A 45,582-nucleotide genomic window follows, 5' to 3' on the forward strand; every position below is an offset into this window, starting at 1 on the left:
TAGACGCTGCACCACCATTATTACAAGAGGCATTTAATATTCAGGCGAGAACCTCTGCTGAAATGGCCTTCCATTTCGGGCTGAAATCATTAATATTTGGATTTTCTGCACAGTTAGATGAAAAAAAGCATACACCCATTGAGGATGGTAATAAATGATGCTATCTATGTGTCAACTCTAATTTATAGTTATGGATAGTGTTTTCAAATATATACATGTATCGTCAGTATTTTATCTATTAAATATTAAACCACTTCTGGTTAATATCATGGGTGTCACCGTCCCTCGATAAAATGGCATTGAGTCTCCCACAACTAAGCCACCCATTCGGTTTAAGGTCTTAACGATGATATCTCTTGCATCCATATGGATTTCATCTACAGATTGTGCGAAAAGTTCGTGCAGTGAAAACCGAGCCAAGCTAGAACCTATTTGATACCCTCTGAAATTTTGCATTGTTGCAAATCGCCCCCAATGAGTTTCATCGCATTATTTCCAGGCTGCAACGGCACCAACAATTGTGGAGTTCATAATTGCACACCACCATTGTGGCGATTTTTCAGCTGGAATAGGGATCAATTCGTCAGGGATCCCCTGCTCTCCCTTGAACACGGGAATTTGCAAACGCAGTATGTCGTCCATATCTTCATGCGTTGCTTTCCTCAATACAAGATTCTGCATCGGGTCATCCTTATCGTTGAGCCGTAACAGCAGGTATTTTCATTAGTAGCTCAGCACAAAATGCACATAATTTGTTCAAATCAATAAGCCGCCTAGGAACACAGTATCTATTGGCCACCGCCTTCCGTTGGCGGCATCGCTTCTTGCGCTATGGCCGACTCAGGTATGCTTCTTTTCGATAAAACGCCTCTTTCATTTATACCTTTTAATTACATCATCACCAATTGACTTACCGCTCTAATTTTCCCATTCAACCGGTAGATTTTTTCTGATGCATTTTTATGCAAACAAGTAATTTTTTGCTTCTCTTGAGGTAGTTTTTCAAGTATCTCGCGGTAGGCTTGTAACTCATAACGAGTCAACAGAAGCTCTTCTTCCAGAGACCTCAACTCACTTGCTAGATCATAATTATCGCCTTTGATTGATGCTTGTAAACTGCCCAGAAGATCATCTGAAAAAATATAATGCCGATTATTTTTTGGCCCATTAGCTTTCACTGCATCCTGTTTTTTCAAGCTATATACATGGCGGTCAACCAAGCCTGATGCCTGATACACAGCCAAGTCATTGACCTCCATAGCCAATCGTATCAGCTCTTTCCTGCTTATTTTTAGACCAGTCATTTTGAGTAAAACTTGATAAAACTTGTTACTGATTTTGTAAACATTTTTATTCTGCATAAAATTTCCACAACCACAACACTTAGGATTGCTAAGTATACAGAGACAGGTGAAACTTAGACAATCTATACATATGAGAACTTTGTGATGAACAAACATTGTACAAAAACCCATTCCCAGAGAGACTCAAGCAGGCGCGTAAAAAAGCAGGTATATCCCAAAAGGAGCTTGGGGTAAGGGCCGGTATGGATGATAGTTCTGCTAGTGGTCGCATGAATCACTATGAGAGAGGTCGCCACGTTCCAGACATTGATACAATGCGAAAACTTGCCAATGTACTGGGAAAGCCGCTGAGTTATTTTTTTTGCGAAGATGATCTTAGTGCGGAATTGGTTTGTCTATTTGAGCAACTTGATGAGGATGAAAAGTTAGATCTTCTCTTTAAGCTACGTGAAAATAAACGGTGATACCGCTAAGTAAGATACCTGCTCATGTTGCGGATTGACCACCAGAAGTTTGCAACGCATTGATAGTGGTTTGTAGCTAGGAGAGGAGGTTAACTTTCATGGTTGTGCTCATGCCTTCACCACCGGGATCCCTTTGATACTGGTGGTATAGCGGGGGCTGAGTTGTTCGCGTTTCATCATCCATTCGCTGGTATCTCGGCCTCGGGATGCAAAGTAGACCTTTCCCAACCGCCCCTGGTTAATCCTATCGATCACCTGCATGAGTGCATCGCTACGGGGATCCTGCTGTTCGCTGCCGAATAGACCCCCTTGCTGCATGCCTTTCGGGGAGAAGTCCGCCAGCATGACGCCGCCCTTCATATAGCGAACATCATCCAACCAGATCCTGCTCAGCAGCGGCTCGATCTGGGCTAGCAACTCACGGGTGTCGGCTGTGGGTATCGGCAACAGCATGGAGATCTGGTTGGCATAATGTGTTTCCCGCTCCGCAAACGGGCTCGAACGAATGAATACTGTGACATGGCGGCAGCACATGCCCTCTGTCCTGAGTTTCTCAGCTGCCCGCTCCATGTAGCCAGCGAGAGCCTCCCGCATGGGGCCGAAGGCGGTGATGCGCTCCCCAAAGGATCGGCTGCAAATTATCTGTTGCTTGGCCTGTGCCAGTTGCTCCAGCTCGGCGCAGGGGATCCCGCACAGCTCCTGCACCGTGCGCTCGACAACGACCCCGTAACGGTGCCGAAGACTCTTAGCATCAGCCGCTACCAGATCAGCCACGGTGTTGATGCCCTGAGCTGACAGCTTGGTGGTGAGTTTGCGACCAATTCCCCAGACCTCGTCTACCGGGGTGATCGCCATCAGTTTGGCGCGGCGTGTTTCATCGCGCAGATCGACCACCCCTCCGGTGGCGGGCCATTTTTTTGCGGCATAGTTGGCGAGTTTGGCTAGGGTTTTAGTGGGGCCGATACCAACACCGACCGTCAGCCCTGTCCACTGCTGTACCCGCTCCCGGATCTGGCGTCCATATGCCACTAGGTCACCCGCCCAACTCTCACTCAGCTCAGCAAAAGCTTCGTCTGTTTACCGGGACGGGTGCGAACAGCTTTGCGAGAAGGTCACTCAGCAACTCGGTGCGTGGTTCTCTCTTTTGAGCTGGTAAGGCTCATGTGGTGAGGGTTCTGGTGAGGACAACCAAAAAGTGTAAGAATAAACAGGTATGAACACGCATTTTCATACCTTTTCTTACATATCTTTAAAAAGTGTCATTTTAAGGTGAGCAACCAGAAGTGTAAGAAAAGGTGTTATGCATTGAAATATATAGTAAAAAATTCATTGCCACTCACTCAGTCACTCACTCAGCAGCGATTTTTTACATGTATTACCGTTCTGATCCCCTGCGGCAGGCCCTGATTCATCAGGGCCTTTTTTTACCTGTTTCTGACGCATTCACCTCACCCGACGACCATGTTGCTGCCACTTTCCCGCGCTTTACGTCCTCTTCGTCCAGGCTTGTGGCTATCATCGAGACGATTTCTCCCTTCGGGAACCTGCATGAACTACTTGAGTCGTCTGCTGTGCCTCGCCCTGCTGATGTTCGGCAGCCACCTTGCTGCGGAGCCGCTGCGGGTGGGAGTCAGCTTTGCCATTCCTCCCTATGTCATCAGCCACGAAGACAGGGGCATCGAACTCGATCTCATGCGAGAGGCCTTCGCAGGCAGCCCCCATGAGCTGCAGGTCGTCTATCTTCCCCTGGAGCGCACCTTCAGGATGCTGGAGGAAGGTAAGCTGGACGCCATCATCAACGTCAAACCCGGCATGCTGGAAAGTGCCTACCTCTCACAGCCGGTGATCACCTTCCACAACCGGGTCTTTACCCTGGCGCCGACGGCAGTCCACACCATGAAGGATTTGCAGACCCTGCGAGTCAGTGCCTTCCAGCGTGCACGGCAGATCCTGGGAACGACCTTCTCCGACATCGTCGACCAGAATCCCCGTTATGAAGAGGTGGCGAGGCAGGAGGGACAGGTACAGCGGCTCCTGCTCGGGCGCACCGATGCCGTGATCCTGGAACAACGGGTGTTCTACTACTATCTGGCGCAGTTGCTCGGGGATGACCAGGAGGGCGACCGCTATCCCAAGGACAAGGTCAGACAGCACGACCTCTTCCCCCCGACTCACTACCACTTCGCCTTTCGCGAGGCGGGCCACCGGCAATGGTTCGACAGACAGCTCTCCAAGATGAAGGCGGACGGGCGCTATGAGCGAATTTTTGCCGCCTATGGCACCACCTCTACTGCCGGAGACAAAAAAGCCAGCCCATGATGGACTGGCTTGATACCGGCTCCGGGGAGCCGCAGTGGATGGAGCGTTACTTCATCGCGCTGCCGTTTTTCAGCTCTGCTTTCTGCCGTTTGGCTTCGCGTTTCTCTTTCAGTGACATCTGCGGTTTTTTCTTGGCATCTTTGCCGTGATGCTGTTCTTTGTTGCTCATCATCAGACTCCAAAAAGGTTACCTGGACAGTTGGAACGGGTGTTCCAGCATGTCAGCCGAATCGTGGATTTCAGTACGCCAACAGTGACGATCGGGGATCGCACTGGCCTCAGCATACTCCCAATCTTCCGCCGGGATCCAGCCTATCGGCAGCGCCTGTCAGCCAGGCGTTCCCGTAGCGTGCTCCCCCAGGAAATGACGACCTGGCGACACTTTTGGCATCCGGGGACGGATGGTCAGCCTGTCTCCGATGGATGTGTGTTAGGGTGGGCATTCAACGATCGCAGGAGCGCGTCATGAAGAAGCTGGAAATGAAGGATCTGACCGAGGCCGAGAAAGCCGAGATTGCCCTGCTGGTGCAAAAGGCCCAGGCCAATGCCGATCACACCCTGACCAACGGGGAGCGCAACAAGATCCGCGAGGCAGGACGCCAGAAGATCGCCGCCGATCGCGCCCAGGCCGCCAAGGCTGCTTCCGCACTGGCGCGGGAAAAAGCCAAGGAGCGAGCCAGCGCCCAAGTGCTGCCCGACACCTTCAGCTGGTCCGATTCCGTCAGCAACAAATACCGTGGCAGACGGTAACGGCAGCATGAATGCTCGCAGATGACGCTGCTGCAAAAAAGGGGGCTGGCAGAGCGTCATGTCATGCCCCTGAAAAGGGCAGCAGGAGGCGCCTGGCAGCTGATGCACACCCGGATAAAACGCCTATCCAGCCATCACTGACTGAAACGAATACCAAGATAAAGATTGCCATGACAGGGTGTGCGTGTTCTAATCGTTTTCGATGGTTCGGTAGTTCAGACCTGATTATGTTAGGCAGTCATCTTAAAGCAGTGATTTGTGCAGGCAGTTATCCCCGATAATTCTTGCCAGATAATTCTCCTTCTTTAGTGCTCCCCATACGTATTTCTGACGAAAAATCATGGATTGCCACCCTAATGGCGTTTCACTAATCACTATTCAAGGAAATTATCATGTCCAACAAAATGACTGGTACCGTAAAGTTCTTCAACGCCGAGAAAGGCTTCGGTTTCATCTCCCCGGCTGACGGCAGCAAAGACGTGTTCGTTCACTTCTCCGCCATCCAGTCCAACGGTTTCAAAACCCTGGAAGAAGGTCAGCGCGTTGAGTTCACCATCGAGCAAGGCCAGAAAGGCCCGGCTGCTGCCAACGTTACTGGCCTGTAATTCACGCCCGAGCCGCCTTCCGTTTATCGGCAGCGCCTCAGCAAGAATTGAAAAAACCCGCTTCGGCGGGTTTTTTGTTGCCCGTTTCCGGGTGGCCGACCTGTTGCCCTGCTTCCCTCTCGCCACGGGCAGCAAAAAGGGCACCCTGGTGGTGCCCCATTTCCTGGTCAGGTTCCTTACAGGGGCAGGCTGATCCGCGCCTCCAGCCCCCCCTCCTCGCGATTGTGAAGGCTGAGCTCACCGCCGTGCTGGTGCACCAGGGTACGGGCGATGGCGAGCCCCAACCCCACGCTGCCCGACTCGGTATTGCGGGCTTCATCCAGGCGCACGAAGGGCTTGAACACCTCCTCCAGCTGGCTCTCCGCAATCCCCGGCCCCTGATCGCGAACCAGGATCAGCAACTCGCCGTCACCGCGCACCAGCGAAACCTCGGCACCCCCTGCGTACTTGATGGCGTTGCCGATGAGGTTTTGCAGTACCCGGCGCAGGGTATTGGCCCGGCAGGCGTAAACCTGCTTGCCCTCGGCCAGGCAGGTGACGGGCTGGCCCATGTCGGCATAGTCGTCACACAGGCTCTCCAGCAGGCTGACCAGATCCAGCTCCCGGGTCGCCTCCTGCTGCCCCTCCTCCCGGGCAAAGCTCAGGGTCGCCGCCAGCATCTGCTCCATCTGCTGCAGGGTCTGCTGGAAACGCTCCTTGTCCTCCCCGTCCGCCAGAAACTCGCTGCGCAGCCGCAGGCTGGTGATGGGGGTGCGCAGGTCGTGGGAGATGGCGGCCAGCATCCGGGTTCTGTCCTGCACGAAGCGATCGAGCCGGGTGTGCATCCGGTTGAAGGCCTGGATGGACTCGCGGATCTCGGTGGGCCCCTCCTCCCGCAGGGGTTCGATGTCCTCACCACGCCCCAGCCTGTCGGCGTTGGCGGCCAGTTGCTTGAGGGGACGGGTTGCCCGGCGGAACAGCCAGATCATCAGGCCGATCACCAGGCTCGCCACCAGCAGCAGGTTGAGGGTGGTCTGCCAGGACCAGCTCGCCGTCTCCTTGTCCACCAGGGAGCTGAACTGGAGCCAGCCGCCGTTGGGCAGTTCGATGGAGCCGTAGAGCCGCATGTCCTGGGGCGGCGGCATGCCGTTGCGATCCTTCATCATGCGGTTGTGGTGTTGCCAGGCCCGGCTGCGCTGGATGTCCTGCTTCAGCTCGGCGCTGATCTCCACCGCCAGGGAGGATGGATAGCCGAGCTTGGCCCGCACCAGCTTCTCGAAGCGGGGGCTGCGGTTGTCCGGCTGCAACGGCTCGTCGGCCAGACGCAGCAGCAGGGTCTCGCTGCGGCTTGCCTTGAGGATCTCGTGATAGAGGGAAGGAGGAGAGAGGGAGAGCAGGCGCACCACGGAGATGATCCGCTGCATGGCGTTGCGGCTGTTGACGTAACCGAGGGCCTCCTCCCTGTCCGAACGGTAGATCTGGATACTGAGCAGCTGGATCAGCACCAGCCCCGCCAGGGCCACCAGCACTATCTGGCCGGTCAACCCCTTGGGCAGCAGCCTGGCGAAGACGCGCTTGATCATGTCGGCCTCACTCCTGGGTCACGTCGGCGGCGAACAGGTAACCGCCACCCCAGATGGTCTTGATGAGCTCGGGATTCTTGGGATCCCGCTCCAGCTTGCGCCGCAGTCGGCTCACCAGGGTATCGATGGCGCGATCGAAGGCCACCGCCTCCCGGCCACGGGCCAGATCCAGCAACTGATCCCGGCTCAGCACCCGCTGGGGCCGCTCCAGAAACACCTTGAGCAGATCGAACTCGGCGGTGGAGAGGCTCATCCCCACCCCCTCCTCGTCCACCAGCTCACGGCGATTGACGTCGAGCAGCCAGCGATCGAAGCGCAGATCCCGGGTCAAGGTCTCCGGCACGGGCAGGCTCTCCACCTGGGTGCGGCGCATCACCGCCTTGATGCGGGCCAGCAGCTCCCGCGGGTTGAACGGCTTGGAGAGGTAGTCGTCCGCCCCCATCTCCAGGCCGATGATGCGGTCCGTCTCCTCCCCCATGGCGGTCAGCATGATGATCGGCAGACGGGATTTGACCCTGAGCTCGCGGCACAGGGTGAGGCCATCCTCCCCCGGCATCATCAGATCCAGCACCAGCAGGTCGAACTCCCGCTCATCCAGCAGCCGCTTCATCTCCTTGCCATCGCGGGCGCAACTGACGCGCATGCCATGCTGCTCCAGAAAGCGCTTGAGCAGATCGCGGATCTCGCTGTGGTCATCGACCACCAGAATATGAGGGCTGCCTTGGTTCATCATCATTTCTCCGTTATCGGGCTGGGGCGATTATACGAAAATCAACCGGGCGGGTTGTGTCAAAGTGTGCCAGCACGCCCCTGTGCCACACTCTGCTACAAAATAGGCTTCTACTGGCAAATTTCAGACACTTCCACGGTGTTTACTGGATACCAAGGCGAAAGAGCCTCTACCCGTACACATCCGACAGGAGTTACCCATGAAAAAGCTGACCAAGACCCTGCTGACCAAGACCCTGCTGACCGCCACCCTGATCCTCGGCCTGCCGCTGGGCGCCTATGCCGCCAGCGAGGCGGTCTCCACCGCGCAACCGACCCAGGCCACGGCGACCGGTTGCCCCATGGACGGTACCGGCATGATGGGCGGCAAGCATCATGGCGGCCGCCACGACAAGATGGCCCGCATGAAGAACATGACCCCGGAACAGATCCAGGCCCATCTGCAACAGCGCTACGACAAGATTGAAGATCCGGCCAAGAAGGCGGAGTTCGTGAAGAACCTTGGTCTGCGTGCCGACGGCATGATCAAGCACGCCGAGGTGATGAAGCAGTTCGCAGAAGCAAACCAGTAAATCGAAGTAATGAAGCCGTTTGCCGAAGCAGACCAGTAAGTCGAGATGATCAAGCAGTTCGCAGAAGCAAAGCAGTAAGTCGACGTAATGAAGCGGTTTGCCGAAGCAGACCCGTGATCCGACGGGGCACTGCCCCGACACCGGCGAAAACGACAGGGTGGCGAAAGCCACCCTTTTTTGTCTTAACCCCCCAGTTTTTTCACCTTTTCCTGCCTGCCCGCGTCATGTTATGTGAGCGATAACAAACGTTTCACTTTCGAAATAAATCATAATGGTCCCTCACACAACAGACGCGGGCACGATCCCGGGCACAGTGGACAGGAGTCGTTATGGGATGGAATCTGGGCACAATCAAGGGGCGCTATACCGCCGTTTTTCTGGGCTTCATGGCGCTGGTGTGCGCCCTGACGGTGATCGGCATCCAGATCTGGATCACCCCCGCCCTGCAAAAAGCGGGGGAGGAGAACGTGGCGCTGCGAGTCGGCGAGATAGCGACCGATATCCGTGACCAGCTCAACGGGGTGCAGACCCAGTCGCGCAGCATCACCCAACTGGTGGCACAACTGCCGAGCGAGCAGATAGATGCCCAGCTCCCGGCCCTCATCGACCAGTACGGCAACGGCATGGTCTTCGGTGGCGGCATCTGGCCCCTGCCGGACAAGCGGGAGGCGGGGCGCGCCAAGTTCAGCACCTTCTTCCACAGGGATGCGTCCAACGCCCTCATTCCCAATACCTACTGGAACTCGGCAGAGGCGCCCAACTATTTCGATCAGCCCTGGCACAAGGCTGGCCAGCACGCGCCCCGTGGCGTCTGTGCCTGGGCCGCCGCCTACAAGGATGGCGCGAGCCAGCAGCCGAGAACCAACTGCGCCATGGGGATCTACCAGGATGGCGCCCTCTACGGGGTGTCGACCATAGACGTCACCCTGGGCTTCTTCAACGACCTGGTGGCCAAGAAAGAGCAGGAGATCGGCGGTCAGGTGATGATCATCGAGGCTGACGGCAAGATCCTGAGCCGCAACGCCCGTCTGACCGGGGATGTGGTGCTCGGCAACCTCTCCGCCCACGCCGACTATCCCTTCGCCCTCGCCATCAGCGGCTTGCTGGGCCAGGATGCGAGCAAGGGGCAGCTGCGAACCACCTTCCAGGATCAGGGTGAAGAACAGACCCTGCTGATGGAGGCCATCGAAGGGACCCCCTGGCTGCTGGCCACCGCCCTGCCGACCCGCACCCTGACCCAGGACAGCCGGGATGTGCTCGCCACCCTGGCGAGCATCCAGCTCCCCCTGGCGGGGCTGCTGTTCGTGCTCATGGTGCTGGCCATCAGCCAGCTTGGCAGCCGCCTGCAGACTCTCAAACTCAACATCGACGCCCTCAGCGCCGGCGACGCCGATCTGACCGCCCGCATCCAGGTCAAGGGGCATGACGAGCTGGACAACATCGCCCTGTCGGTCAACCGCTTCATCGCCTTCCTGCAACAAATGATGGTGCAGGTGACCGCCGCTACCGACCTCATCACCCGCGAGCTGGCCCAGCTCGATCAGCAGACCGGGCAGGCCAGGCGGATCCTGGGAGAACACGCCAGCGAAACCGATCAGGTCGTCACCGCCCTCAACGAACTCAGCTCCACCGCCGACAGCGTTGCCCGCCACGCCAACGACTCCGCCAGCTTCACCGAGGCCGCCAACGGTCAGGCGGCCAGCTCCCGCAAGGTGGTGGGATCGGCCTCCGCCAGCGTGGTGGCCCTCATCGACGAGGTGGATCTCGCCGCCGCCAAGGTGCTGGAGATGCAGGAAGATGCCCAGCAGATCGGCAGCGTGCTCGGGGTGATCGGCGGCATCGCCGCCCAGACCAACCTGCTGGCGCTCAACGCCGCCATCGAGGCGGCCCGGGCCGGTGAACAGGGCCGGGGCTTCGCGGTGGTGGCCGACGAGGTGCGTGCCCTCGCGGCACGCACCCAGAACAGCACCGCCGAAGTGGGCAGCATGTTGTCACGGCTCACCCAGGGGGTCGCCGAGGCCGTGGTCGCCATGGAGCAGACCAAGCGCAGTTGCCAGGCGGCGGCCGACACCACGGGGCAGGTCACCGGCGGCCTCGACACCATGGCCGACGCCGTGGTGCAGATCCACGATCTCAGCAGCCAGATCGCCACCGCTGCCGAGGAGCAGAGCCGGGTGACCGAGGAGATCAACCGCAACATGGTGAGCATTCGCGACATGCTGAACCTCCTGGTGGAGAACGGCGGCAACACGGAGCAGAGCGCCGCCACCCTGCTGGGGTCCAACCGCCAGTTGCTGGCCCTGGTGCACCGCTTCAAGGTGTGAGCCTGAATACCAGGCAGCAAAAAGGGGCCCGCGGGCCCCTTTTTCATTCACTTTGCCAGGACTCAGGCCTTGTTGGCCAGGTTCAGGGTCTTCACGGTCTCGCCTTCGAACTTGATGACCACGTTCTTCTGGGCCACTTCGGAGTCTTTCAGCAGGGACTTGGTGGTCTCGGCCAGCAGCGGGGAGGCCTTGTTCAGAGCGTCCAGGTCATAGGTCCACACTTCCAGACCGGCGTCGGTCTTGGTGCTGGCCGGGGCGCCCAGCTTGTCCTTGATGGCCTGCTTGTTGGAGCCGCCTTCCTTGATGTCCAGAGCCTTCTTGATCGCTTCGTTGGAAGCGGTGTCCATGGCGTTGCCAGCCATCTCTTTGGCGGTGCTGGTGACGCTGCTGGTCACGGTGTCGGTCAGGGAATCCATCAGGCCGGCGTGGGCAACCAGAGGCAGGGCGGTCAGGGCAATCAGCAAGGACTTTTTCATGAAGATACATCTCGCAAGAATGAAAAGAGCGCGCATGAAACCAGCGGGATGAATTGGAGTCAAGAAAATCCCTTGGTCAAGCCGTATTCGGGGGGGAAAAGCCCCGTAGCGGCTCCGACCAGTGCCCTTGTCAGCCGCTGAGCTGGTCCTTGCCCGCCAGCTTGGCCCGGTAGAGCGCCCTGTCGACCCGTGCCATCAGGTGGGACACCTGCTCGTCGGGGTCGGACTCCACCAGCCCGAAACTCAAGGTCACGGGCTCGATCCCCTTGACCCTGGCATGGCTCAGGCGCTGCCTCAGCTTTTCGGCCACCACCCGGGCATCGGGCAACCGGGTATTGGGAAGCACCAGCATGAACTCGTCCCCCCCCCAGCGGGCCAGCAGATCGATCTCGCGGATGCAGCCCCGGGTCAGCTGCACGATATCGATCAGGGTCTGGTCCCCCACCCCGTGGCCATGACGATCGTTGATCTGCTTGAAGTCGTCCACATCCATGGCGATCACGGCAAAGGGCTCCTTGAAGCGCTTGGCGCGCTCATGCTCCAGCCGCACCGCCTGCTCCAGCCGATAGCGGCTGGCCGCGCCGGTCAGGGAGTCCGTCTCCGCCAGGCGGCGGTTTTCCTCCACCTGGAACTGCAATGCCTGGTTGAGCCGCTCCAGTTCGGCGGTACGCTGTGCCACCTGCTGCTCCAGGGTGCGGTTTTGCAGCTCCAGCCTGGCGTAGAGTTCCCGCTGGGCGTGGATGTTGCGGTGTGCCCCCACCATCCTGGCGACACTGCCGTCCGGGTTGCGTGCGACGATGCGGCCGCAATCCGCCACCCAGAGGTAGTCACCGTTACGGCAACGGCAGCGGTATTCGGCCCGGTAGTCCGCCGCCCGCCCACTCAGGCAGGCATCGAAGCTCTCCATGACCTGCGCCAGATCGTCCGGGTGGATCAGGTTCTCCCAGGTAAAGACAGTGTTGTCGAGGGAGTGGGGCTCATACCCCAACATCTGATACCAGCCGGGATAGCGATGGACATAGCCGGTGTTGGCATTCCAGTCCCAGAGACCGTCGCTCACGACCTCCAGCATGCCGCTCATCACGGCCTCGTCGAGGGCCGGTTGCCTTGTCATCTCATTGTCATGCAGCATGAAAACCTTCCTTGTTCTGCTACTCGGCGCCACGGTTCCGCTTGTTGACCTGGTGGGAAAACCGGGCCTGCCGGTCGAGCCTTCAAGGGGGCGACTGGCCTCGACACCCCGTCATGACGGGTTATCGGCCAGGTTGCCCTCTTGTTGAACAACAGTAGCAGCCCGCACACTTTCGAGTCTTGCGCGCCGTCACGCTCCCTTCCGTTCTTCTGCCGGCCAGATTGCACCACGGCGGTGCACACCTTTGGCGCAGCCCTGCCCATATTGGGCAAGCCTCGCTGACCAGGGTTGCGATTAATAAGTAAGTGCATGAATAAAAAGAAAAATACTTTTCTGGCGCAATATTTGCCTTTATCTGGGTGAACCACAAGGATTGGGGATATTGCATGAAATTAATCACCGCCATCATCAAGCCGTTCAAACTCGACGACGTGCGCGAAGCCATCGCCAGCCTCGGCGTCGAGGGGCTGACGGTTTCCGAGGTCAAGGGGTTTGGCCGCCAGAAGGGGCACACCGAGCTGTACCGGGGTGCCGAATACCAGGTGGATTTCCTGCCCAAGGTAAAGCTGGAGATCGCCACCCTGGCCGACAACGTCGAGCAGATCATCGAAGCCATCAGCAAGGCTGCCCACACCGGCAAGATAGGTGACGGCAAGATCTTCGTTTATGACCTGCAGGCCGCCGTGCGCATCCGCACCGGCGAGACCGACGCAGACGCCCTTTGATACGACTGGAACTGAGGAATACGACATGGAAGAGTTGATCACATCCGTCAGTGAGCTGCGCTATGCACTCGACACCTTCTACCTGCTGATCTCCGGCGTGCTGGTCATGTGGATGGCCGCCGGGTTCGCCATGCTCGAAGCCGGCCTGGTCCGCGCCAAGAACACCACCGAGATCCTGACCAAGAACATCCTGCTCTATGCCATCGCCTGCATCATGTTCCTGCTGGTCGGCTACAACATCATGTACGTGGACAACAGCGCCGGCGGCTGGCTGCCGAGCTTTGGCAGCCTGATGGGCAGCCAGGCGGACGACGCGGGCCACTCCCTGCACTCCGACTTCTTCTTCCAGGTGGTGTTCGTCGCCACCGCCACCTCCATCATCTCAGGTGCGGTGGCAGAGCGGATGAAGCTCTGGTCCTTCCTGCTGTTCTGCGTGGTGATGACCGGCTTCATCTACCCCGTGGAAGGCTACTGGAGCTGGGGCGGCGGCTTCCTGAAAGAGGCGGGCTTCTCCGACTTCGCAGGCTCCGGCATCGTCCACATGGCGGGCGCTGCCGCTGCCCTGGCCGCCGTGCTGCTGCTCGGCCCCCGTCGCGGCAAATATGGCAAGCAAGGGGAGATCTACCCCATCCCCGGCTCCAACCTGCCGCTCGCGACCCTGGGCACCCTGATCCTCTGGATGGGCTGGTTCGGCTTCAACGGTGGCTCCCAACTGGCGCTCTCCAGCGCCGCTGACGCCACCGCCATCGGCACCGTGTTCGTCAACACCAACGCCGCCGCGGCCGCCGGTGTGGTCGGCGCCCTGCTGGTCAGCAAGCTCACCTGGGGCAAGGCGGATCTCACCATGATCCTCAACGGCGCCCTCGGCGGTCTGGTCGCCATCACCGCCGATCCGGCCTCCCCCAGCCCGCTGTTCGCCAGCCTGATCGGCGCCCTGGCCGGTGCCCTGGTGGTCTACGCCATCGTCGCCTTCGATCGCCTGAAGATCGATGATCCGGTCGGTGCCATCTCGGTACACGGCGTCTGCGGCCTGTTCGGCCTGATGGTGGTGCCCTTCTCCAACACGAGCGCCACCTTCGGTGCCCAGTTGCTGGGTGCTGCCACCATCTTCGGCTGGGTCTTTGTCGTCTCCCTCGTGGTCTGGAGCCTGCTCAAGGCCACCATGGGCCTGCGGGTCAGCGAAGAGGAAGAGATGATGGGTGTGGATGTCCACGAGTGCGGCATCGATGCCTACCCCGAGTTCGTCAGCGTCAAATCCAGCATCTGACACGGCCATCGGATGTGGGGCCCGGGGGACACCCCGGGCCCCGTTTTTTTGGCGGCTCGGCGCCCCTGAAGGCAGGAGGACGGTTCGAGTGATGCCACTCTGCCATGCAACCGGTGAACCCTCTGCTTTGCCCCTCCCCTTTGCAAGGGGAGGGTCGGGATGTGCCGTGCCGATTGATGGATGGAGCCATGACCCCCTCCCCGCCTCCCCCTTGGCAGGGGGAGGAGCAAGCAAGCGCCCCTGGCTGGACGAATCAAATAATCGAGGTGGCAACTACGTAGGTTCGATTAGCGAAGCGTAATCGGACGGCGTATTTGCTTGCGGGAGAAGGGTCGGGGATAAGGAGCAGGAAAAAGAGAGTTCGCGGTAAACGTTGGGCTTCGCTCAACCACAACCGACACAGTGGTAGGTTGGCGCTGAGCCTGCGAAGCCCAATATACAAAACAGAATTAAAAGAACTTTAATTACGCCTTGTGATTTTGCCAAGGTCTATTTTATGTTTAATTTCCTCCCCCTTAACAGGGGGAGGTACGTTAAACAATCAATCTACAATATCATTTAATATGGATAAGTTCAGATAACATACCTATATATACAGGATACCTTTTGTATTGCATGGTATTATTTGACCACCTGAGTGATGATTGCCCACCAAGCAGACGATGACCAACCCAACGAGTGTCAATAATATTCCTACCTCCTCGTTGATTTAATAAAAGCAGACTCCCCATAAATTTCACCCAGACATCATGACTATCAAGAAGCTCCTTTCCATATAAATGCATAGAGCGGCCACTATCAAAGACAAAAAAATCCATATTCCATTGACTCATAAAGTCATTAATTACACCAAATATGTCACTCGTAAACTTACTTATACCCAAATCTACCATAGGTATGTAACGTGATATATCATGATCAAAATACACTTTTGAATTTATAGCAAGCTCTTCTGATGGCCTCATGCATTTAATTTTATTATCTAACCAATCCGTGTTGACTTCAGACAAAACAACTCTGAATTCCTTGTGCGGATCAGACAAGGATGAGGGTATATATGTATATGTCTTCATTGATAGAAGAGTTAAATCAGATGAGAAGTGCTGACAATAGTTTCTAAGATGCTCTATGTATATAGATGCGGGATGTCGATTAACGTTTATTTTATTAACTGCCACGTTTAGCCCACCTTTATCCCGTTCAAAAGTTGATAGGTCTCCAAAGAGAATGAGTCTGTCATCCCTGCTATATAATCAGTAATCAAATGGCATCTTAAATTAAATTCAACCTTATCGCACACACCTTCATGCAAGGAGCGAACATATGCACGAACATGTTTATCAGATAAGAGGTTAAAAAGGCGAGTGCAAATAGCCATTTTTTTGCCGGCTTTTTTTTCCACAATTTTGATAAAATCATCCCGACTTAATTCAAGTAAAGGAGAAAATTTATCAAGCAGTCCATATATTATAGCGTACCCACCTAACTCCATTCTTTCTGCCTCAGCAGAGGTAAATATATACTTTCTGGTAAAGTCTTTTAGAATTTCCTGTAAATCATACACCAATGTGTGCTCTCTAATTAGAGCATCTACATTCCCATTCAAGTAATCATCAAATTTAACAAAGAAATCAAAAGCTACTAGCTTCACACTCAAGTTAGTTAATGTTGTTTTGAATAGTAGAAACTTATATTCAAGTTCTTCAGTACAGTCATTAAAGTTTTCATTATATTTGCTGATTATGTATTCGGCATCCTCTATATGAGACCTCAACTTTGGCAATTCAGAATAGACAGCCCCTACATCACGATCTCGTTCACAGAAATCATATATGGATTTCTTAATGTATTTGAAGAATAGTTCGTAAGAGACGATCCCCTTTTCAAATCCATCTTCAATATCACTAATACAGTAGGATATGTCATCTGCAGCTTCCATGAGGTATGCCAATATATGCCTACCAGATATCCCCAGATCAGTCTTTATTGCGCTAACAACTTTCTCTTCCGTTGAGAAATACCCCATTTTTTTATGATGTAACTTGTTACTTCCAACTGTATCATTAGAGGCTACATATTTTATGCATGCTGCCAGTTGAGATGTCGTCAAGTTTAAACCAAATGCATCAGTCCCCTGAAGCTTTGATATAATTCTCAGCCCTTGTGGGTTGCCATCAAAATGAATAAAATCATTATAGTTATAATCACTTTCAGATAAATTTACTTTCTTTTTACCCTCCAGTATTGCCTTGTTCTCTCCAAACCATGTTGAAATAGCGGACTCTCCAAAATGACCAAAGGGAGGATTACCAACATCATGTATTAAACATGCTGTTTCAACAGTTTTTCTTATCGCAACATCCTCATCTAATATAAATTTTAGATGTGGATTTATAGCCTTTCCCTTGCTGAGTTCCTCACTTATCAACTCGACTATTTTTTGTACTAAGAATACACCTATATGAGCGACTTCCATTGAATGTGTGAGTCGGCTCCTTACAGCTGCATTATTTTCCAAAGAAAATACTTGAGCTTTCATCTGCAGTCGTCTAAATGATGCAGAGTAAATATATCTAGCATGATCACTTAATGAAATAGAGGGAAAGTCATCATATTTTTTCTCAGATGGTCTAAGCCTCATTTTTGATAATACTTTCATATTAAAATCTCCATGTTATTTATCAATAATAACTATTTAATCCAACCTCTGTGCCAATCCCGAATACCGCTCGGTCTTTTTCCGCACGGCCTGTGCCAGCAGGGCGCGATCGCCATAGAGATCGAGGCGGGCCTTGGCGCGGGTGATGCCGGTGTAGACCAGCTCGCGGGTCAGGAGCGGGCTGGGGCTGTCGGGCAGCACCAGCACTGTATGAGCAAACTCCGAGCCCTGGGATTTGTGGATGGTCATGGCGTAGACGGTCTCGTGGGGGGGCAACCGGCTGGGCAGCAGGGCCCGCAGGGTGCCGTCCGGCTGCTCGAACCATACCTTGAGGCGGCCGGTGTCATCGGGCAGGCAGAGCCCCATGTCGCCGTTGTAGAGGCCCACCCCATGGTCGTTGCGCACCACCATCACCGGGCGGCCCGCATACCAGTCGCCGTCACGCTGGATCAGCCCCGCCTTGGCGAGGGCCAGTTCGAGCCGCTCGTTGAGCCCCGTCACCCCGAAGGGGCCGTCCCGCAGGGCGCAGAGGATCTGGAAACCGTTGAACGCCTTGAACACCGCCGCCGGATCCTCGCCGGCCCGGGCCGCCTTGAGGTAGCTGCCATAACCGGCCACCCCCTCTGCGATCAAGGCGTTGTAAGCCTCCCCCGCCCAGGGGTGCAGGCGGATGTCGCCAAATCCTGCGCCCCAGACCGCCTCCACTGCCGCCCCGTCGCCGCTGTTGCAGGCCCGCGCCAACTGGCCGATGCCCGAATGCTGGTCAAAGCGCCAGCTCTTGGAGAGCAAACAGAGGCTGTCGCGCACGCTGGCCCCCGCTGGCGTGCCTTGCAGGCGATAGCCGGTCTGGCGGGAGAGCCAGTGTGCCTGCGCGGGGCTGATGCCCTGTTCGATAAAGCTGCAGATATCCCCGAGCACGGCCCCCGCCTCCACCGAGGCGAGCTGATCCTTGTCGCCGAGCAGGATGAGGCGGGCGTGGCGGGGCAGCGCATCCAGCAGGCGCGCCATCATGGGCAGGTCCACCATGGAGGCCTCGTCCACCACCAGCAGGTCGAGGTGCAGCGGGTTGCCTCTGTGGTGGCGGAACTGGCTGCGCCCGGGGATCACTCCGAGCAGCCGGTGCAGGGTGCCCGCCTCCGTGGGGATGGCCTCCACCCACTCGGGGGGCAAGTCCAGCGCCTGCAGGGCAGCGCCGATACTCTCGGTCAGACGCGCCGCCGCCTTGCCGGTGGGGGCCACCAGCCGGATAGCCGGGGCCTTGCCCCCTTGCAGGCCGGTCTCCACCAGGATGGCGAGGAGCTTGGCCACCGTGGTGGTCTTGCCGGTGCCGGGGCCGCCGGAGATGACCGCAAAGGGGCGCGCCGCCGCCGTGGCCGCCGCCAGCTTCTGGCCGTTGCAGCAGAGCGCCTCGGGCACCAGGGTATCCAGCCGCTCCAGCTCGCTGGCTGCCTGGGCGCTCTTTAGCAGGGTCTCCACGGCGGGCCACTCCACCTCATGGGGGAAGACCAGATCCAGGTACTTCTCCACAAAGTGGCGGACGGAGAAATCCGGCGCGAGGCGGGCCTTGAGCAGGGCCCCGAACACCAGGCCGTAGTCGCGGGCAAAGAGGCGTGACAGGGCCGGGGCAATCTCCGGCCATTCGGCCCGTTCACTCAAGGCGCTAAGGTGGCGGGCCACCCCCAGCTCAAAGTCGTGGTAGCGGGTAAGGTAGAGGCGATCCCCCCAGAGCCGCAGGGGCCAGCGGGGGGTCTCTCCCTCCTCCTGTTCGCTCCCCACCAGGGGGCTGGCCGCAAAGAGGGCGGGCCAGCTCGCGGGATCCGCGAGATCCGCCAGCAGATCCCGGCTCTGATCCGGATCCAGCCCGAAGGGGCGCGAGGATCCCTGCCCGTCACCGCCCTGAGCGAGCATCGCCAGCGGCAGGCAGACATGGCCGCGCCCCAGCTCATGGCAGGCGAGCGCGGCCCCCAGCACCAGCTCGGGGCTGCCGCCCAGGTCGGCCACCAGCCTGGCAAATTGCAGGTCAAGCTGGCGGATGCGCCCCGCCAGCGCCAAGGCTTTCAGCCGCTCTATCATGGTTTCGCCCTTCATCTCGCCCCTCATGCCTCCGCCTCGTTCGATTTTTCTAAACGATGATCGTCAGACGTCACACCTTTACTAAACAACTCGTCCAGCCCCAGCACCAGTTCACGGCTCGGACGGGTATGGAATACCCCCCCTTGCGGCATGCCGCGCAGGAAGAGATAGAAGACCCCGCCAAAATGCCGGTCGAAATCGTAGCCCGGCAGCCGCAAGGCGAGCAGCCGGTGCAGGGCCAGCGAATAGAGCTGGTATTGCAGATCGTAGCGATGCTCGCGCATGGCCCGCTCCAGGGCCGGGCGGCCGTAATCGGCGGGGCTCATGCCAAGGTGGTTCGATTTGTAGTCGAGCAGATACCAGCGCCCCTGCCACTCGAACACCAGGTCGATAAAGCCCTTGAGCATCCCCTGCACGGTGGCAAAACCGAGCGGCTTGCCGCCCCGCGACAGGGGGTCGTGCTGCTGGCAGAGTGCGGTGAGCGCCGGTGCCGTCACCCGCCCCATGGGCAGGAAGAACTCCAGCTCCACCTGTTTGCGCTCGGGGGCCAGATCCCGCAGCCGCACCGGATCCCCAAGGCCGGTCTCAAGGGGAGTATCCAGCACCGCCTCCACCTGCTGTTGCAGCACGGGGGCCCAGCCTTCGTCGAACCCCTCCTGGGTCAGCAGGGCGGCGATGTGCTGTGCCAGTGACTCGCCCTTCGCGTGCTCGAAGTCGATGGTCTCGAACAGGCTGTGGAGCAGGGTGCCGGGACGCGCCCCCTTGGGGAAGGTGAAGATGGAAGGGGCGGGCGCCTCCTCTTCCTGCACGGTGACGGCTGCCTCGGTGGCCACCTCGTCGTCGAAGCCGGGGTTGGCCAGCACCCCCTTGCCGTGGCCGTTGCCCTGGGCCGCGAGCCCGGAGTAGGAGCTGATCCACCAGTCCCGCTCAAGCTGCCCCTGGAACGCGCGCACGGTGGGCTCCCCCGGCTTCTCCGCCTCGGCGGGCAGCGGGGCCGGGCGGGTGAGCGAGGGCTCACCGACGGCCACCCCCGGCAGGGCCTGGGCCAGGTCGGTGAGGGCGGTCGCCAGTGTCCCGGCGTCCCCCTCCTCCCCCTTTTGCAGCAGGTAGCCGATGGCGGTGCGGTGCAGGTCGGTCTTCTCCGACTTGCCCGCCCCGGAGCGCACCGGCGCCAGCCCGAGCCAGGTGGCGTAGACCCCCCGGGTCAGGGCCACGTAGAGCAGGCGCAAGTCTTCGGCGAGGCGCTCCTTGTCGGCCTCGGCCAGGGACTCTTCGGCGCCGGTGAGATCGAGCACGGTACGATTGCCCGCCTCCCCCGTTTCGTGGAACAGGGGGGTGTCAGCGGCGCGGTGGCTGCAAATGAACGGCAGGAAGACCAGCGGGTACTCCAACCCCTTGGATTTGTGGATGGTGACGATCTGCACCAGCTTGCGCTCGGATTCCAGGCGAAGTATCTGCTCCCCGTCCTGGCCGTTGGGCTGGCTCACCGCCTCCCCGAGCCAGCGCAGCAGGGCGTACTCCCCGTCCAGCTCGCCGCTCGCCTGTTGCAGCAGCTCGCCGAGATGGAGGAAGTTGGTCAGCCGCCGCTCCCCGTAGGGGCTCGCCAGCAGGGAGGCGGCGAGGTTGCGCCCGTGCATCAGGGCCCGCAGCATGGCCAGCACCCCGTGGCGATGCCAGACCGCGCGGTATCCCATGAACTCCTGCACCGCGTTCTCCCAGGCCCGCTCGTCCGAGGCCAGCGCGTCCAGGGCCCTGGCATCGAGATCGAACAGGCCGGTGGCGAGCGCCGCCCTAAGGCTTCGCTCATCGCTCGGGTTCTGGCAGGCGTGCAGGATCAGCAGGATCTCCCGCGCCTCCACCTGGGCCAGCACGCTCTCGCGGTTCGACAGATAGACGGAGGCGATGGCAAGGCGCGCCAGCTCCTGTTGCACCAGCTTGCCCTCGGCGCCGGTGCGCACCAGCACGGCGATATCCCCGGCCCTGACCGGCTCGCTGCCGAGCATCGCCTTGCCCTCCCGGGCCAGCGTGAGCAGGCGATGGATCTCCGCCGCCGTGGCGCGGGCCATCCTGCTCTGGTACTCCCCCTTGTTGAAGGTGGGCTGACCGGTGAGCTGCCAGCAGTGCAGCACGGGGGCGCTCTGCCCCTCGATCAGCAGTGCCCGGCTCTTGCCCTGCGCCTCCACCGGCAGGAAGGGAATGTCCGCCTCGTAGATGAAGGGATCCTTCGCCCGCTCGAACAGGCCGTTGACCGCCGCCACCAGGGCGCGGCTTGAGCGCCAGTTGCGCCCCAGGGTGTAGTGGGCGCTCACATTTCGCCGCGCCTGGATGTAGGTGAAGATGTCCGCGCCACGAAAGCCGTAGATGGCCTGCTTGGGGTCGCCGATCATCAGGAGCGCCGTGTCCTGGTGACCGCCGTAAAGGCGATGGAAGATGCGGTACTGCTGGGGGTCGGTATCCTGGAATTCATCGATCATGGCGACCCGGTAGGTGGTGCGGATGCGCTCGCACAGCCGCTCCCCCAGGCCCGAGCCGAGCGCCCCGTCGAGATCCCGCAGCAGATCGTCGAAGGAGAGCTGATGGGCCTGGCGCTTGCTCTCCTGCATTCGGCTGCGCACCACCCTGGCCGCCCGCTGCAAGACGAGATCCCGGATGCCGGGTCGGCTCGCCAGCAGGGCGTCTATCTCGCCAAAGAGCGGCAGGGTGGGCACCGCTCCCCCCTTCTTGAGGTTCTCCTCCAGCGCCTGCTGGCCGAAGCGCTCCAGCTCCTTGGGCAGGACGTAGCCGCTGGTCTCGTCCTGCGCCCAGTCGCCAATCTTGGCAAGCCAGCCCTCATAGTTCTTGCCGGTGTAACGGCTGATCTGCCCCTCGGTCTGGCGGCGGATCTCGTCCGTCTGCGCCAGCCACCCGGCTTTCACCGCCCCGATGCGGGCCATGGCGACGCTGTGCCGCGCCGCCAGGGTCTCGTCCCCCGCCACCGGGCGGATCTCCAGCTCGTCGTTGTCGAGCCAGCTCCCCATCTCCCGCAGCAGGGCGGCGGGGCTCGGCCAGAGCCTTCGCACCGCCCGGGCCAGGGGCTGGTCCACCGGATAGAACTCGGCGCGCCAGTAGTCACTCACCGCCTGCAGCCGGAGCCGGCTGTCGTCGGTCAAAAATTCGGTTTCAAAGAGGGCGCCCGACTCGAAGGCGTTCTGCCTGAGCATCCGCTGGCAGAAGCCGTGGATGGTGAAGACCGCCGCCTCGTCCATCTGCCGCTCGGCGGCCAGCAGGCGACGGGCCGCCAGGTCGTGATCCTCCACCTCCACCAGCAGTTGGGCCAGCAGGGTATCCGTGCTGTGACCGCGCATAAAGGCGAGACGCGCCTCGTGGATGCGGGCGCGGATCCGCCCCCTCAGTTCGGCGGTGGCCGCCTCGGTAAAGGTCACCACCAGGATCTCGGTCACCGACAGGGGCCGCTCGTGGGCACAGGGCTGACCGGCGTCTCCCCCCTCCTCGCCTGCTTCTTCGATAACCGGGCCGTGGCCCAGCAAGAGGCGCAGATAGAGGCCCGCGATGGTATAGGTCTTGCCGGTCCCGGCGGAGGCCTCGATCAGCCGCTCGCCATAGAGGGGAAAGCGCAGGGGATTGAGCGGGTTAGCCATTATTGCAACTCCTCCAGCGCCTGATGGAGCGGGGTCAGGTGTTCACGGGCCAGCCCCTGCAACTGGGCCAGCACCTCGTCATCGAGTTCCGGGAAGCAGCGGGCGACATAGACGTCCTGCCCCTCTCCCGTCACCATGTAGCCGCCGTTGAAGCGGGCAAGCGCCGCCTTGTCGGCCTCCTCCGGCTTTGCCGGATCCTTCTCGATCGCCTTGAGCCACTCCCAGGCGGTGCTCGGGAAGAAGGGCAGCGGCCGCTTCATCCCCTGGGTCCAGAGGGCCACCAGGGCCGCCAACCTGGGCCGCGCCTCGTCCGCCGCAAGCCTTGGCAGCCGCAGACTCTGTTTGGCATCGAATAGCAGGGTGTCGCCGGGGGCGCTGCTCAATGAGAGGCAAAGGTGCTGGATCCAGGCCAGCAGCAGATCCTTGCCGTTGAAGCCGCCGGGTTTGACCACCAACGCTCGTCCCTTCTGGGTGTCTATCCAGCCCTGAAGCTGCCCCTGGGCCAGGGCGATGTCGATCTCCACCGCCTGTTTGTCCCCCGTCCAGGGACGCAGCCGCGCCGCCAGCTTGCCCATCTCGCCGTCGATCTCCTCCAGCAGCAGGCTGCCGAACCACCCTTGCGGCAACAGGCCGGAGAGTTGCAGCCGGTGGCGACGGGCCTCGCTCTCCCCTTCGGTCAGATGGGCATCCAGCAGCAGCGCCTTGAGCTGATAGTGCTGCAGGCCGTCCAGCTCGAAGGGCTCGCTGTCTTCGATGGTCGCCTCCTCCAGCTCGAACCACACCTTGAGGCGGCGGTTGAGGAAGTACCTGGCGGGCTGGCGATAGAAGCGCAGCAGCTCCGCCAGCTCCAGCCCCTGCTCCCTGCCCCACTCCGCGGGCAGGGGCAGATCGCCGCTCTGGAAGTTGGCGGCCCCCCGCTCCGGGCTCAGGGCCGGCAGCCAGTCGGCAGCATAGGTGAAGAGACCGGAGCCGGGTTCGGGGTAAAAGTAGGCCGGGCTGTAGGGGGTGAGGGGGTGCGCCACGATCAGGTGTTCGAGCAGCCGCCGGCCCGAGGTGTCGTCGTCGAGATCTTCATCCCCCGCCAGCACGAAGCCCTGGCGCACGTAGTCGATGAGCTCCGCCAGCAGCACGGAGGGTACCTTCTCGCTGTTGTCCTGGGCGCTGAACCCCTGATAGCTGATGTAGAGCCCCTGCTGGGCACTGAGGAGCGCCTCGAGGAAGAGGTAGCGGTCGTCATCCCGGCGGGATCGGTCCCCGCGCCGCGAGGCCACCGCCATCAGATCGAAGCCCATGGGGGGCAGGGTGCGCGGGTAGACGCCGTCGTTCATGCCGAGCAGGCAGACCTGGCGGAAGGGAATGGAGCGCATCGGCATCAAGGTGCAGAAGTTGACCTGACCGGCGAGGAAGCGCTGGCTGGAGCGGGACTCCCCCAGCACGCTGCCGAGGTAGTCCTGCAAGAGGTCTGCACTGATGGCCTGCTCGAAGCGGGCCTCGCCGAGCTGGGCCTGCCAGTCGGTGAGCTGGCTGCGGATGAGCTGGAGCTGGCGCTCTTCATCCTCGTCGGCGAGATAGAAGCGCTCCAGTAGCGCCAGCAGGCAGGCGTGCCATTCGGCCAGCGGCTGCGCCTGTTGCAGCCGGGGCAGAAATTCCGCCAGGGAGTCGACGAACCAGGCGAGCTTGCCGAGGATCAGCCCCTGCTGCCCCTCGATGTCCGCATAGGGCAGGATCCCCGCCACCGGCTCCCCGTCCCCCATGGCAAAGCCCAGCAGCATGCGCCGCAGGCCGAACAGCCAACTGTTGCCGGACAGACGCGGCAGCGCGAAGCGCTCGGGATAGTCGTCATCCAGCCCCCAGCGGATGCCGGTCTCCTGCACCCAGCGCCGCAGCACGTTGAACTCGTCGTCGTCCAGCTCGAAGCGGCGCAGCACGGCGGGCACCTCCAGGATGGCGAGCAGCTCCCCCGCCCCGAAGCGGGCGTTCGGCAGCCTGAGCAGGGCGAGGAAACTTTGCAGCAGCGGGCTCTCCTGGCTCGCCGCCCGATCGGAGATCGCAAAGGGGATCTGGCCGCGGGCCCCGCCCCGCCCCTTGCCGCCCTCCTTGCCAAAGACGGCCTGGATGTAGGGACCGTAGCTGTTGACGTCCGGCATCATCACCACCACGTCTTTGGGGGTGAGGGTGGGATCCTGCTCGAACAGGGCCAGCAGCCGGTCGTGCAGCACCTCGAGCTCCCGCATGGGGCCGTGGCAGGCGTGGATCTGCAAAGTGCCGTCATCCAGGCTGACAGGGCTCTTGTGGTGGCTGGCATCGAGATTGAACTCGCCAGCCCCCCGTTCCGCCAGCTCCAGCACGTCTTTCTGGATGGCCCGCAGCAAGGTGACTCTGCCCTCATCGTCGCGATCCTCGATGTCGACGAAGGCCTCGATCTGCGGCACCTCCAGCTCCATCAGCTGGTGCAGGTAGTCGCGCCCCAGCTTGCCCATGGAGGCGAGCAAGGGGTTGGCGGGACCCTGCAGGGTCTCGAGATCCGTGCCGGGCTTGAGCTTGTTTTCGAGGCGCGCCAGGGTCTTGCGATCGAGCAAGTCCCCCCAGTAGTAACGGCAGGGGTTGGTCACAAACAGGTGTACCTCCACCTCGGGGCGGCTGCCGAGGGCCAGCAGGGCTTCCACATAGCGGGGCGGCAGGGCCGAGATGCCGAACACGAAGACCCGTTGCGGCAGCCTGCCCGGCAGATCCCGGGTGCGCTCCAGCTCGTGGATGAAGGCCTCGTAGAGGTTGGCGCGGTGGTAGCCGCTGGGGCTGAGGGCCAGGGTGCGGGCCACCAGCTCGCGCCAGAGCTCGGGCTGCCAATCCTGACCGCTCACCCCGGCCAGCTCCTGGCTCAATCCTTCCCCCTCTTCCCAGCGGGCGATCCAGTCCGGCCGGTAGACCAGATACTGGTCGAACAGATCCGCCACCTTCTGGCAGAGCTGCCAGAGCCGCACCTGCTCCGGCACCGCCCCGTCACTGCCCCCCAGATAGGCCGCGAGGGGCGCAAAGGCGGGTCTGCCGAGCAGAGTGGGCAGAATGGTCATCAGGTGCCAGCTCATGGCCCCCTTGTTGTAGGGGCTCTGGCGGGGCACGTCCGCCAGCACCCGGGTGAACATCTCCCAGATGAAACTCGCGGGCAGGGGAAAGTCGATGTTGGCGGCGATGCCGAACGCCTTGGCCAGCTCCAGCTTGAGCCACTGGGCCATGCCGGGACTCTGCACCAGGATCTGCTCCCGATCGAAGGGGTGGGAGAGCGGAGCCTGCCGGATGCGGCTCACCAGCAGCTCCTTGAGCAGATCCAGCTGATTGGAGTGGTAGAGGGTAAACATGGACGACTCCCGCCAATTTCATGAAGAGGGGGTGCGCGGGGGGACACTCTCTGGCATTCCCGTCACGGCACGCGAATCGGGATTGTCGGGGATCGGGGGATAAGATGCAAAAGGCACTTGTGGCGTCCGGACTGCGCGCCGTCACACAGATGGCATCCCCGGGAAGCGGGCACAAAAAAGCCGGTGCAGGGCACCGGCCAAAAGGCGTTGGAAAACTTGAAACGTCAGGGTATTACCAGTGCTTGCCGAGGCGGGCATCCAGGCTGAAAGCCCCAGGGCCGGCCGCCGCCAGGGCCAGGAAACCACCGGCCACGGAGACGTTCTTCATGAACATCAGCATCTGCATCTGCTCGGCAGGCTGATAGTGGAAGATGAAGGCGGCCATCAGGGTGAAACCGGCCAGCAGCACGGAGAGGCTGCGGGTAAACAGGCCCAGCATGATGGCAAGACCGCCACCCAGCTCCAGCAGGATCACCAGCATGAACCCGGGCACGCCCATGGCTTCCATGTAACCCTGGGTACCGGCGTAACCGCCGATCTTGCCCCAGCCAGCCATCACGAACATCAGCGCCAGCAGTACACGACCCACCAGCAGTGCCACATCTTTCATCTTGTCCATCGTCATATTCCTTTGCTTACCATCATGGTATTTACAGTGTAAAAGCTAATTGTTAACTCATTCATTTCGCCAAGATTTTTCTATCAAGGCAGGTCAAACAGCAGGGCTTCACTCCCCCTGGAGGCGGTGAGCACCCAGCTCGACTCGTCGCGGCTGAGCAGCCCGTCGCCGGGTCGGGCAGCCAGACCGTTGCCGGTCAGCTCCCCTGAAATCATGTGCAGGTAACCATGACGCCCTTGCAGTGCCCACTCCAGGGTTTCCCCTTCTGCGAGCTGCAGACGCCACACTCTGGCCTGCTGGCGGATCCTGAAGGATCCCGCCTCGCCGTCCGGTGACGCCACCAGCGTCATCCCGGGCTTGTTTTCAATCTTCTTCTGCTGATAACCCGGGGTCGTGCCGTGTTCATTCGGCTCGATCCAGATTTGCAGCAGGGAGAGCGGCTCGGTTTGCGAGGGGTTGTACTCGCTGTGCCGGATGCCGGACCCTGCGCTCATCAGCTGGAAATCCCCCGCCGGGATCTGCTCGGCGTGGCCGAGGCTGTCCTTGTGCTCTATGGTGCCTTGCAGCACGCAGGTGAGGATCTCCATGTTGGCGTGAGGGTGGGTCGCGAAACCGCCACCCGGCGCCACCCGATCCTGATTGATGACCCGCAGGGCAGAGTGTCCCATCCATTCCGGGTCATAGTAGTGACCGAAAGAGAAGCTGTGACGGGCATCCAGCCAGCCAAAGTTGGCCTTGCCCCGTGCTTCTGCGGCTCTCAATTTCATCATGGTGTGCTCCTCACTGACCAAGTTGGTTCATTAACGCTGGCGACCGTCACCCAGACCGAAGGGGATGCGGTAGCTGCTGCTTTCGTTGCCCAGGCTCACCGTCAGCTTGCCCTGGGTACGGCTCGGGATGGCGACCTGCTGGGTGCCCATCAGGTTGGCGTGGACGGAAGCCAGCAGATCACCGGACTCGTCGCGCACCTCCAGCATGGGGTTGGCCTTGCCGTCCATCGCGGCGGTGGCGCTCCAGTTGACGAACAGCACGCCCGGGGCGGCATTGAAGTCAGCGGGAACGGAAGCCTGGGCGGCACCTGCGGTCATCAGGCCTGCAACGGCCAGCATCTTGATTACGTTTTTCATGTTCATTCACTCTCTTGGGTTTTATGTCATTGCCAAGGCCCCTTGGGCCCGAATCAATGCATCCATGCAAGAGATCATTCAAATACTATGTTGTTCTTTTGCTGACATCAGACATCGTGTTTGGGGATGTCTCAGCCCGGAACTACCTTTTATTTGGCTGCCAGGCGTTCCTGCCTAAGCGTTGATTGAATATTAAAGTGACTTCCCCTAAGTTGTTAGCGAGATAATCTGGTAAACACATTCAAAAAAATTGAAGGTAGGATATGGCCAAGGAATCGAACAAGGAGCGGGCGCTGACCCTGGAGGCGATCCGGGTGCTGGACGCCATCGACCGCCGTGGCAGCTTCGCGGCGGCGGCCGACGAGCTGGGCAAGGTGCCTTCGGCGCTGAGCTACACGGTACAAAAGCTGGAAGACGAGCTGGACGCCATGCTGTTCGACCGCAGCGGCCACAGGACCAAGTTCACCCCGGCGGGCCGCATGCTGCTGGAGCGGGGCCGGGTGCTGCTGGAGGCGGCCGAGCACCTGGTGGGGGAGACCCGGGCCCTCTCCCGTGGCTGGGAGACCGACATCACCATCGCCGTCGATGCCTTGATGCCGGTACAGGCTCTCTACCCCCTGGTGGATCGGCTGGCCGAACAGACCGATACCCGGCTGAGGTTTCGCGCCGAGGTGCTGGCGGGCAGTTGGGAGTGCCTGGAAGATGGCCGCGCCGACCTGCTCATCTCCTCTCTCAATGCCGATATCGCCATGACCGGCATCAAGCACCAGGTGCTCAGGGAGGAGGTGATGCTCTACGTCGCCCACCCCGATCACCCCCTGCATCAGGAACCCGAGCCCCTGGCGGACGAGACCCTGCGCCGCTATCGCGCCATCGCGGTAGCCGACACGGCACTGCGCAAGCCGGTGCTCACCTACCGCCTGCTCGACAAGCAGCCGCGCCTGACCGTCAGCACCATGGGGGAGAAGCGGGACGCCCTGCTGGCGGGGCTCGGCATCGGCACCATGCCGCAACGCTGGATTGAAGAGGACATCAAGGCGGGCAGACTCAAGGTGATCAGTCCCGAATATCGCCACCAGATCCAGGTCGTGCTGGCCTGGCGGCGAGACACCATGGGCAAGGCCAAGAGCTGGCTGGTGCGGGAGATCCCCAAGCTGTTTGCCGGTCAGGGGGAATAAAGGACTGCCTTCCGGGGTCGGTGGCGCAGGAAGTACCAAAACTGCGCCCCATTCTTGACGACGGGCTCAGATTCGGAGAAAAGAAAAAAAGCGGACCTCTTGCGAGTTCCGCTCAATGCCAGGAAAGAATAAAACCTTGCGGTTAAAAAAACCCTTAAATTGGAAGCAAACAATCGTTTTCTCAACCAGGAAGGTATTGAATCCGATTCGTGTTGAATTATGTGCGATGTAATATGCATCACCAGCAAAATGTTGAAAGGTTGAAGGATATGCACCACCGAGTGTCACTTTCTGCCACCTTGCACCACAACTGGTCAGGCCATTTCCGCCATTATCACCGGGTTACCCTCCTCTGGTTTTTCTAGGTGTCAAAATTTGAGCCCGATACAGACAAACCACTCAATTTCTGACACGACTAAAAATGCAGATAAAGGAATAGTTGCATGACCTACAGCCAGACACTGGCCAATCACATCCTCGACACCCTGAAGAAAACCCTGACCGACAAGGGGATCCGCTATCAGACCCTGGCAGAAGCCATGGGAGTTTCCATCGCCACCGTGAAGCGCATGATGAACAAGCCCTCCCTGCCGTTCGACACCCTGCTGGAGATCTGCCATCTGGTGGGACTCTCCTTCGAAGAGCTGCTGGACCGGACCCAGGATGCCCAGAGCCGCCGGGCCGTCTTTACCCAGGAGCAGGATGAGGCGTTTCACAAGGAGCCTGGGCTTTATGCCTTCCTCGCCAACATCTTCTGGCGCGACAAGACCCTTATCGATCTCAAGCGGGAGTACGGCCTGACCGATGCCTCCTGCTACCTCTATCTGCGCAAGCTGGAGAAGCTCGGCATCCTGCAGCTTGGCATCGACAACAGCTACCACTTCCTCATCAGCGAGCGCATCAGCTTCGAGCAGCACAGCCGTTTCGCCCGCCAGCAGGCGCGCCAGGCCATGTCGGTGCTGGGGGACTATCTGGTGGAGAACATGCACAGGCCCAACAACTACATGGCCCTGTGCCAGCTCCATCTGGGAGAGAGCGAGGCCATGGCGCTGATCGATCGCATGAAGGAGTACTGGCATCAGGAGCTCAAGCTCAACCGCCCCGCCATCGGCCAGCGGGAGGGCAGCAAGACCTACACCATGTCGCTGCAACTGGCGGACTGCGGCTACCAGAGCTTCGACGATCTGATCCCCAACATCGACAACTGATCCCGGTGGATCCTGCGGGATCCGCCATGTCAGTGCTAGAACGCCGCTACTCTGCCAGTTGCACCTGCCGCGCGCCGGTGGCGAGCGGTTGCAGTGCCCGGGTATCCAGGCAGATGCGGATGGCGTCCGGTCGCCAGTGCTCGATGTCGCAATCCACCAGCTTCCCCTCCTCGTCATGATTGACCCGCACCAAGCGCAGCACGGCGCTCCCCTGGGCCAGGTTGAGGGCGCGGGCTATCTCTCCCCGGGCCGCCGAGGGGGTGATCTCGAGGCTCGCCCAGCCCTGGCCTATGCCATAGCGCTGCCGGTAAAGCTCGGTGAGGGAGCTGGCCAGAGGAGCGCTGGCGATGCCGGGGAAGCGGCTCGCCAGCAGGTGATGGCTGACGTGCAGCACCGGGCGACCGTCGATCAGCCGCTGGCGGCGGATCTCGTAGAGCGGCGTAAAGGGTTCCAGACCCATCCAGCGGCACAACTCGCTGCTGGCAAGCTGGTTGCCATGAGCCAGCACCCGGGTCTCGGCGGTGCGCTGCTGCTCGCCAATCCACTGGTGAAAGTGGGTGTGGATGGCAGGATCGTAGGTGAGGCGGGGCGGCGCCACGAACCAGCCGCGCCGCTCGGCCCGGTAGATGAGGCCGTCCGCCTCGAGGCTGGAGAGCGCCTCCTTGATGGTGATGCGGGTGGTGGCGAATCGCTCGCTCAGGGCCCGTTCGGCGGGCAGCTGCTGCCCCGCCGCCAGGTGTCCGCTGCCGATATAGCGGCGTAGGGTCCGGCAAATCTGTTCGCACTTGGAGGGTATGCGGCCATCAGTCATCCCCTGTTCACTCAATCGCTCTGTCACTGTCACATCCCTGTCGGTCATTCGGGTTTGCACACCACTGGAGTAGACCAGAGGTTGTCGACCCCGAGTTGTAACCGCCCCTGATGACAGCGCCATGACAGGGCGATTGTCACGAAACTGCCATCAAAGCGCCCCGCCACCGTCATATTTCCCCTCTAGCATCCCTCTCGAACCTTAACTGACCTAGTCCAGAGGGATGGGATGATGAAAAGCGTGATCGCAAGTGCACTGGCCCTGGTGGCCATCAGTCAACCGCTGTTTGCCGCCGAGAACATCGCGGATCTCGAAAAAGCCGCCCGCGGTGAGGGCCAGCTCCAGAGCGTCGGCATGCCGGACAGCTGGGCCAACTGGAAGGATACCTGGCAGCAGCTCGGCAGCATCTACGGCATCAAGCATCAGGATACCGACATGAGCTCCGCCCAGGAGATCGCCAAGTTCGCCGCCGAGAAGGCCAACGCCACCGCCGACATCGGCGACGTGGGCGGCGCCTTCGGCCCGGTGGCGGTCAAGCAGGGGGTCACCCAGCCCTACAAGCCCTCCACCTGGGCCGACATTCCCAACTGGGCCAAGGATGCGGATGGCCACTGGATGCTGGCCTATACCGGCACCATCGCCTTCCTGATCAACAAGGATCTGGTCAAGGCCGCCCCCACCAGCTGGCAATCCCTGCTGGGTGGCGACTACAAGGTGACCCTGGGTGACGTAGGCGTCGCCTCCCAGGCCAACAACGGCGTGCTGGCGGCGGCCTATGCCACCGGCGGCAGCGAGAAGAATCTGAAACCCGCCCTGGATCTGTTCGGCAAGCTGGCCAAGCAGGGCCGTCTGTCGCTGAACGACCCGACCATCGCCAACATCGAGAAAGGCGAAGTGGAAGTGGGGGTGCTGTGGGACTTCAACGCCCTCAACTACCGCGACCAGATCGACCCCAAGAAGTTTGATGTGGTGATCCCGAGCGACGGCTCCGTCATCGCCGGCTACACCACCATCATCAACAAGTGGGCCAAGAACCCCAACGCCGCCAAGTTGGCGCGGGAATACATCCTCTCCGATGCCGGTCAAATCAACCTGGCCCGTGGCTACGCCCGCCCCATTCGCAGCAACGTGACCCTGCCGGATGACGTCAAGGCCAAGCTGCTGCCGGCCGAGCAGTATGCCAACGCTAAGCCGGTGCAGGATCACGCCGCCTGGGAGCAGAGCTCCAAGGCCCTGCCGCGCCAGTGGCAGGAAACCGTCATGATCAACATGCAGTAAGGAGTGGCCAGTGCAACACAAGGTGATAGTGGTACTTGTGGATGGCCTGGCAGCAGAGGTAGCCCATTGCATGGGCTACCTCTGTGGCATGGTGGAGGCAGAACGCGGCCTGCATACGACCCTGAGTGCCGCCCTGCCCTCCCTCTCCCGCCCTCTCTACGAGTGCATCCTGACCGGCGTGCTGCCGGTGGCGAGCGGCATCACCCACAACGGGGTGACGCGCCTGAGCCAACACGACGCCATCTTCCATCTGGCCCGGGCCGCGGGCAAACGCACCGCAGCGGCGGCCTACCACTGGGTGAGCGAGCTCTACAACCAGAGCCCCTGGCTGGCGGCCCGCGATCGCTTCACTCACGATGAGCAACTGCCCATCCAGCACGGCTGCTTCTACTGGGACGACGGCTACCCCGACAGCCATCTGCTGATGGACGGCGAGTGGCTGCGCAGCCAGTACGACCCCGATTTTCTGCTGATCCACCCCATGGGAGTGGACGATGCGGGCCACCAGTTTGGCCTCGATTCCCGCCAGTACCGCAATCAGGCGCGCCGCATGGACAGCCTGCTGGCCGACCTGCTGCCCCAGTGGCTGGCGGAGGGGTATCAGGTGGTGATCACCTCGGATCACGGCATGAACAACGATCTCAGCCATGGCGGCACCCTGGCCGAGGAGCGCACCGTGCCACTCTGGCTCTTTGGCGATGCCTTCGTCGAGCGCTGGCCGGATGGGGTGGCGATCGCCCAGACCCAGCTCTGCGCCCTGATGGCGGATCTGCTGGGAGTTCCCCACGACAAGCCGGCAGCCCCCCCGCTGCTCAAGGCGGCCTTTATGCGCGAGGTGCACTGATGATGCCTGCCACCACCGAGATCCTCGCGGACCAACAGGTGAAGCCACGCCGGGTGCGCCGCCACTGGCTGCCGGCCCTCGTGCTGCTGCCCTTTGTCCTCTTGATGATCCTGTTCCAGCTCGCCCCCATGGTGTGGGTGCTGGTGGGCAGCGTCCAGACCCCCGATGGCTGGGGTCTCGACCACTACCGGGAGATTTTGAGCTCCCCCTTCTATCTGCAATCCTTCGGCAACTCGTTGCGCATCGCCGGCATCGCCAGCCTGGCGGGGCTCGCCATCGGCACCCTCGGGGCCGCGGCGCTGCGCCACTGTGGCGAGCGGGTCAAGCGGGTGCTGCTGGCTTTCGTCACCATGACGGGCAACTTCAGCGGCGTGCCGCTGGCGTTCGCCTTCATCATCGTGCTCGGCATCAACGGCGCGGTGACCCTGCTGCTCAAATCCTGGGGCCTCATCGATGGCTTCAACCTCTATTCGGGCAGCGGTCTTATCCTGATTTACACCTACTTCCAGATCCCGCTCGCGTTGCTGCTGCTCTACCCGGCGTTCGACGCCCTGCAGGATGAGTGGCCCCAGGCCGCCGCCCTGCTGGGTGCGAGCAGGGGGCAGTATGTGTGGCACGTGGCGCTGCCGGTGCTGACGCCCGCCTTGCTCGGCACCCTGATCATCCTGTTTGCCAACGCGGTGGGAGCCTATGCCTCCGCCTACGCCCTCACCACCGGCAACTTCAACCTGGTGACCATCAGGGTGGCCAGTCTGGTCTCCGGCGACATCTTCCTCGAGCCGAATCTCGCGGCGGCGCTGGCGGTGATCCTGATGGTACTGCTGGGGGTGGTGACGGCCGCCAACCAGTGGTTGCTGAAAAAGAGCTATGTGAACAAGGGGCAATCCCATGCATGATTTGACGCCGCGCTGGCCCAGATGGGTGCTGGGGGCGCTGGTCGCCACCCTGCTGCTGCCGCTGCTGGCCACCTTTCTCTACTCCATCTCCACCCGCTGGGGGGCGACCCTGCTGCCGGACGGCTTTACCCTCGACTGGTATCTCAAACTCTGGGGCGACCCGCGCTTTCTGGCGGCCTTTGGCCGCAGCCTCCTGGTCTGCTTCGCCACCCTGCTGCTGGGGACCCTGGTGCTGGTGCCCACCGTACTGGTGGTGGCCTACTACTTCCCCAGGCTGGATCCCTGGATGAACCTCTTGATCCTGCTCCCCTTCGCGGTGCCGCCGGTGGTCTCTTCGGTGGGCTTGCTGCAGATCTACGCCGACGGCGTCCTGCCCATCATCGGCACCCCCTGGATCCTGATCGGCACCTGGTTCACCGTGGTGCTCCCCTTCATGTACCGGGCGCTGGCCAACAGCCTGCAAGGGGTGCCGCTGAAAGATCTGATGGATGCCGCTCACCTGCTGGGGGCCAGCAGTGCCCGCGCCTTCCTGCTGGTGGTGATCCCCTGCTTGCGCAAGGGACTGCTGGCGGCGCTGTTTCTCTCCCTCTCCTTCCTGCTCGGGGAGTTCGTGTTTGCCAACATGCTGGTGGGCACCCGTTACGAGACCCTGCAGGTCTACCTCTACAACATGCGCGCCACCTCGGGCCACTTCACCAGCGCACTGGTGATGAGCTACTTCCTGCTGACCCTGCTGCTCACCTGGGCAGCTAACAGATTTCATCGGTGAATCAACATGTTCCATCTAGAAGTGAATCAACTGCACAAATCCTACGGCGACACCAAGGTGTTCGAGGGGATTGAATTCGGCATCCGCAAGGGGGAGCTGGTGACCCTGCTCGGCCCCTCCGGCTGCGGCAAATCCACCCTGCTGCGGGCGCTGGCCGGGCTCACCCCGGTGGATGGCGGTCAGGTGCGGGTGGCCGGTGAGGACATTACCTGGCAGGAGCCCCAGAAGCGGGGCATCGGCATGGTGTTCCAGAGCTATGCGCTCTTCCCCAACATGACGGTGTGGGACAACGTCGCCTTCGGCCTCAAGATGAAGCCCCAGCCGGGGCGGGATCTCGCCGCCAGCATGCAAGAGGCGCTGGCGCTGGTGGAGCTGACCGGTTTCGAGCGCCGCTATCCGGGCGAACTCTCCGGCGGCCAGCGCCAGCGAGTGGCGCTGGCCCGCGCCCTGGTGGTGCAACCCCGGATCCTCTTGCTGGATGAGCCGCTCTCGGCGCTGGATGCCCGCATCCGCCGCAGCTTGCGCCAGCAGATCCGCGCGATCCAGCAGCGCCTCGAGCTCACCACCATCTTCGTGACCCACGATCAGGAGGAGGCGCTGACCCTGTCGGATCGGATCTTCCTGATGAACAAGGGATCCATCGTCCAGAGCGGCACGCCAGAGCAGATCTACACCCGCCCCGCCAGCGAGTTCGTGGCGGGCTTTATCGGCAACTACAACCTGCTGGGTGGCGAGCAGGCCAAATCCCTGTTCGGCCCGCGCTTTCGCGGCAAGCTGGCGCTGCGGCCGGAGTCCATCACCCTGCTGCCTGCAGGGGCGGTCAGCCACGAGCCCAGCCTGCCCGGCATCGTTCGCCAGCAGCAGCTGCTCGGCAACGTCATCCGCTATCAGGTGGAGTGCGAGGCAGGGCTGTTGACGGTGGATTGCCTCAACCGCCGTGCCGGCGATCTGCTGCCGGTGGGCAGCGCCGTGACCCTGGTGGTGGCCCGGGATCAACTCTGTGAGGTAGCATAACGCCATGAATCCCATTCATTTTTCAACCAGTACCCCGATGCTGGCAGCCAACCCGAGGAGCAGCCATGGCCCTGGCACTGTTTGATCTGGACGAGACCCTGATAGCGGGGGATTCCGCCAGCCTCTGGCTGGAGTACATGGTGGCCCAGGAGCTGGCCCCGGCGGGCATGGTGGCCGAGGAGCAGGCCATGATGTCCCTCTACCATCAGGGCAAGATGGACATGCACCAGTACATGGCCTTCACCCTGCAACCGCTGGCAGGCAGGACGCGCCAGTGGCTCGACTCCCTCTGCACCCACTTTGCCGAACAGGTGCTGCGGGAGCGTCTCTACCCCGAGGGGCTGGCCCGCATCGAGTGGCATCGCCAGCGTGGCGACGAGCTGGTGCTCATCTCCGCCTCCGGCGAGCATCTGGTGGCCCCCATGGCGCAGATGCTGGGGATGGATCACTGCGTGGCCATCCTGCTCGACGAGGAAGCCGGCATGCTGACCGGTCAGACCCGCGGCACCCTGAGTTTTCGCGAAGGCAAGGTGGCCCGCATCAACCAGCTCTTTGCCGGAAAGGAACACCTCTGGCAGGGGAGCTTTGGCTACAGCGACTCCCACAACGATCTGCCCATGCTGCGGGCGGTGAGCCATCCCCATGCGGTCAATCCGGCCCCCGCCCTGCGCCAGTGCGCCGAGGAGCTGGGCTGGCCCCTCTGGACCTGGCAGTTGCACCCTTGATCCGCGCAATGAAGAAGAGGCCCTCAGGCCTCTTCTTTGCTCAACATGCCATCCCCTGAGGGCGAGTCGTCCCGGGGAGCCAGGGGATCCACCATGTAGATGCGATTCTTGCCGTCACCCTTGGCGCGATAGACCTCGGCATCGACCATGGTCAGCAGGCTCCTGGCCCCAAGCCCGGGGGCACTCGCCACCAGGCCGCCGCTGAAGGTGATCCCAAGACCGGGTTCACGCCAGTGCAGGGAGGCCACCCCAATCCTGTACTGCTCCAGCAGCATCTGGCAGAAGTGGATGTCCGGATTGGCGAACAGCACCACCAGCTCTTCCCCGCCATAGCGGCATACCCAGCCATGATCCCCCAGCAGCTTGGCGCCAAAGCTGGCCACCCGCTTGAGCACCACGTCCCCGGTCTGGTGACCATAGGTGTCATTGATCCGCTTGAAACCGTCCAGATCGATCATGGCCAGGCAGAAGCGGTCCTGATCGAGCAGCAGCCGATTCAACCGCTCGTCGAAGAAGCGCCGGTTGTAAAGGCCGGTCAGCTTGTCGAGGTTCGCCTGCTGGCGCACCTCGTGATAATCCTTGCTCACCTCCGCCAGCTCGGCATAGACGTGCCTGAGCTCGCGCATCCCCCCCTGGTGCACCTCGTCAGGCTGGGTCCGGCTGGCCCGGATCACGGTGGCGATCTCGTCCAGCATCCGCCTGAAATAACGGGACCAGATCAGTGCCAGCACCATGTAGAGCACGCTGGCCAGCACGATGATCCCGAGCACGTTGAGGGAGGCACTCGCCACCACCGCCTGGATGCTGGAGGCGGGCAACACGCTGATCAGCACCCAGTTGTGGTCCGGCAGGCGGCTGTAGGCCACGAACTGGCGAGACGCCTGATCCAGGAAGATGCCGTCCTCCCCGCTGAAGCGGGAGAGCCAGGTCGGGTGGGTCATGGGCTTGAGCAGTTGTGAGGGATCGGGGTGGGCCAGCACCTTGCCCGACTGGTTGACGATCATCTGGTAACCGCTGTTCCACTGCCGGTTCAGCTGGGCGGAGAAGGGGGCCAGGATGGCATCCACCGCGAAGACCCCCCGCACCTTGCCCTCCTTGTCGGTGATGGCCCGCGCCAGGGCGATCACCAGCGTGCCGTTGGTGTAGTCGTAGTAGGGTTCGGTCCAGACCATCTTGCCCACATGCTGGCTGGCCAGCTGATACCAGGGGCGCACCCTGGGATCGAAGTCCGCATCCGCCTGCCATTCGGGGTAGATCAGCATCTGGCGCTCGGCGGTGCCCACATAGATGTAGATGAGATCCGCCATCACCCCCTTGTAGAGACGCCACTCCCTGAGATAGGAGTCGGTGTTGCGCAGACGGGGGCCGCTGATGTCCTCCACCTTGATCTGGTCGTAGATGAGGGAGAACTGACGCTCCATCTCGTTCAGGTAGGGCTCGATGAAGACGTGGCGCAACTGGTGATTGGTGGCGAGCAGGCGCTGTTGCAGCTCTCGCTGCAGGCTGCGCTCCATGTGCAGGTAGTAGATGGCGCCCAGCATCAGGACGGGAATGAAGAGCAGAAGCAGGCCCAGGCGCATCCGTGCCACCAGGGACCAGGTCTTTTTGGAGACTGCTCGCTTATCCAACCCTGACTCCATGCTATCCCCTGACATCGTGTAGTGTCAGAATATCAGCCCCACCTGATGGCGTCCAAAGGGAAGCGCATCATGTGGCCAACGAGAAGGAACTGGCCTGGATGTTGAAACCGGAACTGCTGACTGCCCTCCATTACTGCGCCGTGATCACCCTGACCGGTGCCATCACCTCGGAGTATTTCCTGTTCCGGCGCGGCATGTCCATCGAGCAGGTGCGCAAGCTGCTGCTGGCTGACAGCCTGGCCGCCCTGGCCCTGCTGCTCATCTTCATCACGGGCGTGCTGCTGGTGGTCGCCCATCCCCAGCCACCGGCCATCCTGCTTGCCAATCCGGGTTACCGCACCAAGCTGCTGATGTTCTTCGCCATGGCCATCAGCTTTGGCTATCCCAGCCGGCTGTTCCACCACTGGCGCCGATCTTTGCGCCAGGGACGGGCTCCCCTTGTCTCCACCCAGCAGCAGTTCTGGGTGATCTGGATCCTTAGGGGCAACCTGCTGCTGCTCGCCCTGCTGCCCCTGCTCGCCAAGCTGGCCAGCCGCTGATCCTGCCCTCGCCCGGCAACAAATGGCTGACGACAAACGCCCCTTCTCGCAGGTATCGTAATGGCGGGGCCCGAGTGCCGCCGAGACTCTTTCTCAGGGATGATTCCGTATGCGTTCAAACATGATGTTATTGATGGCCGCCGCCATCTGGGGGCTGGGGTTCGTCGCCCAGCGTCTGGGGATGGATCACATGGGGCCCTTCACCTTCAACGGCCTGCGCTTCCTGCTGGGCGCCCTCTCCCTGCTGCCGCTCTTGTGGTGGCTCAAGTCACGCCAGCCGCCCCAGCCTGCCGGTGATCACCGCCTGCTGCTGACCGGGGGCCTCATCGCCGGCACCGTGCTCTTCTCCGCCGCCTCCCTGCAACAGGTGGGGCTGCTCTACACCACGGCCGCCAAGGCGGGCTTCATCACCGGCCTCTACATCATTCTGGTCCCCGTCATCGGCCTGGCCCTGCGCCACAAGACCGGGGCCAACACCTGGGTAGGCGCCCTCATCGCCATGGCCGGGCTCTACTACCTCAGCGTCACCGAGGAGTTCACCATCGGCTACGGCGATCTGCTGCAAGTGATCGGGGCCCTGTTCTGGGCCGTGCATCTGCTGGTGCTGGATCACTACTCGAACCGGGTCGCCCCCATTCGTCTTGCCGGGGTGCAGTTCGTGGTGTGCGGCCTGCTCAGCCTGGCCACGGCCTTCGTCATCGAGACCCCGACGGCGAGTGGTGCCGTGGCGGGATGGCAGGCGCTGCTCTATGCCGGTCTGGTCTCGGTCGGCATCGGCTATACCCTGCAGGTGGTGGGGCAGCGCGGTGCCCATCCGGCCCACGCCGCCATCATCCTCAGCCTGGAGACGGTGTTCGCCGCCATCGGCGGTGTCCTGCTGCTGGGGGAACATCTGGACGAACGGGCCGTGGTCGGCTGCGCCCTGATGCTGGCGGGGATGCTCATCTCCCAGATCCGGCTTCGCTGGTGGTGGAAGTCCCGCCGCAACAAGGTGCCCAGCCAGCCCTGATATCTGCGGTGGTCATGGACCCCAAATTAAACGAGGCGCCCAAAGGCGCCTCGTTTTATTGCCGCCTGCCTAGCGCACGCTGGAGCAGAAGCTCACGTCATCGCGCAGGGGGTCATTGCTCACGCTGTGATAGAGCTCGAAGCAGGGGCCGTCCCCAAAGGCGAGCCCGGCCGCGACGATATCGCCGATGTGCTCCTGCCAGCGCTCCCCGTACTGGCTGCGATCCGTGATGAGATAGCGGGACTGGGCGTAGCGTCCGGCGGGGATGTGCTGGATCTCCACCTCCCCCGCTCCCCGGGTCCCCACCGGTACGCTGATGCCGATATCGGTGCGGCACTGGGCCGGCGGCGTCACCTCGGGGTTGTCGTGGTAGATGAAGATCCACTCTCCCCCTTCCAGGCCACGGGGCGCGGCCCACTGGTGAAGGCGATGGCAGACGGCGTCATACCCTTCGCCATAGGGGCCGGTCACGCGGATATAGGCCAGGGTGCGGGCGTCCATCTCGACGGTGTTCATGGTGTTGCTCCTTGCTGATGAGTGGCCTTCAGCATAAGGGAGTGCCCCTTGCCATGCGTGTCCTTCCTTGCGATCCAAGTGTCCGTTTTTGCCCTTGTCGCGGCGAAACGCCCCCGGGGTACAACCATAGTGACGACGAAACGCCTTGGCGAAAGCCTGGGAGCTGCCAAGCCCCGCCCCCAGGGCGATGGCGGTGACGCTGGCATCGGTGTAGCAGAGCTGCCACGCCGCCCGCTGCATCCGCAGGCGGCGGCACATCTCGCCGGGGGCCTCCCCCACCACGGCGGTGAATACCCGGTGGAAATGGTAGAGGGAGAGGCAGGCGCGACTCGCCAGCGCCTCGATGGAGAGATCCGGATCCTGCTCCAGTGCCCGCAGCACCGGCGTCAGGCGCTCGCGATAGTCGATCATCGGCGCACCCTGGCCATGTAGAGGGCATCCACCAGCACCCCATGACGCAGGCCGTAATCCCGGGCTACACCCTCCTCCACGAAGCCCGCCTTGCGATAGAGGGCCAGGGCCGCCTGGTTGTCGGCCCAGACCGTCAGCTCCACCCGCGTCAAGCCGAGCCAGTTGTCCGCCAGATCCAGCGCAGCCTGCATCAGGGCGGTGCCCACCCCGCGCCCGGCCCAGTCATCGTGTACCGCCATGCCGATACTCGCCACGTGGCGGCGACGGGGGGCCGGCTCCACCATCAGGACCAGCGCGCCCGCCACCTCCCCCTCCCACTCCGCCAGCAGGCTGTAGATGCCATCCCGCGGGGTCAGCTTCTGCTCCCACTGCTGCAGGGAGGGGAAGGGAAGTTGCAGGGTGCCCGCCTGGGCATGGGGCATGGCGTGAAGATCCCGCAGGGCGGCGGCATCTTCCGGCCCGGCGCGGCGAATGGTGATGGACATGAGACCTCCTGATTGGCTGAATCCCATCTTGCCGCAAGGCTGGCGTCTGTTTCCACCCCCATCAGCGAAACCAATCAAAGGGTTAGGCACACTCCATTGGAGCCGCTCCCCCACTTCCCCTAGTCTGGCGACTCATCACAAGGAGACCTGCCATGACCGACAAGACCCTGCGCAGCGCCAACGGCGCCCCCGTCGTCGACAACAACAACAGCCTCACCGCCGGCCCCCGCGGCCCCGTCCTGATGCAAGACATCTGGTTGATGGAGAAACTCGCCCACTTCGACCGCGAGCGCATTCCCGAGCGGGTGGTGCACGCCAAGGGCTCGGGCGCCTACGGCACCTTCACCGTGACCCACGACATCAGCGCCTTCAGCAAGGCCGACCTGTTCAACGCCGTCGGCAAGCAGACCCCGGTGTTCCTGCGCTTCTCCACCGTGGCCGGCGAGAAGGGGGCCGCCGACGCCGAGCGTGACGTGCGCGGCTTCGCCCTCAAGTTCTACACCGAGCAGGGCAACTGGGATCTGGTGGGCAACAACACCCCGGTGTTCTTCATTCGCGATCCCCTGAAATTCCCCGACTTCATCCATACCCAGAAGCGGGATCCCCGCACCAACCTGCGCAGCGCCACCGCCGCCTGGGACTTCTGGTCCCGCCACCCGGAATCCCTGCACCAGGTCACCATCCTCTTCAGCGATCGCGGCATCCCCAGGAGCCTGCGGGAGATGAACGGCTACGGCAGCCACACCTTCAGCTTCATCAACGACGCGAACGAGCGCTTCTGGGTCAAGTTCCACTTCAAGACCGAGCAGGGCCACCGCTTCTACACCGATGAAGAGGCGGCCACTGCCGTCGGTCAGGACAGAGAGACCAGCCAGGCGGATCTGTTCAACGCCATCGAGCGGGGGGACTTCCCGCGCTGGAAGGTCTATGTGCAGGTGATGCCGGAGGCCGAAGCCCAGACCTACAAGATCCACCCGTTCGACCTCACCAAGGTGTGGCCGCACAGCGACTACCCGCTGATCCCGGTGGGGGTGCTTGAGCTCAACCAGAACCCGGACAACTACTTCGCCCACGTGGAGCAGGCCGCCTTCACCCCGGCCAACGTGGTGCCCGGCATCGGCTTCTCGCCGGATCGCATGTTGCAGGGGCGGCTCTTCTCCTACGGTGACACCCAGCGCTATCGCCTCGGCGTCAACCACGGCCTGCTGCCGGTCAACGCCCCGCGCTGCCCGTTCCACCACGGCGCCCACCGCGACGGCGCCATGCGGGCGGACAGCAACGGCGGCGCCAGCCCCAACTACCAGCCAAACCGTTTCGGCACCCAGCAGCCGAGCGAGCAGCACGAACCGGCCCTGAGTCTGGAAGGGGCTGCCCTGCACTACGATTTTCGTGACTACGACAGCGACTACTACAGCCAGCCGGGGGATCTCTTCCGCCTGATGGACGAGGGGCAGCGCGCCCGCCTCGCCGCCAACCTGGCTCGCTCCCTCATCAATGTGGAGGATGACGCCATCGTCGCGGCCCAGCTCAGGCACTTCGAGCAGGCCGATCCCGAGTACGCCAAGCGGGTCGAGCTGGCCCTGGCCGCCCTGCAACGCTGAGTCGCAGGCAGCCAACCTCTGCAAAAGCAAAACGGGGGCCCGATGGCCCCCGTTCTCGCATGACGGTCTTTGCTGAATGAAGGGGTTGTACCGCCAGCTCACGACGGCAACGACGTTGTGCATTGGCAGAGCGGCACCATTATCCACCTGTGGTAATAAATCTGCCTGCGGTAATGCTCTTTTAGTCACCCATAAAAACGGAGCCCGAGGCTCCGCTCTTCAATGCCGTATCCATCCCGGCCGCAGCGCCCTCGCGTGCTTCCCGCTCCCTTGCCAACAAGGGTTGGTACCGCCAGCTCACGACGGCAACGACGTTGTGCACTGGCAGAGCGGCACCATTGTCCACCTGTGGTAATAAACCTGCCTGCGGTAATGCACGTTTAGTCACCCATAAAACGGAGCCCGAGGCTCCGTTTTTCAATGCCGTATCCATCCTGGACGCAGCGCCCTCGCGTGCTTCCCACTCCCTTGCCAACAAGGGTTGGTACCGCCAGCTCACGGCGGCAACGACGTTGTGCACTGGCAGAACGGCATCATTATCCACCTGTGGTAATAAACCTGTCTGTGGTAATGCACGTTTAGTCACCAATAAAAACGGAGCCCGAGGCTCCGTTGTTCAATGCAGTATCAATCCCGGACGGAACGCGCTTCGCGCTCTTCCCGCTCCCTTGCCAACAAGCGTTTGTACCACCAGCTACTGCGACGACGTTGTGCATTGGAAGAGCGACGAGCCATTGCTTAGATCCCAGTCAAGAGAAGAAAGAGCCGCATTATGCGATAGAGATCACGCCCGTGTCTGTAGCTGGATCAAGAAAAGGCTCACTGGCCCACCCGGATCGTCCGCTGGTTGCCCTCCGGTTCACCACTCTGTGACGGCGTCGTCACCTCTCGCCAGATCAGGGGACCATTGGTCTCCATCGCCTGTTGCGGCGCGCACTCCAGCCAGAGCTCCCCCTGCTGGATACGGGCCCCCTGGGAGTATTTCTGATCCTGATACCAGCACACCCGCTCGGGCAGCGAACCAAGGGGCAGCACCAGCTCGGTGCCCACCGAGTGGCTGAGGGTGTTGGACGCCGGGGCGGCCAACGCGGGGAAGAGCCAGCCAAGGGCCAGCAGACAACCTGCACAACGGATCATGGGAATTCCTGTCACGGGGGAGTGAAAGTGTAAAGCGACCAGCAGAGCCCTCGACTTGACCAATAAATGCCGGCTCATCTGGCATTCCGGAAGCAATATGATAGCCTGCCTGCGCCCGCCAAGGCCTGTCAGGGTTCTGCCGTGGGCCCCCACCGGCATCGCCGGGATGCGGTAATGAATAACCCTTAATAATCAGATAATTAACTGGATATGTTGTCAATGCGTATCATGCCGTTGCTCAAGGCTGCCTGCCTGAGCCTGATGTTGTCCGCCTGTGTCGCCCCCCTGCTGATGATGAGCCCCACCAGCCAGCTGATGTGGGCCCTGCTCAAGCCGCTGGTCGGTTTCGATCCGAACGAGGCCAACCTGTTCGAGCAGCCGCTGTTCAAGGACAGAATGACCGCCATGCTGGGGCCCAACTACGAGAGCACCATGCAGCTGCTCAAGACCGCCGACGAGCTGCAACAGGAGGGGCCGCTCTTTTACGTGGTCTCCCGCTACGCCCCCGTGCCGGACGTGACCAAGCAGGCCGGCATGGTCTGGAACGCCGACACCAACCAGCTCGCCGTCATGGTGCAAAAAGGTGACGGGGCGACCCAGGTCTTCGGGGAAAACCTGACGGCCGCCACCCCGACCTGGCCCAGCGCCATGCAGGGCTGGCAGTCCCAGGCCACCCCGGCCACCACGGCCCTGACCGGTGCCGGTCAGGGGCTCACGGGCGCGGGCAGTTCTCTGCTGGGCACCATGATGGGGGGCCTGCAACAGAGCGCCAGCAAGGCCCTGTCCGACTCCACCAGACAGGTGATCGGCAGTGCCGCCACCACCGCGCAGCAGCAAGCGACCAAGGCGGTGAGCGACAGCGCCAAGCAGGCCGTCAGCAGCGCCACCACCATCAGTGCCGCCACCACCGCACAGCAGCAAGCCGAAAAGGCAGTGAGTGACAGCGCCAAGCAGGCTGTCAGCAGCGCAGCGACCATCAGTGCCGCCACCACCGCGCAGCAGCAAGCCGAAAAGGCGGTGAACGACAGCGCCAAGCAGGCTGCCAGCAGCGCCACCACCATCAGTGCCGCCACCACCGCGCAGCAGCAAGCCGAAAAGGCGGTGAACGACAGCGCCAAGCAGGCTGCCAGCAGCGCCACCACCATCAGTGCCGCCACCACGGCGCAGCAACAAGCCGCCAAGGCGGTGAGTGACAACGCCAAGCAGGCCGCCAGCAGTGCCGCAACCACAGCGCAGCAGCAAGCCACCAAGGCAGTGAGCGACAGCGCCAAACAGGCCGCCAGCAGCGCAGCGACCATCAGTGCCGCAACCACGGCGCAGCAGCAAGCCGAAAAGGCGGTGAGCGACACCGCCAAGCAGGCCGCCAGCAGCGCAGCGACCATCAGTGCTGCAACCACGGCGCAGCAGCAAGCGACCAAGGCAGTGAGCGACAGCGCCAAGCAAGCTGCCAGCAGCGCCACCACCATCAGTGCCGCAACCACGGCGCAGCAGCAAGCCGAAAAGGCGGTACAGCAACAGGGCGAGAAGCGGGAAGCGACTTCCGGCACCCTGAGCGATCAGGCCAGGGCGGATGCCGAAGCGGAGCTGGAAAAACTGCTTAACTGACTTATTTAAGGCTATGTCCCAATTACGTGTTGCATGGGGCGCCCCAGCGCCTCATGCAAGCAACGTGGCACATTCACTTCCCGCCCGTAGCGCTCCAACATCCTTCGCCAACCCAGATAATTTCTCAGATAGTGGGTCGCTACCCCATGGAACCGCTCCATCCACTCTTTCAATCGACGGTGATATCCGTTTACATGCTGGATGTGGTACGCGCC

General features: G+C 61.4%; 41 protein-coding genes and 2 pseudogenes. 20 read left to right on the forward strand and 23 right to left on the reverse strand.

Features of this window, described 5'->3' with window-relative positions; genetic code table 11:
* Window positions 1-489: 489 nt before the first annotated feature.
* Both J9893_RS07450 and J9893_RS07455 read right to left on the reverse strand, forming a co-directional pair.
* Window positions 490-681, reverse strand: a complete 192-nt coding sequence (locus J9893_RS07450; protein WP_017780887.1) for a hypothetical protein — start codon at window positions 679-681, stop codon at window positions 490-492.
* A 209-nt stretch (window positions 682-890) separates the two neighbouring features.
* Window positions 891-1,361 (reverse strand): hypothetical protein, encoded by a 471-nt coding sequence (locus tag J9893_RS07455; RefSeq protein WP_017780886.1) that lies wholly within the window; start codon window positions 1,359-1,361, stop codon window positions 891-893.
* Between the two features lie 98 nt (window positions 1,362-1,459).
* Between J9893_RS07455 and J9893_RS07460 the strand changes: the two genes are divergently transcribed.
* Window positions 1,460-1,768: a helix-turn-helix transcriptional regulator gene (locus J9893_RS07460; protein WP_047440196.1), complete on the forward strand. Its 309-nt coding sequence runs from the start codon at window positions 1,460-1,462 to the stop codon at window positions 1,766-1,768.
* A gap of 108 nt (window positions 1,769-1,876) precedes the next feature.
* Here the strand turns inward: J9893_RS07460 and J9893_RS07465 are convergent, their stop codons facing one another.
* The gene (locus J9893_RS07465; protein WP_113725460.1) at window positions 1,877-2,623 is read right to left on the reverse strand and encodes a DUF4113 domain-containing protein; all 747 of its coding nucleotides are present in this window, start codon (window positions 2,621-2,623) and stop codon (window positions 1,877-1,879) included.
* Between the two features lie 84 nt (window positions 2,624-2,707).
* A pseudogene (locus J9893_RS21925) lies at window positions 2,708-2,830 on the reverse strand (hypothetical protein); the annotation flags it as partial.
* 486 nt (window positions 2,831-3,316) lie between these two features.
* On the opposite strand from J9893_RS21925, the gene J9893_RS07470 reads away from it, so the two are divergent.
* A complete protein-coding gene (locus J9893_RS07470; protein ID WP_104452169.1) occupies window positions 3,317-4,087 on the forward strand; it encodes a transporter substrate-binding domain-containing protein in 771 nt (256 codons plus the stop codon).
* A gap of 46 nt (window positions 4,088-4,133) precedes the next feature.
* On the opposite strand, the gene J9893_RS21930 is transcribed toward J9893_RS07470, so the two are convergent.
* Complete coding sequence (locus J9893_RS21930; protein ID WP_010675895.1) at window positions 4,134-4,256, reverse strand: hypothetical protein; 123 nt, start codon at window positions 4,254-4,256, stop codon at window positions 4,134-4,136.
* A 296-nt stretch (window positions 4,257-4,552) separates the two neighbouring features.
* Here J9893_RS21930 and yjbD point away from each other — a divergent pair, with 296 nt between their 5' ends.
* Both yjbD and J9893_RS07480 read left to right on the forward strand, forming a co-directional pair.
* On the forward strand, window positions 4,553-4,837 hold the full coding sequence (yjbD, locus tag J9893_RS07475; RefSeq protein WP_039040119.1) for a DUF3811 domain-containing protein: 285 nt from the start codon (window positions 4,553-4,555) through the stop codon (window positions 4,835-4,837).
* 392 nt (window positions 4,838-5,229) lie between these two features.
* On the forward strand, window positions 5,230-5,442 hold the full coding sequence (locus J9893_RS07480) for a cold-shock protein (RefSeq protein ID WP_042078672.1): 213 nt from the start codon (window positions 5,230-5,232) through the stop codon (window positions 5,440-5,442).
* A 176-nt stretch (window positions 5,443-5,618) separates the two neighbouring features.
* On the opposite strand, the gene J9893_RS07485 is transcribed toward J9893_RS07480, so the two are convergent.
* Both J9893_RS07485 and J9893_RS07490 read right to left on the reverse strand, forming a co-directional pair.
* Window positions 5,619-7,004, reverse strand: coding sequence for an ATP-binding protein (locus tag J9893_RS07485; protein WP_041214050.1), 1,386 nt, complete (start codon window positions 7,002-7,004; stop codon window positions 5,619-5,621).
* Window positions 7,005-7,011: 7 nt separating this feature from the next.
* The gene (locus J9893_RS07490; RefSeq protein ID WP_069651538.1) at window positions 7,012-7,734 is read right to left on the reverse strand and encodes a response regulator; all 723 of its coding nucleotides are present in this window, start codon (window positions 7,732-7,734) and stop codon (window positions 7,012-7,014) included.
* Between the two features lie 199 nt (window positions 7,735-7,933).
* Here J9893_RS07490 and J9893_RS07495 point away from each other — a divergent pair, with 199 nt between their 5' ends.
* Both J9893_RS07495 and J9893_RS21935 read left to right on the forward strand, forming a co-directional pair.
* A complete protein-coding gene (locus tag J9893_RS07495) occupies window positions 7,934-8,305 on the forward strand; it encodes a hypothetical protein (RefSeq protein WP_143236974.1) in 372 nt (123 codons plus the stop codon).
* Between the two features lie 329 nt (window positions 8,306-8,634).
* Window positions 8,635-10,629 carry a methyl-accepting chemotaxis protein gene (locus tag J9893_RS21935; protein ID WP_143236973.1) on the forward strand — a complete coding sequence of 665 codons (1,995 nt, stop codon included), beginning with the start codon at window positions 8,635-8,637 and terminating at the stop codon, window positions 10,627-10,629.
* Window positions 10,630-10,691: 62 nt separating this feature from the next.
* Here J9893_RS21935 and J9893_RS07505 read toward each other — a convergent pair whose 3' ends face one another.
* Together J9893_RS07505 and J9893_RS07510 are read right to left on the reverse strand one after the other, a co-directional pair.
* Complete coding sequence (locus tag J9893_RS07505; RefSeq protein WP_010675902.1) at window positions 10,692-11,105, reverse strand: hypothetical protein; 414 nt, start codon at window positions 11,103-11,105, stop codon at window positions 10,692-10,694.
* Window positions 11,106-11,235: 130 nt separating this feature from the next.
* On the reverse strand, window positions 11,236-12,237 hold the full coding sequence (locus J9893_RS07510; protein ID WP_048209682.1) for a sensor domain-containing diguanylate cyclase: 1,002 nt from the start codon (window positions 12,235-12,237) through the stop codon (window positions 11,236-11,238).
* A gap of 386 nt (window positions 12,238-12,623) precedes the next feature.
* Here J9893_RS07510 and glnK point away from each other — a divergent pair, with 386 nt between their 5' ends.
* Together glnK and J9893_RS07520 are read left to right on the forward strand one after the other, a co-directional pair.
* Window positions 12,624-12,962 (forward strand): P-II family nitrogen regulator, encoded by a 339-nt coding sequence (glnK, locus tag J9893_RS07515; protein ID WP_039040122.1) that lies wholly within the window; start codon window positions 12,624-12,626, stop codon window positions 12,960-12,962.
* A gap of 25 nt (window positions 12,963-12,987) precedes the next feature.
* The gene (locus tag J9893_RS07520) at window positions 12,988-14,229 is read left to right on the forward strand and encodes an ammonium transporter (protein WP_042864817.1); all 1,242 of its coding nucleotides are present in this window, start codon (window positions 12,988-12,990) and stop codon (window positions 14,227-14,229) included.
* A 554-nt stretch (window positions 14,230-14,783) separates the two neighbouring features.
* Here J9893_RS07520 and J9893_RS07525 read toward each other — a convergent pair.
* The 8 genes from J9893_RS07525 to J9893_RS07560 all read right to left on the reverse strand — a co-directional run bounded on the left by J9893_RS07525 (window position 14,784) and on the right by J9893_RS07560 (window position 27,707).
* Entirely contained in the window at window positions 14,784-15,239 is a 456-nt protein-coding gene (locus tag J9893_RS07525) for a hypothetical protein (protein ID WP_134997310.1), read from the reverse strand.
* A 170-nt stretch (window positions 15,240-15,409) separates the two neighbouring features.
* A complete protein-coding gene (gene dgt, locus J9893_RS07530) occupies window positions 15,410-16,888 on the reverse strand; it encodes a dGTPase (protein WP_134997311.1) in 1,479 nt (492 codons plus the stop codon).
* A 36-nt stretch (window positions 16,889-16,924) separates the two neighbouring features.
* Entirely contained in the window at window positions 16,925-18,976 is a 2,052-nt protein-coding gene (gene recD / locus J9893_RS07535) for an exodeoxyribonuclease V subunit alpha (RefSeq protein ID WP_143236972.1), read from the reverse strand.
* A gap of 8 nt (window positions 18,977-18,984) precedes the next feature.
* Window positions 18,985-22,599 carry an exodeoxyribonuclease V subunit beta gene (gene recB, locus J9893_RS07540; RefSeq protein WP_143236971.1) on the reverse strand — a complete coding sequence of 1,205 codons (3,615 nt, stop codon included), beginning with the start codon at window positions 22,597-22,599 and terminating at the stop codon, window positions 18,985-18,987.
* Window positions 22,599-25,955 carry an exodeoxyribonuclease V subunit gamma gene (gene recC / locus J9893_RS07545; RefSeq protein WP_143236970.1) on the reverse strand — a complete coding sequence of 1,119 codons (3,357 nt, stop codon included), beginning with the start codon at window positions 25,953-25,955 and terminating at the stop codon, window positions 22,599-22,601. Before recC ends, recB begins: the two co-directional genes overlap by 1 nt.
* A 232-nt stretch (window positions 25,956-26,187) precedes the next feature.
* Window positions 26,188-26,574: a DoxX family protein gene (locus J9893_RS07550; RefSeq protein ID WP_143236969.1), complete on the reverse strand. Its 387-nt coding sequence runs from the start codon at window positions 26,572-26,574 to the stop codon at window positions 26,188-26,190.
* An 83-nt stretch (window positions 26,575-26,657) separates the two neighbouring features.
* On the reverse strand, window positions 26,658-27,344 hold the full coding sequence (locus J9893_RS07555) for a pirin family protein (protein WP_010675910.1): 687 nt from the start codon (window positions 27,342-27,344) through the stop codon (window positions 26,658-26,660).
* Window positions 27,345-27,374: 30 nt separating this feature from the next.
* Window positions 27,375-27,707: a hypothetical protein gene (locus tag J9893_RS07560; protein WP_041211883.1), complete on the reverse strand. Its 333-nt coding sequence runs from the start codon at window positions 27,705-27,707 to the stop codon at window positions 27,375-27,377.
* Between the two features lie 257 nt (window positions 27,708-27,964).
* On the opposite strand from J9893_RS07560, the gene J9893_RS07565 reads away from it, so the two are divergent.
* Together J9893_RS07565 and J9893_RS07570 are read left to right on the forward strand one after the other, a co-directional pair.
* Entirely contained in the window at window positions 27,965-28,879 is a 915-nt protein-coding gene (locus tag J9893_RS07565) for a LysR family transcriptional regulator (RefSeq protein WP_010675912.1), read from the forward strand.
* A 443-nt stretch (window positions 28,880-29,322) separates the two neighbouring features.
* Entirely contained in the window at window positions 29,323-30,087 is a 765-nt protein-coding gene (locus tag J9893_RS07570; protein WP_010675913.1) for a helix-turn-helix transcriptional regulator, read from the forward strand.
* A gap of 46 nt (window positions 30,088-30,133) precedes the next feature.
* Here the strand turns inward: J9893_RS07570 and J9893_RS07575 are convergent, their stop codons facing one another.
* Complete coding sequence (locus tag J9893_RS07575; protein ID WP_042016482.1) at window positions 30,134-30,946, reverse strand: UTRA domain-containing protein; 813 nt, start codon at window positions 30,944-30,946, stop codon at window positions 30,134-30,136.
* 183 nt (window positions 30,947-31,129) lie between these two features.
* Here J9893_RS07575 and J9893_RS07580 point away from each other — a divergent pair, with 183 nt between their 5' ends.
* The 6 genes from J9893_RS07580 to J9893_RS07605 all read left to right on the forward strand — a co-directional run bounded on the left by J9893_RS07580 (window position 31,130) and on the right by J9893_RS07605 (window position 36,424).
* Window positions 31,130-32,176, forward strand: a complete 1,047-nt coding sequence (locus tag J9893_RS07580; protein ID WP_010675915.1) for an ABC transporter substrate-binding protein — start codon at window positions 31,130-31,132, stop codon at window positions 32,174-32,176.
* A 10-nt stretch (window positions 32,177-32,186) separates the two neighbouring features.
* The gene (locus J9893_RS07585; RefSeq protein WP_143236968.1) at window positions 32,187-33,020 is read left to right on the forward strand and encodes an alkaline phosphatase family protein; all 834 of its coding nucleotides are present in this window, start codon (window positions 32,187-32,189) and stop codon (window positions 33,018-33,020) included.
* Complete coding sequence (locus J9893_RS07590) at window positions 33,020-33,916, forward strand: ABC transporter permease subunit (RefSeq protein WP_143236967.1); 897 nt, start codon at window positions 33,020-33,022, stop codon at window positions 33,914-33,916. Before J9893_RS07585 ends, J9893_RS07590 begins: the two co-directional genes overlap by 1 nt.
* The gene (locus J9893_RS07595; protein ID WP_039040132.1) at window positions 33,909-34,685 is read left to right on the forward strand and encodes an ABC transporter permease subunit; all 777 of its coding nucleotides are present in this window, start codon (window positions 33,909-33,911) and stop codon (window positions 34,683-34,685) included. The genes J9893_RS07590 and J9893_RS07595 overlap by 8 nt, the downstream gene beginning before the upstream one ends.
* A gap of 6 nt (window positions 34,686-34,691) precedes the next feature.
* Window positions 34,692-35,699: an ABC transporter ATP-binding protein gene (locus tag J9893_RS07600; protein ID WP_143236966.1), complete on the forward strand. Its 1,008-nt coding sequence runs from the start codon at window positions 34,692-34,694 to the stop codon at window positions 35,697-35,699.
* Window positions 35,700-35,764: 65 nt separating this feature from the next.
* Window positions 35,765-36,424 carry an HAD family hydrolase gene (locus J9893_RS07605; RefSeq protein WP_143236965.1) on the forward strand — a complete coding sequence of 220 codons (660 nt, stop codon included), beginning with the start codon at window positions 35,765-35,767 and terminating at the stop codon, window positions 36,422-36,424.
* A gap of 23 nt (window positions 36,425-36,447) precedes the next feature.
* On the opposite strand, the gene J9893_RS07610 is transcribed toward J9893_RS07605, so the two are convergent.
* A complete protein-coding gene (locus J9893_RS07610) occupies window positions 36,448-38,052 on the reverse strand; it encodes a sensor domain-containing diguanylate cyclase (RefSeq protein ID WP_210599788.1) in 1,605 nt (534 codons plus the stop codon).
* A gap of 110 nt (window positions 38,053-38,162) precedes the next feature.
* On the opposite strand from J9893_RS07610, the gene J9893_RS07615 reads away from it, so the two are divergent.
* On the forward strand, window positions 38,163-38,603 hold the full coding sequence (locus tag J9893_RS07615) for a DUF2214 family protein (RefSeq protein ID WP_039040139.1): 441 nt from the start codon (window positions 38,163-38,165) through the stop codon (window positions 38,601-38,603).
* 109 nt (window positions 38,604-38,712) lie between these two features.
* Window positions 38,713-39,612, forward strand: a complete 900-nt coding sequence (locus J9893_RS07620; protein WP_042864813.1) for a DMT family transporter — start codon at window positions 38,713-38,715, stop codon at window positions 39,610-39,612.
* A 69-nt stretch (window positions 39,613-39,681) separates the two neighbouring features.
* On the opposite strand, the gene J9893_RS07625 is transcribed toward J9893_RS07620, so the two are convergent.
* Both J9893_RS07625 and J9893_RS07630 read right to left on the reverse strand, forming a co-directional pair.
* Window positions 39,682-40,539 (reverse strand): helix-turn-helix domain-containing protein, encoded by an 858-nt coding sequence (locus tag J9893_RS07625; RefSeq protein WP_103858348.1) that lies wholly within the window; start codon window positions 40,537-40,539, stop codon window positions 39,682-39,684.
* Entirely contained in the window at window positions 40,536-41,024 is a 489-nt protein-coding gene (locus J9893_RS07630; RefSeq protein ID WP_010675925.1) for a GNAT family N-acetyltransferase, read from the reverse strand. Before J9893_RS07630 ends, J9893_RS07625 begins: the two co-directional genes overlap by 4 nt.
* A 152-nt stretch (window positions 41,025-41,176) precedes the next feature.
* On the opposite strand from J9893_RS07630, the gene J9893_RS07635 reads away from it, so the two are divergent.
* A complete protein-coding gene (locus J9893_RS07635; protein WP_041211893.1) occupies window positions 41,177-42,625 on the forward strand; it encodes a catalase in 1,449 nt (482 codons plus the stop codon).
* A gap of 819 nt (window positions 42,626-43,444) precedes the next feature.
* On the opposite strand, the gene J9893_RS07640 is transcribed toward J9893_RS07635, so the two are convergent.
* The gene (locus tag J9893_RS07640) at window positions 43,445-43,762 is read right to left on the reverse strand and encodes a DUF1496 domain-containing protein (protein WP_039040821.1); all 318 of its coding nucleotides are present in this window, start codon (window positions 43,760-43,762) and stop codon (window positions 43,445-43,447) included.
* A 219-nt stretch (window positions 43,763-43,981) separates the two neighbouring features.
* Between J9893_RS07640 and J9893_RS07645 the strand changes: the two genes are divergently transcribed.
* Window positions 43,982-45,367, forward strand: a complete 1,386-nt coding sequence (locus tag J9893_RS07645; protein ID WP_210599787.1) for a hypothetical protein — start codon at window positions 43,982-43,984, stop codon at window positions 45,365-45,367.
* Between the two features lie 11 nt (window positions 45,368-45,378).
* Here the strand turns inward: J9893_RS07645 and J9893_RS07650 are convergent.
* Window positions 45,379-45,582: pseudogene (locus J9893_RS07650) on the reverse strand (IS1595 family transposase); the annotation flags it as partial.

It is taken from the genome of Aeromonas sp. MaB10011B (assembly GCF_017939325.1).
Taxonomy (GTDB): domain Bacteria; phylum Pseudomonadota; class Gammaproteobacteria; order Enterobacterales; family Aeromonadaceae; genus Aeromonas; species Aeromonas caviae.

Excerpts from the sequence above, each read along its gene's own strand:
- J9893_RS07450 (WP_017780887.1), bottom strand. The coding sequence starts at position 681 with ATGCAGAATCTTGTATTGAGGAAAGCAACGCATGAAGATATGGACGAC.
- J9893_RS07455 (WP_017780886.1), bottom strand. The coding sequence starts at position 1,361 with ATGCAGAATAAAAATGTTTACAAAATCAGTAACAAGTTTTATCAAGTT.
- J9893_RS07465 (WP_113725460.1), bottom strand. The coding sequence starts at position 2,623 with ATGGCGATCACCCCGGTAGACGAGGTCTGGGGAATTGGTCGCAAACTC.
- J9893_RS07470 (WP_104452169.1), top strand. The coding sequence starts at position 3,317 with ATGAACTACTTGAGTCGTCTGCTGTGCCTCGCCCTGCTGATGTTCGGC.
- J9893_RS21930 (WP_010675895.1), bottom strand. The coding sequence starts at position 4,256 with ATGAGCAACAAAGAACAGCATCACGGCAAAGATGCCAAGAAAAAACCG.
- yjbD (WP_039040119.1), top strand. The coding sequence starts at position 4,553 with ATGAAGAAGCTGGAAATGAAGGATCTGACCGAGGCCGAGAAAGCCGAG.
- J9893_RS07480 (WP_042078672.1), top strand. The coding sequence starts at position 5,230 with ATGTCCAACAAAATGACTGGTACCGTAAAGTTCTTCAACGCCGAGAAA.
- J9893_RS07485 (WP_041214050.1), bottom strand. The coding sequence starts at position 7,004 with ATGATCAAGCGCGTCTTCGCCAGGCTGCTGCCCAAGGGGTTGACCGGC.
- J9893_RS07490 (WP_069651538.1), bottom strand. The coding sequence starts at position 7,734 with ATGAACCAAGGCAGCCCTCATATTCTGGTGGTCGATGACCACAGCGAG.
- J9893_RS07495 (WP_143236974.1), top strand. The coding sequence starts at position 7,934 with ATGAAAAAGCTGACCAAGACCCTGCTGACCAAGACCCTGCTGACCGCC.
- J9893_RS21935 (WP_143236973.1), top strand. The coding sequence starts at position 8,635 with ATGGGATGGAATCTGGGCACAATCAAGGGGCGCTATACCGCCGTTTTT.
- J9893_RS07505 (WP_010675902.1), bottom strand. The coding sequence starts at position 11,105 with ATGAAAAAGTCCTTGCTGATTGCCCTGACCGCCCTGCCTCTGGTTGCC.
- J9893_RS07510 (WP_048209682.1), bottom strand. The coding sequence starts at position 12,237 with ATGCTGCATGACAATGAGATGACAAGGCAACCGGCCCTCGACGAGGCC.
- glnK (WP_039040122.1), top strand. The coding sequence starts at position 12,624 with ATGAAATTAATCACCGCCATCATCAAGCCGTTCAAACTCGACGACGTG.
- J9893_RS07520 (WP_042864817.1), top strand. The coding sequence starts at position 12,988 with ATGGAAGAGTTGATCACATCCGTCAGTGAGCTGCGCTATGCACTCGAC.
- dgt (WP_134997311.1), bottom strand. The coding sequence starts at position 16,888 with ATGAAAGTATTATCAAAAATGAGGCTTAGACCATCTGAGAAAAAATAT.
- recD (WP_143236972.1), bottom strand. The coding sequence starts at position 18,976 with ATGAAGGGCGAAACCATGATAGAGCGGCTGAAAGCCTTGGCGCTGGCG.
- recB (WP_143236971.1), bottom strand. The coding sequence starts at position 22,599 with ATGGCTAACCCGCTCAATCCCCTGCGCTTTCCCCTCTATGGCGAGCGG.
- recC (WP_143236970.1), bottom strand. The coding sequence starts at position 25,955 with ATGTTTACCCTCTACCACTCCAATCAGCTGGATCTGCTCAAGGAGCTG.
- J9893_RS07550 (WP_143236969.1), bottom strand. The coding sequence starts at position 26,574 with ATGGACAAGATGAAAGATGTGGCACTGCTGGTGGGTCGTGTACTGCTG.
- J9893_RS07555 (WP_010675910.1), bottom strand. The coding sequence starts at position 27,344 with ATGATGAAATTGAGAGCCGCAGAAGCACGGGGCAAGGCCAACTTTGGC.
- J9893_RS07560 (WP_041211883.1), bottom strand. The coding sequence starts at position 27,707 with ATGAACATGAAAAACGTAATCAAGATGCTGGCCGTTGCAGGCCTGATG.
- J9893_RS07565 (WP_010675912.1), top strand. The coding sequence starts at position 27,965 with ATGGCCAAGGAATCGAACAAGGAGCGGGCGCTGACCCTGGAGGCGATC.
- J9893_RS07570 (WP_010675913.1), top strand. The coding sequence starts at position 29,323 with ATGACCTACAGCCAGACACTGGCCAATCACATCCTCGACACCCTGAAG.
- J9893_RS07575 (WP_042016482.1), bottom strand. The coding sequence starts at position 30,946 with ATGACCGACAGGGATGTGACAGTGACAGAGCGATTGAGTGAACAGGGG.
- J9893_RS07580 (WP_010675915.1), top strand. The coding sequence starts at position 31,130 with ATGAAAAGCGTGATCGCAAGTGCACTGGCCCTGGTGGCCATCAGTCAA.
- J9893_RS07590 (WP_143236967.1), top strand. The coding sequence starts at position 33,020 with ATGATGCCTGCCACCACCGAGATCCTCGCGGACCAACAGGTGAAGCCA.
- J9893_RS07595 (WP_039040132.1), top strand. The coding sequence starts at position 33,909 with ATGCATGATTTGACGCCGCGCTGGCCCAGATGGGTGCTGGGGGCGCTG.
- J9893_RS07600 (WP_143236966.1), top strand. The coding sequence starts at position 34,692 with ATGTTCCATCTAGAAGTGAATCAACTGCACAAATCCTACGGCGACACC.
- J9893_RS07605 (WP_143236965.1), top strand. The coding sequence starts at position 35,765 with ATGGCCCTGGCACTGTTTGATCTGGACGAGACCCTGATAGCGGGGGAT.
- J9893_RS07615 (WP_039040139.1), top strand. The coding sequence starts at position 38,163 with ATGTTGAAACCGGAACTGCTGACTGCCCTCCATTACTGCGCCGTGATC.
- J9893_RS07620 (WP_042864813.1), top strand. The coding sequence starts at position 38,713 with ATGCGTTCAAACATGATGTTATTGATGGCCGCCGCCATCTGGGGGCTG.
- J9893_RS07625 (WP_103858348.1), bottom strand. The coding sequence starts at position 40,539 with ATGATCGACTATCGCGAGCGCCTGACGCCGGTGCTGCGGGCACTGGAG.
- J9893_RS07630 (WP_010675925.1), bottom strand. The coding sequence starts at position 41,024 with ATGTCCATCACCATTCGCCGCGCCGGGCCGGAAGATGCCGCCGCCCTG.
- J9893_RS07635 (WP_041211893.1), top strand. The coding sequence starts at position 41,177 with ATGACCGACAAGACCCTGCGCAGCGCCAACGGCGCCCCCGTCGTCGAC.
- J9893_RS07640 (WP_039040821.1), bottom strand. The coding sequence starts at position 43,762 with ATGATCCGTTGTGCAGGTTGTCTGCTGGCCCTTGGCTGGCTCTTCCCC.
- J9893_RS07645 (WP_210599787.1), top strand. The coding sequence starts at position 43,982 with ATGCGTATCATGCCGTTGCTCAAGGCTGCCTGCCTGAGCCTGATGTTG.